Genomic DNA, 57671 nt, shown 5'->3' on the forward strand with positions numbered 1-57671 from the left:
AATTCAGACGTTGCCGGTAAGAAAGCCATCATCACATAAAGGAAGTCATGGAAAGGGACTAATTATTGCTGGCTCTCAAGCTATGACTGGAGCGCCAATTTTAACAGCTAAAGCTTGTCATCGTTTAGGGGCTGGACTAGTGACTTTAGCCACTCCTGAAACTGCCCATCAGGCAATTGCAAGTCAGCTAATTGAAGCTACATTTCACCTTTGTCCATCTGAAAATGGCGAAATTGCTACTTTGAATCTTTCGAATGAGGTTCTTGACAATCGCTATGACGCGATTGCTGTAGGTCCAGGGCTTGGTAGAAGTACTAAAGGAGATTTTATTGATACATTATTAACTAGTTTCAATAAACCATTGATCATTGATGCAGATGGCCTTTATTATTTAAAAAACTTTCTCCCTAGTTTACAAATGCGTAAGGGTGTTACTGTTCTTACACCACATGTAGGGGAGTTTGCTTACCTTATGAATGAACCTATAGAAAAAATCGAAAAAAACCGATTTCAGTTCTCAAAGCAATTTGCCGAAAAGTATGGAGTTTATCTCGTTTTAAAAGGGCCTTATACCATTGTTACAACACCTAGAGGGAAACAATTTATTAATACAACTGGAAACGCTTCTTTAGCGAAAGGTGGATCAGGTGACGTTCTTACAGGAATGGTGTTAGCTTTAATTATGCAACAAAGAGATGTACAATCTGCCATTAGTAATGCTGTCTTTCTTCATGGTAAAGCAGCGGATTATTTAACTAGAAATGGATGGAGTCCAATAAGTGTTATTGCCTCTGATCTTGTTACGATAATGCCGCACGTTTTGGAACAGTATCAATACAGTTAGCGCAACTTCCGATAGAATTCCCTCCTTTGTCGTCTAAATGAGACAAAGGGGTTGAGAATGAATGAAAAAAATCACTTCAATTATATTCTCGTGTATATTACTTCTGGGATTGCTAGCAGCTTGTGGTGAAAAAACCCAAGAAGATATTATTGAAGAACTAGGTGAAAAAGTTAAGAATATGACAGGCTATAAAGCTGAAGCTGTTATGACACTTGAAACTGGAAAAGATCCACAGCAATATCAAGTGGAAATTTGGCACAAGCAACCGACGTATTACAGAGTTGCATTAAGCAATGCTACAAAAGACCAAAGTCAAATCATCTTAAGAAATGACGAAGGTGTTTTTGTCCTAACACCAGCATTGAACAAAAGCTTCCGTTTCCAAAGTGACTGGCCAGAAAATAATAGCCAAGTTTATCTATACGAGTCTCTTGCTAACGATATTCTAATGGATCCTGAGCGAACATTTACGGCAACTGAAGACCACTATATCTTCCAAACGAAAACAAACTATCAAAATAAAAACTTACAGCAACAAGAAATCACCTTAAACAAAAAAGACTTAACACCAGTTTCAGCGAAAATCAAGGACGTAGAATTAAACATTTTAGTAACTGTAGAATTCACTAATTTTGAACTGAATGCTGGCTTTAATGATGGTGACTTTGATATGGACCGTAACATGACAGGAGCACAATTAGAAAGCTTACCAGCTATGGCACAAGAAAGCCAGGAACCATTAGTCCCTGTTTTCCCAATGTACGTACCTGATGGAACAATGTTAAATGATTCTAAGGAAGTAAGTATTGAAGAGGGGACACGTATTATCCTATCTTATACTGGAGATAACAATTTTACGTTAATCCAGCAAAAGAGCAGAGTCCAACAAGCGAGCATCCCGATGCACGTAACTGATGGTGAGCCTGTTGATTTAGGATTTACAATTGGTGCAATGTCTAGCGAGGGGCAAATTAATTCATTGAATTGGTCTTATGATGGTGTAGACTTCTTCTTAGCGTCTAAAGACTTAAGTCAAGAAGAAATGCTCTCAATTGCAAAGTCAGTTTATGGAACTCATGTAAAGTAAATAATGAAGAAAAGGCGGACCCAAGATCATAAGGTGTCTGCCTTTTCTCTAGATGAAGGGTAAAAGAAAAGTAGTAAAAGTAAAAAATTTCTACTAGGATATTTATAAAGTAATGTTGACAATCTGTTATATCTCATTAATATCATATATAATATATGTCTAGTTTCGGATTATCATTTTAGAGCAATTGCACTTTTAAAGGGGAAATTACGTTGGAAAACTTGAACGGTTTTTATCGAGATACGTGGGTAGAAGTTAATCTTGATGCCATCGAAAGTAACATAAAGTCAATAAAGAGTAATTTAGATAACGATGTAAAAGTGATGGCTGCTGTAAAAGCAAATGGTTATGGTCATGGAGCTGTTCAAGTGGCTAAAGCGGCGTTAAAAGCTGGAGCTACCTATTTGGGAGTAGCCATTTTAGATGAAGCTATTGCATTACGCAAAGAAGGATTAACTGAACCTATTTTAGTACTTGGTTGGGTACGACCGAGTGATATTAATATAGCTGCTGAAAATAACATTATTTTAACTGTTTTTCAGGAGCAATGGTTAATGGAAGCAGAAAAACACCTCAAACCTAACTTGAATTGTGTATTTCACTTGAAAATTGACACAGGTATGGGCAGGATTGGAATAAGAACGAAAAATGAAGGCAAAACTGTAATAGATTACATTAATAAAAATAAACAATTTACATTAGAAGGTGTTTACACCCATTTTGCCACATCCGATGAAAAAAACTTAGATTATTTTTATTTGCAATATGACCGATTTTTAGAAATGTTAGAAACGCTGAAAGCATACGGCCTTAACGTTCCATACATTCATTGTGGAAATAGTGCTGCAACGATCAGATTTCCAGAAAAGATGTTTACGATGACAAGAGTTGGCATCTCAATGTATGGTTTAACACCATCTAAGGAGATTGAAGATGAAATTCCTTTCTCGTTACAAGAGGCGTTTTCCCTGCATAGCAAAATTATTCATGTAAAAGAAGTAACTAGTAATGAAGGAATAAGTTATGGGGCAACATATAGGACGAAGGGAAGCGAGTGGATTGCCACTATTCCTATTGGTTATGCTGATGGATGGCTGCGTCATAATGGTAAAAATGGCTTTGTTCTTGTCGAGGGAGAAAGATGCCCAATTGTGGGTAGAGTATGTATGGATCAATTGATGATCAAATTGAATAAAAAAGTGCCTGTTGGGACGAAAGTGACTCTCATCGGGAAACAGAATAAGGAAATGATTTCTGTTAATGAAGTTGCTGAGCGACTTGAAACCATCAATTATGAAATCCCTTGTTTAATTAGTTATCGAGTTCCGAGAGTTTACATGAAAAATGGGGAAATAATTACAGTAAATAATAAAGTTTTCTAAAAATGCTAGGAATAACAGGAATGGTGGCTTCTTTTAGCGAATATTATCAAGAGACATTTTAAGATAAGTCTTTGCAAAACGGTAGCGGTAGTGCTATGATTATTCATGGATATAATTAAATTTAGTTGTAGGTGTACGTTGGAGGTGTTTTTGTGTCTGCTAACACAAAGAGAATCACGGTAAGCTTACCACAACATTTATTAAATGAGGTTGATGGCTTGATTAAACGAGAAAATGTTAACCGAAGTGAATTTATTTCCCAAGCTACAAAAGCATATCTTCGTGAAAAAAAGAAACGTCAAATTCGCGAAACAATGCAACAAGGTTATATGGAAATGGCAAAAATTAATTTGAATATTGCTGCTGAAGCTTTTCTTGCTGAAGAGGAAGCGGAGCACACACGCACACTAGATTTAGTTAGTGGGGTGTAAATTTTGATTGTTGTAAAACGTGGCGACGTTTATTTTGCTGACCTCTCACCAGTTGTCGGTTCAGAGCAGGGTGGAGTAAGGCCAGTTCTCATCATTCAGAATGATATTGGAAATCGGTTTAGCCCAACAGTCATCGTCGCAGCAATTACAGCTCAGATCCAGAAGGCCAAACTACCAACACATGTAGAAATTAATGCAAAGCGTTATGGCTTTGATAGGGATTCTGTTATCTTATTAGAACAAGTTCGTACAATTGATAAGCAACGATTAACAGACAAAATTACTCATTTAGACGAGGATATGATGTCTCGAGTCAATGAGGCATTACAAATTAGTTTAGGACTCATTGATTTTTAATTTTGATTTTATTCCAATTATGCGTACATTAAGGAAAGTTGCTGATACAGCAGCTTTTTTTATTGACTAAATTTATCGGATTATTCTGATGAATTTAGTCGTAGGACCTTCGTAGCGTTACATGCAGTAACTCTAAACTATACACTCTACACTGAAATTATAAATCTTTGCATCCTATTATTAGAAATGAAATAATAGTAGAAATAGCTGAAAAGGAGTTGGCAGAAGAAATGAAACCATCTGTTATAAAGCTGATTGAAACAAACGAGAAGTTATTTTGAAAATTGGCTACATGAAATAGAAGAAGTCAAAAGAGATGATAATTTTGAAAATATATCAGACTATGTTTACACAAGTACGAATAAAGAATTTGTAGAGATCATTTTAAATGCCCTTAGTCATGGTCAAGAATTATTTGATGAACACTTTAGTCAATTTACAGAGGGGCTCATTCAAGTTGGCTGGCCGTTATCTTACTTAACAACTGGACTACAGACGTTTAGGAAAGTCATTTTAGATACTTTGTATGATGGTGCTGAAACAGCCAAAGTAGATATAGAGGTTTATTATGAGGTTAGTATGTGGGTAGACCAAATTGTGAATATGCTAGTTACTGAATACTCTGGATCGTGGGAAAATACGGTATTCCTGCAAAAGATGGCTCTAAAGGAGCTTTCAGCACCCCTAATTCCCGTTTTTGAAACTATCAGTGTGATGCCGCTTATTGGTACGATTGATACAGAAAGAGCAAAGTTGATTATGGAAAATCTTTTGAATGGGGTCATTGAGCATCGTTCCGAAGTTGTGCTTATTGATATTACGGGAGTTCCTGTTGTTGATACGATGGTAGCTAACCATATTATCCAAGCCTCGGAAGCAGTTCGATTAGTAGGTGCTAAATGTATTTTAGTTGGAATTAGACCAGAGATTGCCCAAACAATAGTTAATTTGGGCATTGATTTATCGAAATTCCCGACGAAAAACACATTGAAAAAGGGAATTGAAACGGCTTTAGAACTTACAAATAAAAAGATTGTAACGATTGAGGGGTAAAAAGGGGAGAGTATGATGAGAATTCCAATCTTAAAGTTAAAAGATTATTTGCTAGTTTCCGTTCAAATTGAATTAGATGATCAAACTGCCCTGCAGTTTCAAGAAGATATCTTAAATAAGATACATGATGCTGGTTCACGTGGAGTTGTTATTGATCTTACATCAGTAGACTTTATCGATTCTTTCATTGCTAAAGTTTTAGGTGATGTCGTTGATATGTCCAACTTAATGGGAGCAAAAGTAGTACTTACAGGAATTCAACCGGCAGTCGCCATTACATTAGTTGATATGGGGATTTTATTACATGGGGTGCCTACAGCCTTAGACTTAGAGCAGGGATTGGAAAAATTACAGCAGGAATTGGAGGGATAAAAATGTCCCAAACCTGTGTAGAGGTTAAAAGTGAGTGGAGTATTGTGGCAGCTAGACAAGCCGGGAGAACGTTAGCTAAGGAGATCGGTTTTGGTTCTGTAGACCAAGCAAGGATTACCACAGCGATTTCTGAGCTTGCTAGAAATATATATTTATATGCGAAAAAAGGTCAAATTTGTATTGAGAAGGTTGTCCTAGTTAATAAAGTAGGAATAAAGGTGTCAGCCATTGATCATGGACCAGGTATCAAGGATTTACGTAAAGTTATGGAGGATGGATTTACAACATCTGGGGGGTTAGGTGCTGGATTACCAGGGGTTAAACGACTAATGGATGAATTTTCAATAGAATCGGCCATTGGAGAAGGTACAACAGTGAATGCTATTAAGTGGATCCGTTAGATAGGAGATGAGTGATGGAGAAAACTGATATTAGCTTACATGAAATGTATAAATCAATCCTAGAAGGATATTTACTAACAAATAGTGAGCATTGTCTCTACGAAGCCCAACAGTTTTCGCGGGAGTTAATCAAAGAGAATATGTCTCCTGAGGAAATGGTTAACTTACATGTAACGGTCGTCCAAGAACTAATTCCTAGCTTACCACCAGAAGTCTTGGCAACCAATGAATTACTACTAGAGGTAATGGTGGGCTATGGACTTGCATACAGAGAACATCAAAGTTTACGAGACCGGCAAAAGCAGTTAGATTCCGAATTTGCAGTTGCTGCTAAGATGCAACAACAATTACTCCCTAAGGATGTTCCGAGGGTCGAACCACTTGATATTGGAATAAAAAGTGTTGCTGCTAGTGCAGTTAGTGGCGATTATTATCACTTTAATGAGGATGATCAGTGGCATTTAGGTTTTGCTGTAGCTGATATTATCGGCAAGGGAGTACCGGCGGCCTTGTGTATGTCAATGATAAAATATGCTATGGATAGTTTGCCTGAACAGCGTCTACAACCAAGTGCTCTTCTTGAAAATTTAAATCGAGTAGTTGAACAAAATATTAGTTCAACTATGTTTATAACGATGATTTATGGATCATATGATTTACAAAATCATATCTTTCACTATTCAGGGGCGGGTCATGAACCAGGGTTTTATTATCAAGCGACTAGCGATCAATTCTTTGATTTAGAAACAAAGGGCCTTGTCCTCGGTTTAACGAAAAAAGCAAAGTTTCAAGAGTATCAAGCAAAGGTTGAAATTGGTGATATCATTGTCCTACTTTCAGACGGGGTAACAGAATGTAGAACTGAGAGTGGCTTTATAGAGAGAAGTGAAGTAATGAAATTAATCAGAAGTTATCTTCATTTATCTGCACAAGAAATTGCTGAAAATGTCTATAGTGATATAGAAAAGCTACAAAACTTTCAACTAAAAGATGATTTTACGTTGATGATTATAAGAAGAGACGTTTAAAAAATAGAGATAGTGGTATATAAACAATGTGAATGTGAGGAGGGTAACTATGAATTTAGAAGTTGACCACATAGAAAAAGCGGCAAAACATTACTTATACCTAAAGGGAGAAATAGATGTTTACACATCAGATAAACTAAGAAGTACATTATTACCTTTAACGGAACAGAAAGATTGTGAGATAATCGTTGATTTTTCTCTGGTTAATTATATCGATAGTACTGGGCTAGGGATTTTTATTGGTGCTTTAAAGTCTACCCATAAACATGATAGTTCGTTTATATTGACCGGAATGAATGAAAGAGTTCGGCGTTTATTTCATATTACTGGGCTAGATGAAGTCATGAACATCGAGGAAGAAAGTACGAGGGAGGAAGCGAAGTGAGTCAAACATCGGATTTCTTAGAAATGAAGGTTCCAGCCAAACCTGAATATGTAGGTGTCGTTCGCTTAACGATTTCCGGGATCGCTAATCGGCTCGGATATACTTATGACGATATAGAAGACATTAAAATCGCCGTTGCTGAAGCGTGTACAAATGTTGTTAACCATGCTTATAAAGAGAATGATGGTCAAATGACCATAGGGTGTGGGGTCTATCACGATCGCTTAGAAATTATGGTTGCAGATCGTGGGCAAAGTTTCTCGGTTGCAGATCTAAAAGGGAGTTTAGGGCCGATTAATGCGGATAAACCGATTGCTCAGTTGAAGGAAGGTGGCCTAGGTTTATTTTTAATCGACACTTTAATGGATAAAGTGGAGATCAGCAATGATGCAGGTGTGATTATCATCATGACTAAGTTCCTACAAAGAGGTGAGGTGGAACAGAATGTCGGACGGATTTCAGCAACAATCACAGATCGACAATAACATAGAACAACTAATAAGAGAATTCCAGCAATCACAATCAGAAGAAGTACAAACAAAACTCGTCAAAAATTACGAAGCGTTAGTTCATACGTTAGCTAAGAAATTTTCCAGGGGTAGAGGATATGATGAGGATCTTATACAAGTAGGAATGATTGGGCTATTAGGGGCATTGCGCAGGTTTGACCCTACAGTAGGCCGCAGCTTTGAATCGTTTGCGGTACCAACAATTATTGGTGAGATTAAAAGATATATAAGAGACAAGACATGGAGCGTTCATGTGCCAAGAAGGATTAAGGAACTTGGACCTAAAATAAAAAATGCAGTAGAGAAATTAACAACAGAGCTACAACGATCACCAAAAGTGATTGAAATAGCGAACTACTTAGAAGTAACAGAAGAAGAAGTGTTAGAAACGATGGAAATGTCGCGAAGTTATCAAGCACTTTCAGTTGATCGTTCAATAGAAGCTGATCAAGAAGGTGGAGCTATGACATTACTTGACTTAGTAGGAGCGACGGATACAGGGTTTGAAAAGACGGAACAGCAGTTATTGATCGAAAAGGCTTTTTCTGTGCTTACAGAAAGGGAGAAACAAATACTATATTGCACCTTTTATGAAGGGCTTAGTCAAAAGGAAACTGGTGATAAACTAGAAATCTCTCAGATGCATGTTTCAAGACTACAAAGGCGGGCGTTAGAAAAAATAAAAGCTTCGTTACCTGTAAAAGCTACGGAGTGTTTATAGATGACCCGAATTCAATCTTTAAAATATGTAGATGTAGCCTTTCTCCAAGCAGCTAAAAACAATAGCTCCTGGTGTGGCGATGCTTTTTCTTGTGTTGAAAGTGAGGGTTACTTTATTTGCGCAGTATCTGATGGACTTGGTAGCGGTCAATTAGCTTATGAAGCTTCTAAGGTAGTGATGAATTATATCCGAGAAAATCACCATGAAGAATTAACAATGATAATGGAAAATTGTAATCGATTATTATTTAATAAACGCGGAGTTGTTCTTTCAATTTTGAAAGTTGATTATATAAAAAAAGAAATAATTTATACAAACACAGGTAATATTAATTGTGTTTTTTATTCTCCTGAAGGTATTTTAACCAGGACCATCCCAAGAAGAGGGTTTCTTTCGGGGAAGAAGGTTACTTTTACGACACAACACCTTCCATATCAAACCGGTACCCGGTTTATAGTTTTTACAGACGGTATCGATTTACAGACTAGTTTACAAAAGGTGATTTTGAAAGAAAACAACATTGCTGATGTCGTTCAAACCGTGAAGAAACTTGTAGATCCAAAGAAAGATGACATGACATTTCTAGTTGGGGATGTACTAAGGTGATTTGTAGTGAGAAATACTTATGATGTAGGCGGCTTAGGGAGAGTCGCCTATTTTATTTTATAGAAATCAGCTGTTTCCTTTATTTTATTGCATTATTTATATAGAATAAATAAATATGATTGAAGAAGGTTGGTGTAGACAAATGGAAGAGAAAAAACAAACAATGCTGCAATTGCTGATGAAAGAAACAGAGTTTACAAAAAAGTCAATTGAAAATGTTGTTTCCTTAATTGAAGAAGGAAACACTGTTCCCTTTATAGCTCGGTATCGTAAGGAGTTAACTGGCTCCCTTGATGAGGTGCAAATTAGAACTATCGTCGATAGATGGACATATATAAATAACTTAGAGACAAGAAAAGAGGAAGTTATTCGCTTGATCCAAGAGCAGGACAAGCTTACAGAAGAACTTCAACAGGCAATTTCAAAATCTACGAAGCTTCAGGAAGTAGAAGATTTGTATCGACCTTATAAGCAAAAGCGTCGTACTAGAGCAACGGTAGCAAAGGAAAAAGGTCTAGAACCGTTTGCTACTTGGCTATTTACGTTCCCTGCTGATGGCAGTGTAGAGGAGACAGCTTCTCAATATATTTCTGAAGAAAAAGAAGTACATACGGCGGAAGATGCGATACAAGGAGCAAAAGATATTATTGCTGAATGGGTATCTGATGATCCAGAGATTCGCAAGGTAGTTCGAGAGCTAACCTTTAAAGAAGGAAAACTCGTTTCGACATCTAAAGATGTGGAGAAGGATGAAAAAGGCGTCTATGAAATGTATTACGAATACGAGGAGCAGGTTAGTAAAATTGTACCGCACCGTATTTTAGCTTTAAATAGAGGTGAGAAAGATGGGGTTTTAAAAGTTGCTCTTGCTACACCACTAGCCAAAATTATTACGCTTATTGAAAGAAAGTACATAAAAAAAAGTCACTCCCTGGTGACTCCATATATAAGAGATGCTATTAGTGATAGCTACAAACGATTAATTGAGCCTTCAATCGAAAGAGAAATTCGCAAGGAGTTGTCTGAGAAAGCGGAAGATCAAGCGATTCATATTTTTTCTGAAAATCTACGTAACTTGTTATTACAACCTCCTCTAAAAGGAAGAGTGGTTTTAGGGGTTGACCCAGCTTATCGTACAGGATGTAAATTGGCGATTGTAGATGAGACAGGAAAAGTCTTGCATATTTCTGTTATCTATCCGACACCACCAAAAAGTGAGATAGAAAAAGGGAAACAAATCGTTAAAGAATTAATAAAAAAACACGACATCGAAGTAATCGCCGTAGGGAACGGAACGGCTTCACGAGAAACAGAACAATTTATTGCAGACGTTATTAAGGAAGTAGACAAAGAAGTGTATTATCTAATCGTAAATGAAGCCGGGGCGAGTGTTTATTCTGCATCTCCGCTTGGGAGGGAAGAGTTCCCTGATTTGCAGGTTGAGGAAAGAAGTGCAATCTCGATTGCTAGAAGGCTTCAAGATCCGTTAGCTGAGTTAGTAAAAATTGACCCTAAGTCAGTGGGGGTTGGTCAATATCAGCATGATGTAACCCAATCGAAACTGAATGATTCACTAACCTTTGTTGTAGAAACAGTAGTTAACCAAGTAGGGGTTAATGTTAATACAGCTTCGAGTTCGTTGCTTCAATATGTTTCTGGGTTATCGAAATCAGTTGCAAATAACATCGTGAAAAAACGTGAAGAAGAAGGAAAGTTTTCGAATCGAAGTCAACTAAAGAAAATTCCTCGTCTTGGTGCGAAGACATACGAGCAATGTATTGGGTTTTTACGAGTGATTGACGGAGATGATCCATTAGATCAAACCGGCATTCACCCAGAAAGCTACAAAGAAACCAAAAAGTTGCTGAAGCAAGTAGGGGCTAAACCGGAACAGATTGGTTCAACGCAATTAAGTGAACAACTAAAGGAAATTAATATTGAAAAGATGGCGGCAGAGTTGGAGGTTGGAATTCCGACGTTGCAGGATATTGTTGATGCATTAATCCGTCCATTACGTGATCCTCGTGATGAGGTGGCAACGCCACTTTTGAAAAAAGATGTATTGCAGATGGAGGATTTACAAACAGGGATGGAATTGCAAGGTACGATCCGCAATGTTGTAGACTTTGGAGCTTTCGTCGATATTGGTGTTAAGCAAGATGGGCTCGTTCATATATCAAAACTAACCAATCGTTTTGTGAAGCACCCCATGGAAGTTGTTTCTGTTGGTGATGTTGTTACAGTTTGGGTAGATTCCGTTGATGTCAAGAAACAACGGATTGCATTAACGATGTTAAAACCAGAAAAACAAATTGTAGGATAGTTCAAATAAAATAGAGTGGCAACTCAAAATAAGTATCGGCTCATCTCAATTACACCTTTTGAGTTGAACAGGACTTATGAGTTACCACTCTATTTATTACTTTGTATGTTTTCTTCCGATATTTTCTGGTTCATACCTCCGATGGTAGTAATACCAGCATTGGTTTAAAAGCCGAATTTGATGTCGGTTTTTCTCGAGGAAAGCATTTTGTAGTTGCTTTTGCAGCCAGTCAGGCACCGGAAGTCCCCCTTCCTATTTTTAATGAGATGCCACTGAAATATAAGTGTGTTAGTATATTTAGTATATGAATGAATGGTTGTCATTGTTGAATGTTTTTTTCAATGTAATTAATCAATAAGGGGTTTTGGTTATGAATGATTTTCAGTTACAGGAGTTAGTTGAAGAAATATCTAGGGATTTTTTTGAATGGCCTTTTAAGCATAAAGCTTTATTTAATCCTAGACTTAGAACAACAGGTGGGAGATATCTTCTGAGATCGCATAATATTGAAATCAATCCAAAACAATATGAACATTTCGGGATGGAGGCATTGGTAGGAATTATCAAACATGAACTTTGCCATTATCATTTACATATTCAAAAAAGGGGTTATCGCCATATTGATAAAGACTTTCAAGAGTTACTTACAAAAGTAGATGGAACTAAATACTGTGGTGCAATTCCTGGACTAAGAAGGACTAGTAAGACCCTTCATGTGTATACTTGTACGGATTGTAATACTATCTTTAATCGAAAAAGGGAGATTGATACAAGTAAATATGTATGTGGGAAGTGTAAAGGGAAAATCAGGAAGACAAAAACTTTCAAAACAAGTTGACTTTAGTGTTTTGTATATGTTAAATTATAAAAGTCGCTGAAACGAGCTGACAATAATTCAACTCAGTTATAAAGCGAAAAATAATATTGACAAAATGGCGGAAACAAGTTAGACTTGTCTAAGTCAGAACAAAATATTCCGCAGTAGCTCAGTGGTAGAGCAATCGGCTGTTAACCGATCGGTCGTAGGTTCGAGTCCTACCTGCGGAGCCACTGGAGAAGTACCCAAGAGGCTATAAGGGGCTCCCCTGCTAAGGGAGTAGGCTGCGAAAGCGGTGCGCGGGTTCGAATCCCGCCTTCTCCGCCATTTTAAATGGCCCGTTGGTCAAGCGGTTAAGACACCGCCCTTTCACGGCGGTAACACGGGTTCGAATCCCGTACGGGTCACCATTACTACTATTTTTAAATGCAACATATGGAGGATTAGCTCAGCGACGAGCGAAGCATCCTTGGATTAACGTCGAGTTGTTTCGACGCATATGCATCTTAGTGTTACTGGAAGAGGAAGAAACAGGGTCTTCCTAGAATAGACTTCATCAATACTTCGGAGGATTAGCTCAGCTGGGAGAGCACCTGCCTTACAAGCAGGGGGTCGGCGGTTCGAACCCGTCATCCTCCACCATATTACTAATAAGATGGACCCGTGGTGTAGCGGTTAACATGCCTGCCTGTCACGCAGGAGATCGCCGGTTCGATCCCGGTCGGGTCCGCCATCTTTACTAAATGAAAAATGCGGGTGTGGCGGAATTGGCAGACGCGCTAGACTTAGGATCTAGTGTCTTTGACGTGGGGGTTCGAGTCCCTTCACCCGCACCATTTTTTATTTTAACGGCAAAAAGAACTTCATTGTCTACTGTTTATATTATGCGGTCGTGGCGGAATGGCAGACGCGCTAGCTTGAGGGGCTAGTGGGGGTATCCCCGTGGAGGTTCGAGTCCTCTCGACCGCATTGCTTCATTAAAATACAACATGCGCCCTTAGCTCAGCGACGAGCAAAACGTCGTCGGATAAGCTGCGAGTTGTTTCGACGCATTAGCTTCGAAGGCAATACGGGTAGAGGAAGAAACAGGGTCTACGGAGCGTTACTTCGTCCGTAATCATCATGAATAACATCATTGAAATACAACATGCGCCCTTAGCTCAGCTGGATAGAGTGTTTGACTACGAATCAAAAGGTCGGGAGTTCGAATCTCTCAGGGCGCACCAAACCAACTTCCTCGAATGAGCATCACTGCAGGTTTGCGACGAGCAAACGAAGTGGCGCAGGAGCATGTTTGGTTAGTGTAAATCATCTTAATATCTCGGGAAGTGGCTCAGCTTGGTAGAGCACCTGGTTTGGGACCAGGGGGTCGCAGGTTCAAATCCTGTCTTCCCGACCATTTAGTTTAATATGCGGGTGTAGTTTAGTGGTAAAACCTCAGCCTTCCAAGCTGATGTTGTGAGTTCGATTCTCATCACCCGCTCCAATCTACTATATGGGCCTATAGCTCAGCTGGTTAGAGCGCACGCCTGATAAGCGTGAGGTCGGTGGTTCGAGTCCACTTAGGCCCACCATATTTTTTTGATAACAGTGTTGACTTAGTTCGTTATGATTGATATGATGATTAGGTTGCTGTTACGGTAATAAATTGATTGTTGACAAGAAAGTGCTATTCTGATATAGTTAAACTCTTGTCGCTAAAACGACAGTAATCGTTCTTTGAAAACTGAACACACAGCCAAGCGAATTAAAGAGATAGTAAATATCTCGTCAATGTAACAAATTTTTTGAGCTATATCAAACACTTTTATGGAGAGTTTGATCCTGGCTCAGGACGAACGCTGGCGGCGTGCCTAATACATGCAAGTCGAGCGGACAATTGAGAGCTTGCTCTCAATTGTTAGCGGCGGACGGGTGAGTAACACGTGGGCAACCTGCCCTGTAGACTGGGATAACTTCGGGAAACCGAAGCTAATACCGGATAATCTTTTGAGTCACATGGCTCGAAAGTAAAAGTTGGGTTTACCTAACACTACAGGATGGGCCCGCGGCGCATTAGCTAGTTGGTAAGGTAATGGCTTACCAAGGCGACGATGCGTAGCCGACCTGAGAGGGTGATCGGCCACACTGGGACTGAGACACGGCCCAGACTCCTACGGGAGGCAGCAGTAGGGAATCTTCCGCAATGGACGAAAGTCTGACGGAGCAACGCCGCGTGAACGATGAAGGCCTTCGGGTCGTAAAGTTCTGTTGTTAGGGAAGAACAAGTACCGTTCAAATAGGGCGGTACCTTGACGGTACCTAACCAGAAAGCCACGGCTAACTACGTGCCAGCAGCCGCGGTAATACGTAGGTGGCAAGCGTTGTCCGGAATTATTGGGCGTAAAGCGCGCGCAGGCGGTCTCTTAAGTCTGATGTGAAAGCCCACGGCTCAACCGTGGAGGGTCATTGGAAACTGGGAAACTTGAGTGCAGAAGAGGAGAGTGGAATTCCATGTGTAGCGGTGAAATGCGTAGATATATGGAGGAACACCAGTGGCGAAGGCGACTCTCTGGTCTGTAACTGACGCTGAGGCGCGAAAGCGTGGGGAGCAAACAGGATTAGATACCCTGGTAGTCCACGCCGTAAACGATGAGTGCTAGGTGTTAGGGGTTTCGATGCCCTTAGTGCCGAAGTTAACACATTAAGCACTCCGCCTGGGGAGTACGACCGCAAGGTTGAAACTCAAAGGAATTGACGGGGGCCCGCACAAGCAGTGGAGCATGTGGTTTAATTCGAAGCAACGCGAAGAACCTTACCAGGTCTTGACATCCTTTGACAACCCAAGAGATAGGGCTTTCCCCTTCGGGGGACAAAGTGACAGGTGGTGCATGGTTGTCGTCAGCTCGTGTCGTGAGATGTTGGGTTAAGTCCCGCAACGAGCGCAACCCTTGATCTTAGTTGCCAGCATTTAGTTGGGCACTCTAAGGTGACTGCCGGTGACAAACCGGAGGAAGGTGGGGATGACGTCAAATCATCATGCCCCTTATGACCTGGGCTACACACGTGCTACAATGGATGGTACAAAGGGCAGCAAAACCGCGAGGTTGAGCCAATCCCATAAAGCCATTCTCAGTTCGGATTGTAGGCTGCAACTCGCCTACATGAAGCCGGAATTGCTAGTAATCGCGGATCAGCATGCCGCGGTGAATACGTTCCCGGGCCTTGTACACACCGCCCGTCACACCACGAGAGTTTGTAACACCCGAAGTCGGTGGGGTAACCTTTATGGAGCCAGCCGCCTAAGGTGGGACAGATGATTGGGGTGAAGTCGTAACAAGGTAGCCGTATCGGAAGGTGCGGCTGGATCACCTCCTTTCTATGGAGTTAAAACTCTAGTCGATGCTTTTCTTAGGAAAAGTACGCTGACGCTGTGTTTCAGTTTTGAGAGAATGATCTCTCAATTAAATAGTTAACTGCTCAATATTCATTATTGTGCTCCTGCGGTACTCCTTGCGTCGTATCCTCGTCGCAAAGCTGCATGAAGCTAATCAATGAAGCATCTCACGATGTAATTGAGGTCAGTGGCTTTGTTCCTTGAAAACTAGATAACAACTAACACATTTAAGTTTTACCGGAAAGTTTGTAAAAACTTTATGAGTAAACTTGAGTAGTCAAGAATTCAATTCGACGTAAAATCCTTATAACTAGGTAATTTTTCGAAAGAAGCGTAAGCTGATTGAAGAAAAATTTAGGTTAAGTTAGAAAGGGCGCACGGTGGATGCCTTGGCACTAGGAGCCGAAGAAGGACGTGACGAACAACGATATGCCTCGGGGAGCTGTAAGTAAGCTTTGATCCGGGGATTTCCGAATGGGGGAACCCACCATCCGTAATGGGATGGTACCCATAGCTGAATACATAGGCTATGAGGAGGCAGACCTGGGGAACTGAAACATCTAAGTACCCAGAGGAAGAGAAAGAAATTATCGATTTCCTGAGTAGCGGCGAGCGAAACGGAAACAGCCCAAACCAAGGGGCTTGCCCCTTGGGGTTGTAGGACACTCTACACGGAGTTACAAAGAAACGAAGTAGACGAAGCGATCTGGAAAGGTCCGCGAAACAAGGTAACAGCCCTGTAATCGAAACTTCGTTTCCTCCAGAGTGTATCCTGAGTACGGCGGGACACGTGAAACCCCGTCGGAATCCGGGAGGACCATCTCCCAAGGCTAAATACTTCCTAGTGACCGATAGTGAACCAGTACCGTGAGGGAAAGGTGAAAAGCACCCCGGGAGGGGAGTGAAAGAGATCCTGAAACCGTGTGCCTACAAGTAGTTGGAGCCCATTTACGGGTGACAGCGTGCCTTTTGTAGAATGAACCGGCGAGTTACGATTACGTGCAAGGTTAAGCTGAAGAGGCGGAGCCGCAGCGAAAGCGAGTCTGAATAGGGCGAATGAGTACGTGGTCGTAGACCCGAAACCGTGTGATCTACCCATGTCCAGGGTGAAGTTCAGGTAACACTGAATGGAGGCCCGAACCCACGCACGTTGAAAAGTGCGGGGATGAGGTGTGGGTAGGGGTGAAATGCCAATCGAACTCGGAGATAGCTGGTTCTCCCCGAAATAGCTTTAGGGCTAGCCTCGAGGGAAGAGTATTGGAGGTAGAGCACTGATTGGACTAGGGGTCCCCACAGGATTACCGAATTCAGTCAAACTCCGAATGCCAAATACTTATCCTCGGGAGTCAGACTGCGAGTGCTAAGATCCGTAGTCAAGAGGGAAACAGCCCAGACCATCAGCTAAGGTCCCAAAGTATACGTTAAGTGGAGAAGGATGTGGAGTTGCCCAGACAACCAGGATGTTGGCTTAGAAGCAGCCACCATTTAAAGAGTGCGTAATAGCTCACTGGTCGAGTGACTCTGCGCCGAAAATGTACCGGGGCTAAACGTATCACCGAAGCTATGGATTGCGCACCTGGTGCGCAGTGGTAGGGGAGCGTTCTAAGTGCAGCGAAGTCAGACCGGAAGGACTGGTGGAGCGCTTAGAAGTGAGAATGCCGGTATGAGTAGCGAAAAGAGGGGTGAGAATCCCCTCCGTCGAAAGCCCAAGGTTTCCTGAGGAAGGCTCGTCCGCTCAGGGTAAGTCGGGACCTAAGCCGAGGCTGAAAAGCGTAGGCGATGGACAACAGGTTGAAATTCCTGTACCACCTCCTCACCGTTTGAGCAATGGGGGGACGCAGAAAGGTAGGGTAAGCGCACTGATGGATATGTGCGTCCAAGCAGTTAGGCTGAGAAGTAGGCAAATCCGCTTCTCGCGAAGGCTGAGCTGTGATGGCGAGCGAAATTTAAGTAGCGAAGTTCCTGATCCTACACTGCCAAGAAAAGCCTCTAGCGAGGTGAGAGGTGCCCGTACCGCAAACCGACACAGGTAGGCGAGAAGAGAATTCTAAGACGCTCGGGAGAACTCGGATCACGGTCCTAGGTTAGAATTTCAATACAATCAGGGTAGTATCCCACCGACGCCTCCACCGAAGCTGGCGCTCCGGGTTCTCTCAGAATGGTTGGAAATCATTCGTAGAGTGCAAAGGCAAAAGGGAGCTTGACTGCGAGACCTACAAGTCGAGCAGGGACGAAAGTCGGGCTTAGTGATCCGGTGGTTCCGCATGGAAGGGCCATCGCTCAACGGATAAAAGCTACCCTGGGGATAACAGGCTTATCTCCCCCAAGAGTCCACATCGACGGGGAGGTTTGGCACCTCGATGTCGGCTCATCGCATCCTGGGGCTGAAGTAGGTCCCAAGGGTTGGGCTGTTCGCCCATTAAAGCGGTACGCGAGCTGGGTTCAGAACGTCGTGAGACAGTTCGGTCCCTATCCGTCGCGGGCGTAGGAAATTTGAGAGGAGCTGTCCTTAGTACGAGAGGACCGGGATGGACACACCGCTGGTGTACCAGTTGTTCCGCCAGGAGCATAGCTGGGTAGCTACGTGTGGAAGGGATAAGTGCTGAAAGCATCTAAGCATGAAGCCCCCCTCGAGATGAGATTTCCCTTGGAGTTAATCCAGTAAGACCCCTTAAAGATGATGAGGTTGATAGGTCTCGGGTGGAAGCACGGTGACGTGTGGAGCTGAGAGATACTAATCGGTCGAGGACTTATCCTATAAATAAGTTTAGAGTGATGAGTGTAGAGTTTTGAGTTGCGTGAGTAGCTCGAAGCAGTAAATACCAAATTCTAAATAAACGGATTGAATTTTACTCAAGTCTTAAATGTGTGTTATCTAGTTTTCAGGGAATGAAAATTTCTTGAAAAATTAAGTAGCTTGATCTTGAATTGAGTTCGTGCGTCTGTGTCTACCAGTGTAGCTTCGAAGTAAGCTTCCTCGACGCAAAGCAGCATGATGTAAACTCAAAGAAGCATCTCACGATGTGATTGAGGTCAGTAGCTTTTTTGAAGGAATGAACTTTCTTCATATAATCTAGTAGCGATAGCGAAGAGGTCACACTCGTTCCCATGCCGAACACGACCGTTAAGCTCTTCAGCGCCGATGGTAGTTGGGGGTTTCCCCCTGTGAGAGTAGGACGTTGCTAGGTGAAAAAACACATCCAATTATGGATGTGTTTTTTTGTGTACAAATGAAATGAGATTTTAGTTAGGGTAATTTTTATGTGTGCTTCTGCGGTACTCATAGCGACGTATCCTCGTCGCAAAGCTGCATGGATTAAAATAAAGAAGTAACTCATGATGTGAATTAACTCTGAGTTGAATGTAACTAGCATCGATCTGGAGGATCGTCGTCCTAGTCTTTTTTTTAATGAGGCGTTTTTACAACCATATAATAAAGGAAACAACGTTAGTTATTATCGAAGTTAACTAATATAAAGTACGTTGATGTAATGCTATATTTAACAAAAAAGAAGATAGTCACGTAATGTGACCATCTTCTCTTACCGCGTCCAACAAGCTTTATCCTCTGGGGTCGTATCGATTATTATATCCCACAGACACCTCATTTCATTATTGTTAAAAACAATCTTGAAATTTCCGGTTATGCTGCAAGCTAATCACCTCATTAAAGGTTCAATCGATCTTCCGAATGTTATTGATAGTAACATTCAAATGCTGCTGAAGTTGGTTGTGAGAAGCATAACTGCTCCTCAGAATATAGTATGTCCGAACTTTTCTGTCTCATGTGCTGATCACACAAAATTTTTCGTAAGTATAAAAAATCCAGTTAAATAAAAACTATATATTTAGGGGAATCCCAACACAACTTGTAGGAGGGTGTGAAAAAAATGGTTAATCAAGACTTTGAAAAGTTTAAAGAAGTTTCGGAAAAGCATAAATCAGTATACTTAGGTGGGGAAAAGGCACGAAAAGTAGATAAAGATGTCTTGCAAAGTAATGAAAATCATGGGACCTCGGTCGGTGCGGAAGGTCGAGATGTAAAACAGAAATAAAAAGTATTCTAAAACGCTTCTAAGATAAAAAAAAAATCAGGTATAATTACCGTGTAGGTTTTTATACTTGATTTTTTTTTAGAAAAAACAATAAATGACAATGACAAATTTATTTTTGAAGTACTTATAATAGGAAGGTTGGGAGTTTGTTATATGGTGATACAATCTAATATGCCACCCAAGGCAATTGTTGAGGTCTGGAGTAATACCGAAGAGGTTTTTAAAAAATATGATGTTCCCATTAATGATAAAATGATGGAAGTATTAGTTGAAGCAGATGTCCTGACTAGGTTACTTGTTGAACTAAATGCTGCAGTTGGTAGTTCGACTGCTACTTGTATAGAAGGTGGTTGAAATTTACAGGTGAAAAAAGAGTAGGTTACTCTTTTTTATTTATGATTTTTAATTAATGAGGTGAGTTTGAAGTGGTACATCAAATGGGATTAAAGAAGGAAAAAAAGTTGTGGTACGATTAAATGTTAAAAAGAAGAACTATCAGAGTTGGTGATACAATAGAACTTATAAAAGTTCCATAACAAAAATGAAACATTAAAAGTTCAGGTTATTAGGATATTCCCCTAGAGGATTTCGACTGAAAAGGTTGGACACTCGATCAATTGCTAAGAGGAACCTACGATATATATACGCAACAATGGGGAACCTTGGCTATTTCAATAGAATATTAAAATAAAATAGATATTAACATATATAAATTTTTATTTATTTCTAAAAAGGTATTGCAATCATCATGTTATCGTAGTATATTATTCTTCTGCCACAATTATTATTCTTATATCAAATAATAATGTTAAACTGTGGTTGACTTTAGTTATCAATTCATGTTATTATATATTTCTGGTCGTTGAAAGCATCTTGGTTCTTTTTTAAAAAAAGATGTTGCAAAAGATTTCTTATCATGATATAATAAATCTTGTCGCTAAAACGACAGTAATCGTTCTTTGAAAACTGAACACACAGCCAAGCGAATTAAAGAGATAGTAAATATCTCGTCAATGTAACAAAATTTTTTGAGCTATATCAAACACTTTTATGGAGAGTTTGATCCTGGCTCAGGACGAACGCTGGCGGCGTGCCTAATACATGCAAGTCGAGCGGACAATTGAGAGCTTGCTCTCAATTGTTAGCGGCGGACGGGTGAGTAACACGTGGGCAACCTGCCCTGTAGACTGGGATAACTTCGGGAAACCGAAGCTAATACCGGATAATCTTTTGAGTCACATGGCTCGAAAGTAAAAGTTGGGTTTACCTAACACTACAGGATGGGCCCGCGGCGCATTAGCTAGTTGGTAAGGTAATGGCTTACCAAGGCGACGATGCGTAGCCGACCTGAGAGGGTGATCGGCCACACTGGGACTGAGACACGGCCCAGACTCCTACGGGAGGCAGCAGTAGGGAATCTTCCGCAATGGACGAAAGTCTGACGGAGCAACGCCGCGTGAACGATGAAGGCCTTCGGGTCGTAAAGTTCTGTTGTTAGGGAAGAACAAGTACCGTTCAAATAGGGCGGTACCTTGACGGTACCTAACCAGAAAGCCACGGCTAACTACGTGCCAGCAGCCGCGGTAATACGTAGGTGGCAAGCGTTGTCCGGAATTATTGGGCGTAAAGCGCGCGCAGGCGGTCTCTTAAGTCTGATGTGAAAGCCCACGGCTCAACCGTGGAGGGTCATTGGAAACTGGGAAACTTGAGTGCAGAAGAGGAGAGTGGAATTCCATGTGTAGCGGTGAAATGCGTAGATATATGGAGGAACACCAGTGGCGAAGGCGACTCTCTGGTCTGTAACTGACGCTGAGGCGCGAAAGCGTGGGGAGCAAACAGGATTAGATACCCTGGTAGTCCACGCCGTAAACGATGAGTGCTAGGTGTTAGGGGTTTCGATGCCCTTAGTGCCGAAGTTAACACATTAAGCACTCCGCCTGGGGAGTACGACCGCAAGGTTGAAACTCAAAGGAATTGACGGGGGCCCGCACAAGCAGTGGAGCATGTGGTTTAATTCGAAGCAACGCGAAGAACCTTACCAGGTCTTGACATCCTTTGACAACCCTAGAGATAGGGCTTTCCCCTTCGGGGGACAAAGTGACAGGTGGTGCATGGTTGTCGTCAGCTCGTGTCGTGAGATGTTGGGTTAAGTCCCGCAACGAGCGCAACCCTTGATCTTAGTTGCCAGCATTTAGTTGGGCACTCTAAGGTGACTGCCGGTGACAAACCGGAGGAAGGTGGGGATGACGTCAAATCATCATGCCCCTTATGACCTGGGCTACACACGTGCTACAATGGATGGTACAAAGGGCAGCAAAACCGCGAGGTTGAGCCAATCCCATAAAGCCATTCTCAGTTCGGATTGTAGGCTGCAACTCGCCTACATGAAGCCGGAATTGCTAGTAATCGCGGATCAGCATGCCGCGGTGAATACGTTCCCGGGCCTTGTACACACCGCCCGTCACACCACGAGAGTTTGTAACACCCGAAGTCGGTGGGGTAACCTTTATGGAGCCAGCCGCCTAAGGTGGGACAGATGATTGGGGTGAAGTCGTAACAAGGTAGCCGTATCGGAAGGTGCGGCTGGATCACCTCCTTTCTATGGAGTTAAAACTCTAGTCGATGCTTTTCTTAGGAAAAGTACGCTGACGCTGTGTTTCAGTTTTGAGAGAATGATCTCTCAATTAAATAGTTAACTGCTCAATATTCATTATTGTGCTCCTGCGGTACTCCTTGCGTCGTATCCTCGTCGCAAAGCTGCATGAAGCTAATCAATGAAGCATCTCACGATGTAATTGAGGTCAGTGGCTTTGTTCCTTGAAAACTAGATAACAACTAACACATTTAAGTTTTACCGGAAAGTTTGTAAAAACTTTATGAGTAAACTTGAGTAGTCAAGAATTCAATTCGACGTAAAATCCTTATAACTAGGTAATTTTTCGAAAGAAGCGTAAGCTGATTGAAGAAAAATTTAGGTTAAGTTAGAAAGGGCGCACGGTGGATGCCTTGGCACTAGGAGCCGAAGAAGGACGTGACGAACAACGATATGCCTCGGGGAGCTGTAAGTAAGCTTTGATCCGGGGATTTCCGAATGGGGGAACCCACCATCCGTAATGGGATGGTACCCATAGCTGAATACATAGGCTATGAGGAGGCAGACCTGGGGAACTGAAACATCTAAGTACCCAGAGGAAGAGAAAGAAATTATCGATTTCCTGAGTAGCGGCGAGCGAAACGGAAACAGCCCAAACCAAGGGGCTTGCCCCTTGGGGTTGTAGGACACTCTACACGGAGTTACAAAGAAACGAAGTAGACGAAGCGATCTGGAAAGGTCCGCGAAACAAGGTAACAGCCCTGTAATCGAAACTTCGTTTCCTCCAGAGTGTATCCTGAGTACGGCGGGACACGTGAAACCCCGTCGGAATCCGGGAGGACCATCTCCCAAGGCTAAATACTTCCTAGTGACCGATAGTGAACCAGTACCGTGAGGGAAAGGTGAAAAGCACCCCGGGAGGGGAGTGAAAGAGATCCTGAAACCGTGTGCCTACAAGTAGTTGGAGCCCATTTACGGGTGACAGCGTGCCTTTTGTAGAATGAACCGGCGAGTTACGATTACGTGCAAGGTTAAGCTGAAGAGGCGGAGCCGCAGCGAAAGCGAGTCTGAATAGGGCGAATGAGTACGTGGTCGTAGACCCGAAACCGTGTGATCTACCCATGTCCAGGGTGAAGTTCAGGTAACACTGAATGGAGGCCCGAACCCACGCACGTTGAAAAGTGCGGGGATGAGGTGTGGGTAGGGGTGAAATGCCAATCGAACTCGGAGATAGCTGGTTCTCCCCGAAATAGCTTTAGGGCTAGCCTCGAGGGAAGAGTATTGGAGGTAGAGCACTGATTGGACTAGGGGTCCCCACAGGATTACCGAATTCAGTCAAACTCCGAATGCCAAATACTTATCCTCGGGAGTCAGACTGCGAGTGCTAAGATCCGTAGTCAAGAGGGAAACAGCCCAGACCATCAGCTAAGGTCCCAAAGTATACGTTAAGTGGAGAAGGATGTGGAGTTGCCCAGACAACCAGGATGTTGGCTTAGAAGCAGCCACCATTTAAAGAGTGCGTAATAGCTCACTGGTCGAGTGACTCTGCGCCGAAAATGTACCGGGGCTAAACGTATCACCGAAGCTATGGATTGCGTACCTGGTGCGCAGTGGTAGGGGAGCGTTCTAAGTGCAGCGAAGTCAGACCGGAAGGACTGGTGGAGCGCTTAGAAGTGAGAATGCCGGTATGAGTAGCGAAAAGAGGGGTGAGAATCCCCTCCGTCGAAAGCCCAAGGTTTCCTGAGGAAGGCTCGTCCGCTCAGGGTAAGTCGGGACCTAAGCCGAGGCTGAAAAGCGTAGGCGATGGACAACAGGTTGAAATTCCTGTACCACCTCCTCACCGTTTGAGCAATGGGGGGACGCAGAAAGGTAGGGTAAGCGCACTGATGGATATGTGCGTCCAAGCAGTTAGGCTGAGAAGTAGGCAAATCCGCTTCTCGCGAAGGCTGAGCTGTGATGGCGAGCGAAATTTAAGTAGCGAAGTTCCTGATCCTACACTGCCAAGAAAAGCCTCTAGCGAGGTGAGAGGTGCCCGTACCGCAAACCGACACAGGTAGGCGAGAAGAGAATTCTAAGACGCTCGGGAGAACTCTCGTTAAGGAACTCGGCAAAATGACCCCGTAACTTCGGGAGAAGGGGTGCTCTGATAGGGTGTTAAAGCCCGAGAGAGCCGCAGTGAATAGATCCAAGCGACTGTTTAGCAAAAACACAGGTCTCTGCGAAGCCGCAAGGCGAAGTATAGGGGCTGACACCTGCCCGGTGCTGGAAGGTTAAGAGGAGGGGTTATCCGTAAGGAGAAGCTCTGAATTGAAGCCCCAGTAAACGGCGGCCGTAACTATAACGGTCCTAAGGTAGCGAAATTCCTTGTCGGGTAAGTTCCGACCCGCACGAATGGTGTAACGATTTGGATACTGTCTCAACGAGAGACCCGGTGAAATTATATTACCTGTGAAGATGCAGGTTACCCGCGACAGGACGGAAAGACCCCATGGAGCTTTACTGTAGCTTGATATTGGATTTTGGTACAATTTGTACAGGATAGGTAGGAGCCTGAGAACCCGGAGCGCCAGCTTCGGTGGAGGCGTCGGTGGGATACTACCCTGATTGTATTGAAATTCTAACCTAGGACCGTGATCCGGTTCGGGGACAGTGTCAGGTGGGCAGTTTGACTGGGGCGGTCGCCTCCTAAACAGTAACGGAGGCGCCCAAAGGTTCCCTCAGAATGGTTGGAAATCATTCGTAGAGTGCAAAGGCAAAAGGGAGCTTGACTGCGAGACCTACAAGTCGAGCAGGGACGAAAGTCGGGCTTAGTGATCCGGTGGTTCCGCATGGAAGGGCCATCGCTCAACGGATAAAAGCTACCCTGGGGATAACAGGCTTATCTCCCCCAAGAGTCCACATCGACGGGGAGGTTTGGCACCTCGATGTCGGCTCATCGCATCCTGGGGCTGAAGTAGGTCCCAAGGGTTGGGCTGTTCGCCCATTAAAGCGGTACGCGAGCTGGGTTCAGAACGTCGTGAGACAGTTCGGTCCCTATCCGTCGCGGGCGTAGGAAATTTGAGAGGAGCTGTCCTTAGTACGAGAGGACCGGGATGGACACACCGCTGGTGTACCAGTTGTTCCGCCAGGAGCATAGCTGGGTAGCTACGTGTGGAAGGGATAAGTGCTGAAAGCATCTAAGCATGAAGCCCCCCTCGAGATGAGATTTCCCTTGGAGTTAATCCAGTAAGACCCCTTAAAGATGATGAGGTTGATAGGTCTCGGGTGGAAGCACGGTGACGTGTGGAGCTGAGAGATACTAATCGGTCGAGGACTTATCCTATAAATAAGTTTAGAGTGATGAGTGTAGAGTTTTGAGTTGCGTGAGTAGCTCGAAGCAGTAAATACCAAATTCTAAATAAACGGATTGAATTTTACTCAAGTCTTAAATGTGTGTTATCTAGTTTTCAGGGAATGAAAATTTCTTGAAAAATTAAGTAGCTTGATCTTGAATTGAGTTCGTGCGTCTGTGTCTACCAGTGTAGCTTCGAAGTAAGCTTCCTCGACGCAAAGCAGCATGATGTAAACTCAAAGAAGCATCTCACGATGTGATTGAGGTCAGTAGCTTTTTTGAAGGAATGAACTTTCTTCATATAATCTAGTAGCGATAGCGAAGAGGTCACACTCGTTCCCATGCCGAACACGACCGTTAAGCTCTTCAGCGCCGATGGTAGTTGGGGGTTTCCCCCTGTGAGAGTAGGACGTTGCTAGGTGAAAAAACACATCCAATTATGGATGTGTTTTTTTGTGTACAAATGAAATGAGATTTTAGTTAGGGTAATTTTTATGTGTGCTTCTGCGGTACTCATAGCGACGTATCCTCGTCGCAAAGCTGCATGTAGTTTAACCAAGGAAGTAACTCATGATGTGAACGAGGTAAGTTGCTTCGTTGCTAGGTGAAAAAACACATCCAATTGCGGATGTGTTTTTTTTGTGTACAAATGAAATGAGATTTTAGTTTTAGTTAGGGTAATTTTTATGTGTGCTTCTGCGGTACTCCTAGCGTCGTATCCTCGTCGCAATGCTGCATGTAGTTAATCAAAGAAGTTAGCTTACGATGTAAACTGAGTTAGTATTTTGTTTACTCACTTAAGGCCTAAAGGAGTGTTTCACGAGTTTTCGTTACTTTGTTTAATTTCCTTTTCACTAAACATCTCATTTACTTCTTCTAATTGTTTATGTTGGTCGACTGAATCACCAGCGTAATAAGGTGTGGAGTGAAATATGTCTTTGGAGTCAATGTCGCTTCTAATCGTTACTTCTTCTTTTTCTAAAAAGTCGTTTTTCTCTTTGGCACTCATGTCAGAAAACCTCCCAATAATTATTTCTTTTTAGTTATCCCCTATCCTTTTTTTAATAATTAAACAGTGGTAAAATTTTTATGTAATCTTGGGTAGAATATAGTGGTTATTGACTATTGGAGGCATTTAAAATGACGTTTAAATTTAGTACAAAAACAGTGCATTTTCAAAAAAAGCTGAGGAAAAGAATGTTAGTAAGTCACAGCCTATTTATCAAACATCTGCTTTCTCATTTAAAGATTTAGATGATATGGAAGATTTTTATAGAGGAAATAAAGAGTATTTATATACGAGATTTAGTAACCCTAATACAGACGATTTAGGGCAAGGTGTTGCGGAATTAGAAGGTGCGCCAAAAGGGGTCGCTACTTCTTCAGGGATGTCTGCTATTTTGGCCGGAGTTTTAGCTGTAGTAAGTCATGGTGATCACATTATTGCCTCTGAAGATATTTACGGCGGTACATATCAACTTTTTGCGCATGAGTTAAAAGAGTTTGGTATTGAAGTTTCTTTTGTTTCGATGAATAATTTAGATGAAATCGAGAATACTATTAGGGTTAACACGAAGCTTCTATATTCTGAGTCAATAACAAACCCTTTATTAAGGGTTGAGAACTTGGCTTCGTTAATATCGTTGGCTAAAAAGCATAAGCTAACTACAATGATTGATAATACCTTTGCGACTCCTTACTTAATTAAACCTTTTGAATTAGGTGCCGATTTAGTTATTCATAGCGCTACAAAATACATTGGTGGTCACAGTGATGTAACTGCTGGAGTACTAGTAGGAAATGAAACCTTAATTTCAAAGGCTAAAACGAAAGTAGTAAATCTAGGTTGTAACTTAAGTCCGTTTGAAGCATGGTTGGCTTGTCGTGGTTTAAAAACATTAGCAGTACGAATGGAAAGACAAGTGAAAAATGCTCAAGCACTTGCTGATTTTTTACGTCAAAATACAGCAATTAAAAGAGTATACTATCCAGAGTCAGTTTCAGAAAATGGCAATGGTGCAATTGTTTCTGTTGACCTAGGCGAAAATTATGACATTGATGTTTTCTTTAAATCATTACAGTGGATTCGCATTGTACCAACTCTTGCTGGAGTCGAATCAACCGTTACTTATCCTTTAAGAACGTCTCATCGTACGGTACCAGAAGCTATTCGAAGCAAATTGGGAATTACACGAGGTTTAGTGAGAATTTCCTTAGGTATTGAGGATGCTGAAGACATCATAGATGCTTTTGATAAGGCGATAAAAACAGCAAAGTTATAAGGAAATTTGCATTCCTTTTTAAGATGTGTTATTATAATTATATATTAACCAGCTGCAAATAAACGCAGTTGGTATTATCGCGGGGTGGAGCAGTCTGGTAGCTCGTCGGGCTCATAACCCGAAGGTCGTAGGTTCAAATCCTGCCCCCGCAACCAATACATAAACCTTCGCGCAGGATCTTTCCTAGCGCTTTTATTATTTCTACAGTACAATACTAGGTTTTTTCGCAAAAATAAGATAAACTACTATATGATTACCTTAGGAATATATCCTAAGGTTTTTTTATACATAAACTTAAATGTTAGGTGCGGTTTAGCATGTTACGTGATGAATTTGATTTTATAGATAAGATAAAACCTATAAAAACCAATCAAAAGGCTCTAATAAAAGGAATAGGTGACGATTCCGCAGTTTTTAAGAGTAGCTCTATGTTTGATGAACTGATCTGTATGGATACAATGGTAGAAGGAGTTCATTTTACAAGACAAACGATGACACCATTTATGATAGGCTTTAAGGCTCTCGCAGTAAATGTAAGTGATATCGCTGCCATGGGTGGAATACCGACATACTATCTTGTTTCTATTGCTGTTCCAAAGGATTGGACTGAGCATGATCTTAAAGAGATTTATGAAGGGATGTCGCAGATAGGTGAACAATATTCAATGGACTTGATTGGCGGTGACACAGTTTCCTCCAAACAAGGCCTAATCATAACTGTTACTGTTTGTGGAAAAGTCGAGGAAGGAACGAACCTTTTCCGAAGCAATGCTAAGCCAGGGGATTTGGTTTTTGTTGTAGGAGAACTAGGGGCTTCGGCTGCAGGGCTAGAGCTTTTATTAAAGAATGGACTAAGTTACACTTACTCTACTCATGAAAAAATGCTCCTGAAGCAGCATCAATTGCCTGAACCTCAAGTAGAGGCAGGGAGAATTTTAGCGGAAAGTCGTGAAAATATCGCATTAAATGATATCAGCGACGGTCTAGCAAGTGAAACCAATGAAATTGCTGAAGCAAGTATGGTTGATTTGCACCTAGATTTTGAAAAAATCCCTAGGAGTAAGTATATAAAAAATTACCCATTACTTGATCAAAAGAGATGGAGTCTATTTGGGGGCGAAGATTATTTTCTAGTGGGCACAATGTCTAAGTCTACCTTTGATAAAATTAATCAAACGTTTGATCAAAAAGGGATAAAGCTTAGCGTCATTGGAGATGTGACAGTTGGTTCTGGAGAAGTATATCTAACTCATAACAATAAAAAAGAAAAGCTACCGAAAAGGGGCTTTAATCATTTTGATAAAGGTGAAGAAAATGGAAAACTTTAAAGTACATACAACGTCTCCTGAAGAGACCATGGGTATAGCAGAAAGACTTGGGTTACTTCTTAATGCTGGCGCAGTTATTACATTAGAAGGAGATCTTGGAGCAGGAAAGACTCACTTCACAAAAGGATTAGCAAAAGGATTAAATGTTAAAAGAACTGTAAATAGCCCGACCTTTACCATAATTAAAGAATATAAAGGAAGACTGCCGCTTTACCATATGGATGTTTATAGAGTCTGTGAGGCTGATGAGGATTTGGGCTTTGACGAATATTTTTACGGGTATGGGGTAACAGTCGTAGAGTGGGCTAGTTTAATTAAAGAGCAATTGCCACAAGAACTTCTTTCCATAGAAATTTCCCATGCAGGAGAAGATAACAGGGAAATTGTATTTAGACCAAAAGGTGAACGGTACATTTTATTATGTAAGGAGTTACTAAACCTATGAAAACTCTAGCAATCGATACATCTACTTTTGTTATGGGAATTGCATTAGTAGATGAAAATCAGGTTTTAGGTGAGGTTATTACAAATCTGAAAAAAACCATTCCCTTCGGTTGATGCCGGCAATCGATGAATTATTGAAGGATGCGGGAGTTCACCCAAAAGAATTACAACGAATTGTTGTAGCTCATGGTCCAGGTTCCTATACAGGGGTTAGAATCGGCGTGACTACTGCAAAAACGTTAGCATGGACGTTAGGTATCCCGCTTGTTGGGCTCTCAAGTTTAGAAGTTTTAGCGCAAAATGGTCGATTTTTTCATGGAGTCGTTTCGCCAATCTTTGATGCTAGAAGAGGGCAAGTCTATACTGGACTTTATGGGACTAAAAATGGTGTCTTTACAACACTAGTGGAAGATCAAATTTGTCTTTTAAAGGATTGGGCAGACTATTTACATAGTAACTATGAGAATGTCCTCTTTTTAGGTAACGACATTTCACTGCATAAAGAAATGATTGAAGAGCGTCTAGGTAAAAAAGTGATGTTTGGTGCGATTAGTGATCATAATCCTAGACCAAGTGAACTAGCGAGGTTAGGTATGAATATGGATCCTATCCAAAATATTCATGAGTTCACGCCTAATTACATTCGTTTAGCAGAGGCCGAGACGAATTGGTTAGCTAATCAAAAAAATAAGGCTTAGATAAGGTAGTTGCTTGTATGGAAGGAAATTATAGTATTCGATATATGGTAGAAGCAGATATAGATGATGTATTAATTGTTGAAAATAATTCTTTTGCGACACCTTGGAGCCGAACAGCCTTTGTAAATGAAATAAGAAATAATAAGTTTGCTCATTACCTAGTTGTTGAAGATAACGGAAAAATTATTGGGTATTGTGGAGTATGGGTAATTGTTGATGAAGCTCACATTACCAATATTGCGATTCATCCGCTATATCGAGGTCAAAAGCTAGGAGAACAGCTGTTGGTTCATGGTATTGAGCTTGCTCGAACTTTAGGGGCGACAAAAATGACGTTAGAAGTTCGCGTCTCTAATCATATTGCCCAAAGACTTTATAGTAAATTAGGATTTCAACCAGGTGGGATAAGGAAGAATTATTATACAGATAACCAAGAGAATGCTCTTGTCATGTGGGTGGGTTTGTAATGGAAAATAAACTTATTTTAGCAATAGAAACTAGTTGCGATGAAACAGCAGCAGCTGTTATTAAAAATGGTAGAGAGATTTTATCAAATGTTGTTGCCTCGCAAATCGAGAGTCATATGCGCTTTGGTGGAGTTGTCCCAGAAATTGCATCAAGACATCATGTGGAACAAATCACGATTATTATCGATCAAGCAATGCAAGAAGCAAATATAAGCTTTGGTGATCTATCAGCTGTAGCAGTGACAGCAGGTCCAGGACTTGTTGGTGCGCTGTTAATAGGTGTAAATGCTGCCAAAGCGATAGCACTTGCTCATGATTTACCGCTAATCGGTGTGCACCACATAGCAGGACATATTTATGCAAACCAATTAATCACTGAACTTAAGTTTCCATTAATGACTCTTGTCGTCTCTGGTGGACATACTGAGCTTGTTTATATGGAAGAGCAAGGTAGCTTTGAAGTCATTGGAGAAACAAGAGACGATGCAGTAGGGGAAGCATACGATAAAGTGGCGAGGACGCTAAAGCTTCCTTACCCTGGTGGACCACATATTGATCGTCTAGCTGCTAGTGGAAATCCGACGATTGATCTTCCAAGAGCATGGTTAGAAGCGGATTCTTATGACTTTTCATTTAGTGGATTAAAGTCAGCGGTGATCAATACTTTACATAACGCGAACCAAAAAGGACTTGAAATATCCAATGAAGACTTAGCGGCAAGCTTCCAAGAAAGTGTCATTGAGGTTCTTGTGGAAAAGTCGAAGCGCGCTGCTCAAGAATATAATGTAAAGCAATTTCTTCTAGCAGGTGGAGTCGCAGCCAATAAAGGCTTAAGAAATAAACTTACCGAACAATTTGAACGACTGGGGATTGAACTAGTAATTCCCCCACTTAACTTATGCACAGACAATGCCGCTATGATTGGTGCCGCTGCTTTTGTAAAACTAGAAAAACAACAATTTGCTACCTTTGACCTAAACGGTAACCCAGGGTTAGACTTAGAAAAAGAATAATTGGAAAGACTGTCCTAATGAAGAGGGGCGGTCTTTTTTAGTGTAAAGTTTAAAGTTGTGACGTAGAATCTGCGAAGCTTACTTTAAAAAAATCTACACTCTACACATTAAACTAAAAAGGGGAACGTATATACTTATTAACAACTCAATTGTGGATAGTGTGGATAACTCATAAAAAACGTGTCGAAATAAGGAAATGGTGTGTTAATAAAAGTTTTGGGGATAAAATTGTGGATATTGTTAATAACTTTCTCAAAACCTTTTAAAATAAGGTTTTATTTGTGGGTAAATATGTTGATAATGTGGATATGTCAGAAAATTTGTGACTTTTTATGGGGTAGAGGGAGTTTATGAACATAATAAAGAAAATAATTATAAGTACTTTTATACTTTTGTTAATAGTTTGTGGAAAAACAGTATTGGCAGATGCTGTCGAAAAAAAAAGTTTTACCATGATTCTAATACCTGATTTTTCGTTTCAGGAAGTAAAATGGTTGAAAGAAAATGGACACTTTTTAGAGTTGTGGAAATCTGGAGGATTATCTGCGGTAAATATACGCCCAGATGGGCCTTATTCATATTTAAATAACATGGTTACGATGGCTTCAGGTGCCCGCGGATTAGGGGTTGAAGGCTGGAATGCTTTTATTAAGGGAGAAACAGAGAATGGTGTGTTGGTTGAAGAACTTTATCAACAATGGACGGGGACGGTTGTTGATGAAGGAATTATTTTTCATCCATTGCTTCATAAGCTTGTGGATAAAAATAAAGATACTTCTTATCGCTCTGAAATAGGAATTCTCGGCCAAACTTTAAAAGAGCATGGGATTAGTAGCTATGTCATTGGTAACAGTGACGCAGGAACTGAAAAGGTACGCTATGGATCTTTGTTAACAATGGACAAAGAAGGGGTAGCAAAGGGTTCGCTCCAAGAGGCTACGAAAAAGAGTGTAGAGTCACCATGGGGATCTGTGATGGATGTTGGATATATTTTTGAGACTTTGAATACCATTCAAACTTCTCTAGATCCTGCTTTTACAGTCGTTGAGTGGGGAGATATACACAGGTTATATAAGCAAAAAGGCAATATGACACAAACACACTTTACCAAACAGTACGAATTAACCTTAGTAAGGTTAGAGCAATTTTTAAATGAATTACTTACTAACGGTTATGCACAAAACGTGATGTTGTTATCCCCAATGGTGAATACAGATGCTTATCAAAATAAGGAAAGGCTTGCCCCTTTATTTTATTGGCAAACATCTGCATTTAATGACAGATATTATTTGTACTCAGGTACAACGAGGCAAAAATATGTTGTAAGTAACTTAGACATTGTACCAACAGTTTTAGATTTTTTGAGATTGATGCTTCTTCTGCCTTTTTTGGGAGTCCTTTACGACCAAAAATGGATAACAACATCACGCTTGAAGTTGGACTAAAAAAGATTGATTTAATGTTTTTGATTTTTAAAACACGAAATGTCATCTTATCAAGCTATATCACATTATTAGTCCTCTTATTAGTAATCACAAGTGTTATTATTTTGTATAAAGATAAGAATACTACTTGGAAGGGTATTGCCAAAATCCTACTCATCAGTGGAATTAGTTCTCCGTTATGGCTATTACTAACCCCATATAGCTTGAATTATCTACAACCAAATATTTATTTACTGCTATTAATTGTTTGTAGCTTTTTAACAGGGTATCTGGTTCTCAGGTTTATTCCAAATCCGATTCTTTTTATAAGTGCTGCTCTATTTCTAGCCATTACTAGTGATCTGTTATTAGGAAACTTCTTTATGCAACGATCCTACTTAGGTTATGATCCTATAATCGGAGCTAGGTATTATGGGATTGGCAATGAGTACGCTGGAGTTTATTTAATTTCGGGGCTTCTTTTACTCGAGAGGACGCTGATAAGAAAATGGTTTTTGTTAGTGGTTATTAGTGTTGGACAGGTATTTTTGTTAGGTTCAACGTTTTTTGGGGCGAATGCTGGGGCTACTCTTTCTGCAGGAATTATGTTCGGCTATTTTGCTTATCGAAGTTTTTTTCCAAGGATAGAATGGCGAAAGCTTTTAGTCATTTTCGCAGTCTTAGTTTTTCTGAATTTAGTGCTATTGTTTGTAACACAACTAAATGGACAACAATCACATATTGGCTATGCTTTTTCGAGAATGTTCCAAGGAGACTTTGGGTTTATTATCGATACGATCCAGAGAAAGATAGCGATGAATTGGAAGATCTTCCGATATAGTAATTGGACTCAGCTTTTTGTTACAACGTATTTATTAATTGCCTTCTATTTGTGGCGCAAAAAGGAGATTGTTCGCAGTAGAGTTCGGAGGCTTTTAATTCAGACAGGGGTGGTTGCTTCCATCGCCCTGCTATTATTAAATGATTCAGGAGTCGTTGCCGCAGCAACTTCTATGTTTATAATTGTTTGTACAAGCTATTACTGGGCGTTAGATGAAGTGTAAAGTTATAAGTTTTGAGTTATGAGGGATGAGTAGAGATATAGTTTTGAGTTAAGAGGGATGAGTTTTGAGTTAATGATAGTAAAGCTCCGAAGCATTACTTGAAAACAACTCAAAACTCAAAATTCAAAACTCAAAACTTAAACTTAAACTCAAAACTCTAAACTATTCTTCAAGCTCACTCCATTCTTCCATTAAGCCATCAAGTTCTTGTTTGTGAGCTTCAATTTCACTGTTTAATTGAGACACTCGAGTGTGGTCTTGGTAGACATCAGGATCACAAAGGGCAGCTTCCTTCCCAGCAAGCTCTAACTCGAGCTTTTCAATAGCTTGTTCAATTTCTTCGAGACGTCTTTGGCGTTGACGTTCTTTTCGCTTGGCTTCTTTATCTTGTAAAAAACTTTGTTTATTAGGTTGTTCCTCTTGTACTTGAACCTTCTCTAATTCTTTTTCTTTTAATTGTTTCCGTTCTAAGTTTTCTTGTTTTTTTGTCAGATAGTAGTCATAATCACCAATATAATCGATCAGACCTTCTTTCGTCATTTCCACGACCCGAGTTGCCATCCGGTTCACGAAGTAGCGGTCATGGGAAACGAAAAGTAGTGTTCCTGGATAGTCCAATAAAGCACTTTCGAGAATTTCTTTACTATCGAGGTCAAGATGGTTTGTTGGCTCATCTAGGATTAGAAAGTTAGCTTTTTGCATCATTAACTTCGCCAATGCAACACGAGCCTTTTCGCCCCCGCTTAAGTCAGAGACATTTTTTAAGACATCATCACCACTAAAAAGGAAGTTACCTAGAATGGTACGAATTTCTTTTTCAGGTGTTAATGGATATTCGTCCCATAGCTCGTGTAAAACTTGTTTATTAGAATTAAGATTGGCTTGTTCCTGATCATAATAGCCTATCAAGACGTTACTACCGTATTTGATCTTTCCGGCAACGGGTTCAAGTTGCTTTGTAATAATCTTTAATAGAGTTGATTTACCAATTCCATTTGGCCCTAGGAGGGCAATACTCTCAGCGCGGTTAATCGCTAGAGTAAGATCTTCAAATAATGGTTTGGAATTTGGATATCCAACAGCAAGCTGCTCGGTTCTTAAGACATCATTTCCAGTTTGCTTCATTATTTCAAATGAAAAGCGTGCAGATTTCTCATCGCCTTGTGGGCGGTCTAAGAGTTCCATTCTTTCGAGTTGCTTCCGCCGACTCTGGGCTCGCTTGGTTGTCGAGGCTCTTGCAATGTTGCGTTCGACAAACGTTTGAAGTTTTTCTATTTCACCCTGCTGTTTTTCATATTGCTTCATTTCAATTTCGTAGCGCTTCGCTTTTTCGTCTAGATAAAAGCTATAGTTCCCAGAAAACTTTGTCGTTTTCGTTCTTGAGATTTCATATACCACATTAGCCACTTTATCTAAGAAATAGCGGTCATGGGAGACAATTAAAATTGCACCTTCATAATGAAGGAGATATTGTTCTAACCAAGAAAGTGTTTCAATGTCTAGGTGGTTTGTCGGTTCATCTAAAATGAGAATATCAGGACGAGTCAATAGAAGTTTTCCTAAAGCAAGTCGGGTTTTTTGCCCGCCACTTAGCGTTGATACTTTTGTAGAATAGTCTTTATCAGAAAAGTGAAGGCCAGATAAGATGCTACGGATATCTGCTTCGTATTTATAACCACCTTTTTCTTTGAAGGTTTCTGAAAGAAGATCGTAATCTGATAATAACTTTTCATATACTTTTTCATTATTAATACAATTGGGATCTGCCATTTTTGTTTCTAAGCTTCGAAGCTCTTTTTCCATCTTAATTAGTGGTTCAAAAACAGCAAGCATCTCATCCCAAATTGATTTCGTAGATTCCAAGCCTGTATCTTGGGCTAAGTAGCCCAAAGTAACGTCCTTAGGTATAATAATATCCCCTGAATTATAGGAGAGTTTTCCGGCAATAATTTTTAATAGCGTCGATTTTCCGGCACCATTTCGGCCAACAATCGCCACTCTATCTTTTGATTGGACTTCTAATTTTATATTCGATAATATTGGTTCAGCACCAAACGATTTTGTCAATTGAACGCATTGTAAAAGTATCATTTATCATCATCCCTAACATTAAGTAGCAATCTAACGCACAAACAATTATAATCATACCGTTAGTGTACCGTAATCAAATATGGACAAGCAAATAATACTTTTATCCCCCAAAAAACAAACGTCGGTTGAATGGATAATAATATTAGGTAAGTGCTATTTCCTCAAGATAGTAACATTAAGACAGCTAGTAATGAAGAGATATTAAGTTATCGGGGAAGCCTTTCTAACATTTGAAGGCTTTAGACACCAAATATGGATTATAAATTGAATTACTCTTGAAAAGAGCCCTTAAAAAAAGAGAATTATTTCATTTTCGTTACAATTTATGAAACGATTACAAATTTGACAAAATGGTGTACAATATATTTGTAATGAATTGAAAGGGGACATTTGAAATGTCATCGTTTACTCATTTTAATGAACAAGGACGCGCAAAAATGGTCGATATCTCTGAAAAGAATGAGACGGTTCGAACAGCTTTAGCAAAGTCTAGTGTTGAAGTAAGTGCAGAAATTTATACAAAAATTAAAGAAGGATCCATGGGCAAAGGGGATGTTCTTGGCGTAGCTCAGGTTGCAGGAGTCATGGCTGCGAAAAGAACGGCTGATTGGATCCCAATGTGTCATCCACTAGCATTAACAGGCGTGGATGTTACCTTTGATTGGTCTACAAAAGACGACAATCACAAGCTTAATATTTACGTAAAAGTAAAAACAAAGGGAAGTACAGGAGTTGAAATGGAAGCTTTAACGGCAGCTTCTGCTGTTGCTTTAACGGTTTATGATATGTGCAAAGCTGTTGATAAAGGAATGGTTATTGGACCTACATACTTAGTTGAAAAAACAGGTGGAAAAAGCGGAGATTTTAAAAGAGAGAAAAGTGTAGACTAAAACAATTAACATTTGTACCGACTAAAGGGGAAAAACCGGGAGTTATTAGCAAGGATTTGTGAATTGGTAAACAATGAAACATAGAAAATGAGGATTTGCATTAGTGGGGATGAGCACCTAAACCATTGATTTTGTTTTGCCCTTTATCTAGTTGAAGGTACAGGTTGGAGGCAGAAAAATGAATATCGATCAAACGAAAATTCCTCAAGCAACGGCAAAACGGTTGCCTTTGTATTATCGATTTTTAGAAAATTTACAAGCGTCTGGGAAGCAAAGAGTTTCGTCTTCGGAATTAAGTGAAGCCGTAAAAGTAGATTCAGCAACGATTCGTCGAGATTTCTCCTACTTTGGTGCACTTGGGAAAAAGGGGTATGGATACAATGTAAATTATCTATTAACCTTTTTTAGAAAAACATTAGACCAGGATGAGGTTACGAATGTCGCACTAATCGGTGTCGGAAACTTAGGGACAGCATTTTTGCATTACAATTTCTCAAAGAATAATAGTACAAGAATTGAACTAGCTTTTGATGTCGATGAAAATAAAGTCGGGACTGAGCTTGGAAGCGTTCCTATTTATCATTTAGATGATTTAGAAAAAGTTTTAGACTCTTCTATTTCAGTCGCGATATTAACTGTACCGTCATCCGTTGCTCAAAAGGTAGCAGATCGTTTGGTTGCTTGTGGTATAAAAGGAATTTTGAATTTCACACCAGCCAGACTATCAGTACCAAAGAACATCCGAGTTCATCATATTGATCTATCGGTTGAACTTCAGTCATTAATTTATTTTCTTAAGCATTATCCAATGTAAGAGTCGTACCTGCACGAAATACAATGAAAGGGTTATCACATGTCTAAACAGTGGTAACCCTTTTTTATTATAGAATCAATTTGGCTACGGAGATAACAAAGACGTTCAATCCAATTACTCTTACCTTCAGTATTGTAAATCTGATAGTTAGGGTTTTTTCTTCTTTATAAATGACTGGTAAAAAAATCCTTGATTATTAAACCCTTCTATACTAAAATTTCATTTTTCATGGTATGATTAAAAATATATTTCGAAAAACGAAAGGATTCTACAGATGAGAAAATTGTTTCCTGAAAAATGGCTTGTAGTGATAGCAGTATTATTAGGAACTTTTACAATTATTTTAAACAACAGCATGTTAAATCCGGCAGTTCCCCATTTGATGAAGGTATTTGAAGCTGATGCGGTAGCTACCGGATGGGTAATTACAATCTTCATGGTAACGATGGGAATAACCATGCCATTAACCGGCTACTTAGGAGATAAATTCGGAAAGAAAAAGCTTTATTTGAGCGGTTTAGTAATCTTTATCATCGGCTCTATTTTAGGCTCGTTTTCTTGGGACCTTAGTTCCCTTATATTTTTCCGGGGCATTCAAGGAATCGCTGGTGGAATTATGATGCCATTATCAATGGCACTTATCTTTGAAGTATTTCCAAGACATGAGCGGGGACTTGCCACAGGTATCTGGGGCGTTGCAGCGATGATGGCGCCTACGATTGGGCCTACGATTGGTGGATTTATTATTGAATCTGGCAGTTGGCAGTGGCTCTTTTTAGTTAACGTACCAACAGGGGCTTTAGGAATTTTGATTGGTGCAATGTACTTAAAAAATACAAACAGAGTCCAAGGAATTACCTTCGATAAATGGGGATTTGCTTCAGTAACAGTGGGAGTAGGAGCAATCCTATATGCATTAGGGAGAGTTTCAGCAATAGAGCATCTAATACAACCTCTAAATCTTACATTAATAATTATTGGAATAGTCTCGCTATATCTCTTCGTAAAAATTGAAAACCATCAAGAGCAGCCATTATTAGATTTATCAATTTTTAAAAACAAGGCTTACACATATAGTGTCTGGATTTCAATTTCAACCTCATTAGCGTTATTCGGAGGAATCTTTCTAATACCTTTATTAATTCAACATGTGTACGGGTTAGGGCCGGTAGTCACAGGCCTAGTATTTTTACCAGCGGCGCTTTTCACCGGCATATTTATGACCATTGGAGGCCGACTTCTCGATCGAAAAGGACCATTACTTGTTGTTACTAGTGGTCTAGTCATGATCGCTGTCCCTACAATTGCTTTAGGATTTACAACAATGGAAACCTCTTTAGCTATGATTTTCTTACTCATGGCACTGCGAGGAATTGGTCAAGGCTTCTCAACCATGCCTGCGACAACTGCCGGAATGAATGCCATTCCAGAAAAATTTATTTCTAGAGGATCAGCAATGAACAACGTCTTAAGGCAAATTAGTTCAGCTCTAGGGATCGTCTTTATCTCAATCTATTATGAGGTTCGTAAAGTGCAAGTATTTCCTAATGTCGGGACAATGGAAGAAGCAAGTTTACAAGCGATTAATGAAGGGTTTTTGCTTTTAGGGGTAATCGCCATTCTAACGATACCACTAGGTTTGCTAATAGGCAGAGCTTCTGAAAAACAAGAACGTAAAACAACATTATCGGCGTAGGAAAAATATTAATTTCAAAACGATTTAGTATAGAAAGTTTTGAAAACTATGGTATGATAAACAAAATAATATGTTTTACAGCTACGGGAGCCTAGAGGACTAGGCTGAGAGGATGACTATTCCGTCACAGACCGTGAACCTGATCTGGATCATGCCAGCGGAGGGAAGACTGTGATTGTAAGTTTGATCTTTACATGTCTTTAAGGCCGCATCTAGATGATGTGGCTTTTTTCATGTTTAAAAACAACCCTTAGGAGGAGAAAAAATGGCAAAAGATTTATTGAATATTGGTGGAGTAGAGCTAAATAGTAGATTATTAATCGGAACAGGTAAATTTAATAACGATGCGCTCATTCCAGAGGTAATTAGTTCCTCAAAATCACAAGTAATAACTGTGGCGATGCGCCGTGTTGATTTTCAAACAAGCCAAGAAAACATCATGAAGTATATACCAAAAGAGATGATTCTTTTACCTAACACTTCAGGAGCTAGAACAGCAGAAGAAGCGGTTCGCATTGCAAGACTTGCTCGCGCTGCGGGCATGGGTAACTGGATAAAAATTGAGGTAATCTCAGATCAAAAATACTTATTGCCAGATAACTATGAAACAATTAAAGCAACGGAAATCTTAGCAAGTGAAGGATTTATTGTTTTACCTTACATGAGTCCTGACCTAATGGTAGCAAAGAAGTTAGAAGAAGTAGGAGCTGCGGCAGTTATGCCACTAGGAGCACCAATTGGCACAAACCGTGGTCTAAAAACAAAAGAGTTAATACAAATCTTAATTGAAGAATGCGAAAAGCCAGTAATCGTTGATGCCGGGATCGGTAAACCATCTCAAGCCTGTGAAGCAATGGAGATGGGGGCAGACGCAGTATTAGTCAATACAGCGATCGCAACGGCTGGTGACCCAGTAGCGATGGGAGAAGCCTTCAAAGCAGCAGTTCAAGCAGGCCGAACAGCTTATCTATCAGGAGTTGGAAGTGTAGCTAGACAAGCAAGAGCGTCATCACCACTGACAGGATTTTTATCAATATAATTTGCAGGTTTGAGTTAAGAGTTAAGAGTTGTGAACCGGAATGCTTCGAAGCAAAGCCTAAAATAACTCATAACTCAACCCTCATAACTCAAAACTAGGGAGGGGTTTTACCGTGAGTTTTTATTATGAATATGAAAAGTTAAAGGAATTGCCTTTTGAGAGTTATTTTCAAGGCTTTACTGAAATAGATGTTAAGAGAGTTTTGGCAAAGCAACGAATGACCCCTGAAGATTTACTTGTGCTGTTATCACCCGCGGCTGAAGGGTTATTAGAGGATATTGCTCAAAAAGCTCATGAATTAACAGTTCAGCATTTTGGAAAAACCATTTTACTTTTTAACCCAATTTATATTGCTGACCATTGTGTGAACCTTTGTACTTACTGTAGCTTTAGTGTGACGAACCAATTTCAACGTAGCAAGCTCTCAATGAAACAAATTGAAGTTGAAGCGAAAGCATTAGCAGACCTAGGTTTGAAGCACATCTTAGTGTTAACAGGTGAGTCCAAAACATCTACGCCTGTTTCATATATTGTTGAGGCTGTGAAAGTACTGAAAAAGTATTTTCCATCGGTAGCTATTGAAATTAACCCTTTAGATACTGATGAATATAAACAGTTAGCTGAAGCGGGGGTAGACGGCCTTACCGTTTATCAAGAAGTATATAATGAAGAAATCTATAAATCTGTTCACGTAAAAGGTCCAAAACGTGATTATCGTTATCGAATGGATACCCCTGAGCGTGGGTGTGAAGCAGGCATTCGCCAAATTAATGTTGGAGCTCTTTTAGGTCTTGATGATTGGAGAAAAGAAGCCTTTTTTGCAGCTATGCACGCAAGATACTTGCAAAGAAAATATTTAGATGCAGAAATCAGTTTATCCTTACCAAGAATTCGTCCACATCTTGGTGACTATCAACCAAGATCTATTGTCGAGGATCGTCACCTTGTTCAGGCGATTACAGCATTTAGATTATTTTTACCGCGAGCAGGAATTACATTATCGACAAGGGAACCTCAAGAATTGAGAGACAATCTTATATACTTAGGTGTCACGAAGATGTCAGCAGGTGCTAGTACTGAGGTTGGTGGCTATTCACAATGTGATACTGGTACAGCACAATTTGAAATCTCAGATGAACGATCATTAGCAGAAGTTCAACAAATGATACGAGATAAAGGCTACCAGCCAGTGTTGAAGGATTGGGAGCTATTAGTGTAAAAGGTGTGGAGGAGAGTTCACAGCTTAAACCTAAATAAAAAAGGGAAAAGATAAGCAACGAACGGAGTATGGAATATTACTCCGTTTTTTTGTTGTTTTAAAGAGATATAAGTCCGATATTTCTAGTGGAATGAAAAGAAAAATGCGTTGAGGCACTTCAAGTAAAATTAAATATTGAGACCCTTTAATTGTAAAAAAAAGCGAACGCGAGGTTCGCTTTCCCTATTTATCTTGTGCTTTTGGTTTAAACGTAAAGTACCGGATTGCTATCACAAAGTCGTATGTAGCGATAGCCATTAAGGCAATGGTGAAGAGGTCCCATTCGCCAGTTCGACCTCTTTGCTGAATGGCAAAGAAGACAAAGCTAGCTCCCATTAAAAGATAGGCGGTACCCCAAAATAATGGTGATCTCATTTATAGTAGTCCTCCAATAAAGCCTTGCATTTCCTCTAGTTTTCTTTGAAGTTCCATTAGACGATCTCCAAAAATAACCTGTACGATCATGACAAAGCTATTTAATGCCACGTGGGCCATAATCGGAACGATAATTCGTTTTGTTTTTACATAAAGGAAAGCAAAGACAATTCCCATAAATGTATAAACTAACAGGTGTTCAAAATCCATATGAACAGCAGCAAAGATGACTGAACTAATTACCGCAGCGATCCAAAAGTTAAATCGTTTATATAAGCTACCAAAAATAATCATTCGAAAAATGATTTCCTCTAAGATAGGACCAATAACTGCGACTACTAACATGAGTGCAGGCGTGGCTTTCGCCAATTCAACAATCATTTCGGTATTCTCAGAACCCGGCTCAATTCCAAATACAGAAATCTCAATAAGTACTGCAACATATTGGGCCATAAAAGCCATGAAAATTCCGGCAATTGACCAAACAATTGCATCACTTTTTGAGCTGCGTTCCTGATTCAAATGACGTTCTGCCATGTCTTGTCTTAATAGAAATAAAATTAAGATAAAACCAACCGAAAAACTGAAGATCGTCCAAACTCCTGGAATTTGGTTTTTATCCATTCCCATTAACATTAAAACAGGTACACCGATAATTGCAGATAATTGCATCAAAATGTAAGTTAGTAGGACTAACCAATATCGTCTCGTCAATACAAAAACTCCTTTTTAAAATGTAAAATTCAGAATGTAGAATATAATGGCTTGTGTAACTTCAAATTCCACATTTTCCATCCTACATTGTACCATAGAATCCACATTTCTTTGTTTTAGAACCTCTGAAGAAATATAAAAAAATGCTCTGTATAAATATACTCCAAAAAGTCAAAAGTAATGAAGGATAATTTTTCTAATACTATCTTTCATGATCGTTTAAGAAAAGCTAACTTTTACCATAAAGAGAATGTACATATTTCTGTAAATTTCAACAAGACATGTTACTTTTAGTCGATTTTCTTTAGGGTGAAAAAGCCAAGTTTTTCTAAAAAAATTATTAAAAATACTTGCAAAATAGAATTGAAATGATTATTATAGGAATTGTGTTAGCACTCATACTGTTTGAGTGCTAACAACTAAAAATCATTTCGATGAGGGAGGTTGTTTTCCTTGTTAAAGCCATTAGGTGATCGTATTGTGATTGAACAAGTTGAAACTGAAGAAAAAACTGCTAGCGGGATTGTACTTCCTGATACAGCGAAAGAAAAGCCACAAGAGGGCCGTGTTGTTGCTGTAGGTTCTGGACGTGTCCTAGAGAGCGGCGAGCGAGTTGCGTTAGAAGTAAAAGAAGGAGATAAAGTAATCTTCTCTAAATACGCAGGCACTGAAGTTAAACTTGATGGTAAAGAATACTTAATCCTTCGTGAAAACGACGTATTAGCGATCGTAGACTAATCATACTTCTATTAGAAAACAAATAAGCTATGAAAGTAGCTTGCAGAAGATTAGTTTTTAAACATAGGTAGGGTTGTTCCTACTACATAGAAAACTAGGAGGTAGAGTAGAATATGGCAAAAGAAATTAGATTTAGCGAAGACGCACGTCGCGCAATGCTTCGTGGTGTCGATGCTTTGGCAGATGCCGTTAAAGTAACATTAGGACCAAAAGGAAGAAATGTTGTATTAGAAAAGAAATATGGTTCACCTCTTATTACAAATGATGGTGTAACAATTGCAAAAGAAATCGAACTTGAAGATGCATTTGAAAACATGGGTGCAAAATTAGTTGCTGAAGTTGCGAGCAAAACAAATGATATTGCTGGTGACGGTACAACTACTGCAACTGTTTTAGCACAAGCAATGATCCGTGAAGGATTAAAGAACGTAACAAGTGGCGCTAATCCAATGGTACTTCGTAAAGGTATCGAAAAAGCTACTGCTAAGGCTGTAGAACAACTTCAAGCAATCTCTAAACCAATCGAAAGCAAAGCTTCTATTGCACAAGTTGCTGCAATTTCTGCTGCTGACGAAGAAGTAGGACAATTAATTGCTGAAGCTATGGAGCGCGTTGGTAACGATGGTGTTATTACAATTGAAGAATCAAAAGGCTTCACAACTGAGTTAGAAGTTGTAGAAGGTATGCAATTTGACCGTGGATATGCTTCACCATACATGGTTACTGACTCAGATAAAATGGAAGCTGTTCTTGATAATCCATATATTCTTATTACTGATAAGAAAATTGCTAGCATTCAAGAAATCTTACCTGTGCTTGAGCAAGTTGTTCAACAAGGTAAGCCAATCTTATTAATTGCTGAAGATGTAGAAGGTGAAGCATTAGCAACTTTAGTTGTGAATAAGCTTCGCGGTACATTTACAGCTGTGGCTGTTAAAGCTCCAGGATTTGGTGACCGTCGTAAAGCTATGCTTGAAGACATCGCTACATTAACTGGTGGTGAAGTGATTACTGAAGATTTAGGTCTTGACCTTAAATCTGCTAACATCACTCAATTAGGTCGCGCTTCTAAGGTTGTTGTTACAAAAGAAAACACAACAATCGTAGAAGGTGCTGGCGACTCTCAAAAGATCGCAGCTCGCGTTAACCAAATTCGCGTACAATTAGAAGAAACTACTTCTGAATTTGATAAAGAAAAACTTCAAGAGCGTCTTGCTAAATTAGCTGGTGGAGTAGCAGTAGTTAAAGTTGGTGCTGCAACAGAAACTGAGCTAAAAGAGAAGAAGCTTCGTATTGAAGATGCACTTAACTCTACTCGTGCAGCTGTTGAAGAAGGAATCGTTTCTGGTGGTGGTACAGCCCTAGTGAACGTAATCAGCGCTGTTAGAGAAATTCAAGCTGAAGGCGACGAATTAACAGGTGTAAACCTTGTATTACGTGCTCTTGAAGAGCCAGTTCGTCAAATCGCTCACAATGCTGGCCTTGAAGGTTCAGTAATTGTTGAACGCTTAAAGCATGAAGAAGCAGGTATTGGTTTCAATGCAGCTACTGGTCAATGGGTAAACATGATCGAAGCTGGTATCGTTGACCCTACAAAAGTTACTCGTTCTGCACTTCAAAACGCAGCAAGCGTATCTGCAATGTTCTTAACAACAGAAGCAGTAATCGCTGACAAGCCTGAAGAAGGCGGCGGCGGTGGCATGCCAGACATGGCTGGCATGGGCGGAATGGGCGGCATGATGTAATCTGCCCCTCAAAGCCTTGATATATAAGGGTTTTTGATTGGTTTGCTAACAAAATGCTAACACAATAAAAAATTATGGAGGCTCCTCATAAGTTCACTGAACTTGTGAGAGGCTTCTTTTTTCATTTCTTGCGTCATATGAAGGTACACATTTTTTGTGATTTGGTCATCGGTATGGCCAACCTAGACGGTCCATGTTATGTTCGAGTGAGACACCCGGCTTCGGCAAGAAGCGAGGGGTGTGTATGCCTTAATGCGATTTTCAATAACCGTTTCATTCGGTTTTGGTTTTCCTGACTTTTGTTAAAAGTTGTGTTTTATTAAGCAACACATAGTAACTGGGGATGATTTTTAATTTAACTTAGAAGTGTTAATTCCATCAATAATCCCCCCGAAAGCTGAAATTTCGTTATAGTCACTATGGCATAAGGCTATAAATGATTAGTTAAATGCTATCTTATAACAAGAAGTCCTGAAACTATTGATATTAAGTAGTTTCAGGACTTCTTTTTTCTGTTTATTCACAACTACTAAATTGACTACTAAAAAATCAGTTTACAAGGTGGTTTTTCATTGGATATTCTAATTTCTTTCTTTCTTCACCGCATTGTTTTACAATTCTGTGGCTTATAGAGGTAGATATTATGAACTTTATAGAAAACTGTAGATTCTTGATATACAGAAAAGTTTTTAACTTAGTATAATACTCGAAGAAAGTTACAAAACAAGGGGAGATTTGAAATGAAAGTAACATTATTTACAACCTGTATTGTAGATTTTATGGCAATGAATGTCGGTAAAGCTACCGTTGAAATACTTGAAGGTCTGGGGCATGAGATCGATTATCCTATGAACCAAACATGTTGCGGGCAACCCACGTACAACACTGGATACGTAGAGAAAACAAAAAATACAATTAAGCATTTTATCGAAACGTTTGAACATGCTGAAGTGATTGTTTCACCTTCAGGTTCTTGTGTTTCATTTGTAAAAGAATATCCACATGTTTTAGCTGATGATAAAGAATGGAAAGAAAGAGCTGAAAAAGTTGCAGCAAAAACATATGAATTATCTCAATTTTTAGTTGAGGTTATTAGTGTAGAAGACTTTTCTGCAAAACTTCCAGGAAAGGCTGTTTACCACCACAACTGCCATACAGCAAGATTTTTAAAAGTGAAAGAACAGCCATTAAAACTTCTTTCGAAAGTAGAAGGTCTAGAATTAGTAGATTTCCATAACTCGGATAAGTGTTGCGGGTTTGGTGGTACCTTCTCTGTTAAGATGGGAGATATTTCAGCTGAAGTTGCTGATGAAAAAGCAAGGTATATCCAAGAAGCTACCCCTGATTATTTGATAGGTGCAGACTTTGCTTGTCTAATGAATATTGGTGGACGTTTAAGTAGACTTGGTTCAAATATCAAAGTAATGCATATTGCTGAAGTGCTAAATTCTAAATAGTAAGGGGAGCCAAAATGGGAATTAAGATTAATGACCAAAGTTTTAAGAAAAATCTTGAAAAGAATTTAAACGATGATTTCATGCGTGCTGCAATGGTGAAAGCTCAAGATTTAATTAATAAAAATAGAACGAACGTGCTATCGCAATTGGGAGATGGTAATTTCCGTGAGTGGCAAAAACTATCAGGAGAAGTTCGTGCCCACGTTCTTGAAAACTTAGATTTTTACTTAAATCAATTCGCTGAAAACGTTGTCAAAAATGGAGGTAACGTATTTTTTGCAAAGGATGCTAAGGAAGCCTCTCAGTATGTTACTAATCTAGCAATAGAAAGAGGCGTTAAAAAAGTTGTAAAAGCTAAATCGATGGTTACAGAGGAAATTGGAATTAACCACGAATTGATTGATGCTGGGATAGATGTAATGGAAACTGACTTAGCTGAATACATTTTGCAATTAGATGACTGGAATCCACCTTCCCATATGGTAGTGCCATCTTTACATTTAAACAAAACTCAAATTCGTGATGTTTTTGCCAAGAATGGATATACTGGCAAAGATATTCCAGAAGACTTAGCTGCATTTTCTCGGGCTCAACTGCGTAATGAGTTTGTAACAGCTGATATGGGGATTTATGGATGTAACTTTGCTATCGCTGAATCAGGAGCGATTTCATTAATCAGTAATGAAGGAAATATCGATCTTTGTACATCGGCACCTGAATTACAAGTGTCTGTCATGGGGATGGAACGTATTGTAGCTACCTATGAAGATGCAGATATCTGTATTAGCTTATTAGCTAGAAGTGCAGTAGGGGCAAAAAGTACAAGTTATACGACATTTGTAAACGGGGTTACTGAAGAAGGTGCTGCGGATGGTGCGAAAGAATTTCATGTAGTGATCATTGATAATGGACGTTCTAAAGTATTAAAGTCACAATTCAAAGAAGTATTACAATGTATGCGCTGTGCTGCATGCTTAAATATCTGTCCAGTATATCGGCAAGTTGGTGGACACTCTTATAATGCTATCTATTCTGGGCCACTTGGGGTTGTATTAACGCCACTTCTTGCAGGCTATGATGACTTCAAAGAACTTCCAAATATGTGTTCACTTTGTGGTGCGTGTACAGAAGTTTGTCCATCTAATATCAAGTTGCATTCATTAATTCATGAGCACAAGCGTGTGTTAGCTGAAGAAAAGAAGGTTTCTGCATTTTGGGGTGCGAGTATGTCTGGAGCAGGTATGGTTTTAAGCCGTCCTTGGATGTACAAGCTAGGAACAAGTGTTGCGCCACTAATGACAAAACCATTGATGGAAGATGGAAAAATTAAAAAAGGGGTTAGTGTTCTTAAAGGTTGGACAGACAAACGCGACCTGCCAGCAATGGAAAAAACACGTTTCAGAGATTGGTATGCATCTAGAAGTAAAGGAGGAAATAAATAATGAAAAAAGGACAAATTTTAAATAGAGAGTCATTTATTTCTAACCTTTCAAACATACTTGGTCGAGAAATGCCGAAAGAGGTTGTGCATCCTGAATTATCAAGCAAACCTCATCTTGAAATTTATAAAGGCTTTACTCAAGCGCAATTATCTGAAGAGTTCCATAAGAATGCTCAAGTTAACAAAGCTGGATCTGGTGGTAAGATTGATTCCGTAATTATCGAGAAAAAAGATCTTGCAAAAACTGTAGCTGAGAAACTGGTTGAACATGGAACTGGGCCAATTATCGCTTGGAACGATGAGCGTTTTACAGAATGGGGTCTAAATGATGTGTTGAAAGATGCGTATGTTTGGACTGATGAAAAAGGCCGTGAAAATGTAGATAAGGCATTGAATGCGTCTTATGGCGTGTGTATCAGTGATCTTTCACTTGCTGAAACAGCTTCTTATACTGTCATTGATAAGTTGGGAAAAGGAAGATCGTCAAACTTCCTGCCATTAAATTATGTTTGCATTGTACCGCAAAGTACAATTGTTCCTCGTTTAACACAAGGAATGCAAAAACTTCACGAAATGTCAAAAGAAGGAATAAATCCTGCAGCCATTAATTTTATTTGTGGTTCAAGTAGTTCCTCTGACATTGAGTTAAACAAGGTATGGGGCGTACATGGACCTATTCGTTTAACTTATCTCATTGTTTCTGATTTATAATTCAAATACTCTACAGTAATTGCTAACACGATCCAATGAAAACAGTAAAATCACATGAAAATGTTACAGACAGATCTTAACAAGCTATAATCTACCGCACTTATCTCGCATAACGTTAAAGATATTACACACTCTCACCTCGAGGAGCTAGATATGACTTGGTTGGTGAGGTGAGAGTGGTTTGCTACCAAAATGCTTACAAAGTAATTATTTAGAGGTTTCTCATTAGTTATAACAAACTTTTGAGAAGCCTTTTTGATTCTGTTCAAAAACTTTTTAAACAAAAAAGTATATAAAGGGTGACAATAGTCACTTACTGGAAGATTAGCTTCACTTATACTGAAATTAATCAACGAAGGGGAGGTTGAAAGAATGGCAATCGAAAAACTAGATAAAACGGAAGCTCATAAGGAAGAAAGATCTTTAGTAGGAACAGCCTTTGGAGTTGGATTTGTCGGGATAGTCATTTTAGTTAGTTATCTTACTCTATACGGATTTTACTTGGCTAGAGTGTAGAAAGGGGAATGGGGAAAATGCATAAATCAGAAAAAGTTTGGCTTACAATAAGTTTTGGTATGATCATGTTATTTATGATAGCAACTGGTTATCAAGCATTTGCGCTAGGTATGGCACCTCCAGGAGGAATGGAAACGCTTGATCCACAAAAAGTTGATCAAACAGCACCGTTTGATAATCCGGGAATTACGCAAATTGGCGAAAACGAATATGAAGTAGTTATGACTCTACAACTCTTTAGTTTTACTCCTATGAATATTGAAGTTCCAGCAGGTTCAACGGTTCATTTCATATTAACATCAAAAGACGTTGTCCATGGGTTTCAAATTGTAGATACAAATGTAAACGGGATGGTAATGCCAGGTCATATTCTAAATGTTACGCAAAAATTTGATAAGCCTGGTGAGTATTTAGTGTTATGTAATGAATATTGTGGTATCGGTCACCAATATATGGCGACAACGATTACGGTTAAATAAAGGGGGGGAATTAAGTTGGAAATGAGCGCACAAGCACTAAAAGATAAAACAAATGAAGTGTTAGGAGTAAATCCTGAGGACGCTAAATTAACGAAATCATATTTATTAGTATCATTTATTGCATTACTTCTCGGGGGACTTTTTGGATTATTACAAGGTATAAATCGTGCCGGACTCTTAGAGCTACCAAATTGGCTTAACTACTATCAAGTTCTAACTGCTCATGGTTTATTGTTAATAGTAGTATTTTCTGGGTTCTTTATGATTGGTTATTTTTATTCAGGTCTTTCACATACATTAGGCGGTCTTCTTCCTAAGGTTAGAAAGCTTGCCTGGGTTGGTTATGGATTAAGTATGTTCGGTACGGTATTAGTTGTGATTATGGTATTAATGAACGAAGCATCGGTTTTATTCACATTTTATCCACCGATGAAGGCGAACCCAATCTTTTATTTTGGATTAGTATTTGTTGTACTAGGAATTTGGGCGTGCTGCATCGGGGCATTTATTCAAGTAGCAAATTGGAGAAAGCAAAATAAAGGTCAACATCTTCCAATCCTTGCTTTCTTTGCAACTGGAGCCTTCGTTTTACTAATAGCTTGTACAGCTTTTGTTGCAGTTGAAGTTTTATTCCTAATCCTACCTTGGTCACTTGGTTGGGTTGATACAATCAATGTTATGTTAGCACGTACGCTGTTCTGGGCGTTTGGACATACAGCCGTTAATATCTGGTATTTGACTGCGGTATCTGCTTGGTATGTCATTGTACCGAGAGTTATTGGTGGAACACTTTGGAGCGATACGTTAACTCGTGTTGTTGTTGTTGCTCTTGTTATCATGAATATTACTGGTGGTTTCCATCATCAAATCGTTGACCCAGGTATTAATGATACAGTCAAATATATGCATGTATTTATGAGTTTAGCCATTGGTTTCCCTTCATTAATGACGGCATATGCACTATTTGTTGTAATGGAACGTACAGGTAGAAGAAAAGGTGGAAAAGGTGTTTTTGGATGGCTTAAAAAATTACCTTGGGGCGATGTTCGTTTCTTAGCACCGTTCATTGGGATGCTTGCCTTTGCTCCAGCTGGCGCAGGTGGTATTGCCCAAACAACATTCCAATTAAATGCAGTTGTTCATAACACGATGTGGGTGGTTGGACATTTCCACTTAACACTAGGTATGTCTGTTGCAATGACTTTCTTTGGTATTAGTTACTGGTTAATTCCTTATCTTTCAGGTCGTGTATTAACTCCAGCTATAAATAAATTAGGTGTGATCCAAACAATTATCTGGTCAGGTGCTATGATCCTTATGTCATTCGCAATGCACACAGCAGGATTATTTGGTTCACCACGAAGAACTTCGTATACAACTTACGGAGATCACGCAGCAGCACTTGGATGGGATCCATACATGTTGTTAATAGGTATTGGTGCAGTACTCTTATTAATTGGAGTTCTTATCCAGTTCTACGTAGTAATAAACCTTATGTTCTTTGCTCCAAAGGGTCTAACAGAATTCCCAATTGCACAAAAAGAACCAGGAGATGTGACTGGATATTGGACAGAAAGATGGGGAGTATGGGTTGTACTGATGATTATTGTTGTCGCAATGGCCTACGTAATCCCTATTGTTGACATGATTGTTAACGCACCTCCAGGAGGGTCACCGCCATTTAGAACTTGGTAGGCTAGATTAGTAAAGAGATAGTTCGTAAACTACGGCTATCTCTTTACTCATAGTTTGATACTATTAAAGTAAGGAAGTGACCTACATGAATAAAAATCAGCATAATACAATTGCTATCATTGTTGTTTTATTATTTGGATGTATCTTGTTTTATGTAGGAACAGATGGGTTTCGTGCATTTACGGCAGAAACTGCAAGATTTAATCAATTAATGAAAGATCAACCTCAATTTCCAGAAGTAACTTTAGAGGATAGTAATGGTCGAATTTACTCATTTACTGAATTTGAAAATAAATATGTATTTATTACATTTATGTATACAGCTTGTACCTCAATTTGCTGGCAATTAGAATTTAACATGGGGGACGTGTACGACCGCATTCCTGAGGAATATATTGGAGAAGACATTGTCTTTTAAGCATCAGTTTTGATCCAATGATAGACGATCCAGCGACGTTAGATAGATATAAAGACTTCTTTAATAGTGATGGAGAAACTTGGAGGATGGCAAGAATTAATGATCAAGGTGAATTAGATACTTTGCTGAAAGAATTTGGGGTGATTGTTATTCCAGATGGTTATGGAAATTATGTTCATAATTCAGCGTTTTATTTAGTTAATAGACAAGGGACTCTCACCAACATTATGGACTTTACAAAGGTAGAAGAAGCTGCAAACACAGTTATTACGATACTTGAAAACGATAAGGGGGAGTAGGTGATGGAACAATTTAAGTTAGGTTTAGCCTTATTTATTTTCTTAGCTATTCCTCCTGTTGCTAAATTTATGGAATCGGTCATGGTCATTCATATGCATATGCAAATGCCAATGCTTATTATAGCAGGTCTATTAATGGCACCTTTCTTCCAACAACGATTTCCTCATTTTTTTGAAAAATGGAATCAAAATGGACTACCAGGAATTTTATTGTTTATCATAATTATGGGCTATTGGTTGTTACCAAGAACGATGGATGAAGCATTAACGTTACAAGCAGTAGAAGTATTTAAGTTTATAAGTTTACCATTTTTAGCAGGGGTACCATTGCGTGATAGTTGGAAAAAGCTTAGTGATTTTCGAAAAAATACAGTCATCACTTTTTTTACGGTCGTATTTTTAGGGATGGGTTTACTTTATATACTTGCCCCCGACCAATTATGTAATAATTACTTGATTATTGAGCAGCTAACGCTTGGTTGGGCATTTGTGTTAACGGCAATTGGTATGGTCATTTACCTCTTGTATGTAGCTTTTGTAGATCCCACTCAGTACGAGTAATCTGATATACTTGAAAGGCAGTTAGTTTGCAGTACTTTTAGGAGGCAATAAGGATGAATAAACAAAACATAATCTCTCAACAGCAGGGAGTGGAAACTCCGGATTCATATTTTAATAAAAAAATGCAATGACTCTCATTAGTGATTTAAAATCATTACTGAAAGGGCCTGTTTTAATCGCAAATGTCCTACCGGTTTTTACGGGTTTTTGGTTAGCGTTGTATTTTTCGAATGCCTCCTTTAATGAATACTTGCTTATGTTCATCTTAACAATTGCCGGAAGTACGTTTGTAATGGCTGGTGCACTTGTATTAAATAATTGGTATGATGTCGATATTGATTCAATTATGGCAAGGACGAAACATCGCCCGACGGTAACTGGGAAAATCCCTTTGAAATTTGTATTGTATTTAGGTATTATCCTTACGCTCCTTGGGTTCGTTCTCTTACTTTTTACGACTGTTGAAGCAACAGTCTATGCATTTATCGGATGGTTTACGTATGTATTTTTATATACCATGTGGTCAAAAAGAAAGTATACGTTAAATACAGTGATAGGAAGTGTTTCAGGTGCAGTTACGCCATTAATTGGGTGGACAGCGATAACGTCTGGGTTTCATATTGTTCCTATCATATTATTTTCAATTTTGTTTATTTGGCAAATGCCGCACACATTTGCAATCGCCATGAGGAAATATGAGGAGTATAAAGCAGCAGGTGTTGCCATGCTCCCAGTGGTTCATGGTTTTAAAGTGACTAAAAGACAAATGGTTGTTTATGTTGCCTGTTTACTACCTTTACCATTGTATTTAATACAGTTTAGTTTAACCTTTGTGATTATTGCAACAGTGCTTAATCTTACGTGGCTAGCATTAAGTATTAGAGGATTATTTACGAAAAACGACCAAAAGTATGCTTATATTAGCTTTCTTTACTCAGTTAATTATATAACAATCATATTTCTTCTTATGGTAATTGTAACGTTTCCGATATTTAAATAGCTCTCAACTCGAGACAAAATTTTTAAAAAGTCTTTCGACAGTTTACGAACTGGGGGAGGCTTTTTTAGATAGATAAGAAAGATAAGAAAGTATATGCGTTTCTAGTACTTGGTGTCTAGCTTCAGGCGCCATCGGCTCGAGGTCAAATAACCTGCCAGATATAAAAGTGAAAAGCGCACTTTTAATCTGACAGAACATTTGCTTGTCGCCGATAGGCGGGCGCCTTGCGCTTTTCTTATATGTTTTACTCAAATTCATTATTTTTGCAACTACATATAGATGATATAACTCGGTTAAGATCATTATGAAATTTACTCAAAAGTATTCCTGCTGCAGTATATCGGCAACTGTTAGTACCTTCGATGAAATCAAACTCATAATGTGTTATAAAGGTAAATAAAGGTGAATCATTCCAATTTTATAGTAGAGGAGAAATTATGTTGGCTAGTATATTAATCATAGAAGATGAAAAGAAAATTGCTAGGATACTTCAACTTGAATTGGAACACGAGGGCTATGAAACGGATGCAGCTTTTACTGGTTTGGTTGGGTTAGAAAAGTACAAAGCGAAAACATGGGATTTAGTTTTGCTTGATGTTATGTTACCTGAGCTCAGTGGGTTAGAAGTTTTAAGAAGAATACGTGCCACAGATTTGCATATTCCGGTTATTTTATTGACAGCAAGAAATTCCATTCCTGACAAAGTAAGTGGTCTTGATTTAGGGGCAAATGATTATATTACCAAACCCTTTGAAATTGAAGAGCTTTTAGCAAGGGTAAGGGCTTGTATCCGTACATCCCACTCACGTTCGTTTCAAGATGATGTTCTGATCTGTCAAGACATAACAGTGAATGAAAAAACGAGAGAAGTTCGCCGTGGTGAAGAAAGTATTGAGCTTACACCTAAGGAGTTTGAATTATTGGTGTTTTTTATACAAAATAAAGGTCAAGCATTAAACCGCGAGCAAATTATCACCAATGTATGGGGCTTTGACTATTATGGGGATACGAATATCGTTGATGTCTATGTACGCCATTTGAGAAAAAAGTTAACTATTGTCGATTCCTTACAAACAATCCGTGGTGTAGGTTACCGCTTAAAGGAGTAGCAGAATGAATATTAAACGTAAAATTCTCTTGTTCTCGATTGTCTGGCTTGTCGTGATGTTATTACTTATTAATGGCTTTATTTTTCTATTGTTTCAAAAAAACATCTTCGATAACGAGACACAAAGAGTTACGGAACATACACGTACAGTAGTTGCAGCAACAAACCAAGCAATAGCAGTAAATGGTGACATACGGGCTTTGTTACGTGCCTATCTACCGACCAATGGTATGATCAGGATCATTACAGAAGAAACAACTTCGATCCTTACGATATCTAAAGAAGGTTATATGCTTGAACTACCAACAAAGTACCAAAACCAACAGTCAGTAGAGGTCCGAACCTTTCATGATGTTCCCTATGCGGTGGTTTCCTTTCCAATTATTTGGACAGACGGAAGTGTCGTGATGCTTGAAGTGACTGAGAGCCTAGAAGGGTCTAAGAATTTAATGCGGTCATTATTGATCGTTTTAACGATTGCCTCCCTAATGGTCTTGGTTCCAGCGTTATTTTTAGGAAATATGTTAAGTAGGCTTATCCTAACGCCAATTAAAGTATTAACAAATACGATGAAGCAAATCCAAGCTACTGGAGAATATAAAAAGATCGAACTTAACTCAGCCTCTAAAGATGAACTTTACACAATGGGGGAAACCTTTAATCGTATGATTGATATTTTGGAACAGAACTATCAAAAGCAACATCAGTTTGTTTCTGATGCTTCCCATGAATTAAAGACTCCGCTGACCGTTATTGAGAGCTATGCAAGTATGTTAAAACGTTGGGGAATGAAGAAACCAGAGCTTTTAGAGGAAGCGGTTGAAGCTATTTACTCTGAGGCTGTCCGTATGAAGGATATGACTGAGCAAATGTTGCAATTGGCAAACGAAGACTCCAAGTTCACGCTTGAAATAAAAGAGGTAGATTTGCTTACTTTATGTCAGCAGGCAAGTCAGCATATAGAGGTTTCGTTTAAAAGGGAGATTTTCATTTTAGAAGAAGGGAATTCGTATCAGATCTGGGCAGACGAAAATAAGTTGAAACAAGTGGTCTATATTTTATTGGATAATGCCAGAAAATACAGTCAGGATAGCATCACAATTAAACTTGCTGAACAAGAGAATACCTGCTCTTTCTCAATCATAGATAAAGGAATTGGGATTCCAAATGCAGATTCAGAAAAAATCTTCGACCGCTTTTATCGAGTTGACAAAGCGAGAACTCGTGAAACAGGTGGAGTCGGTTTAGGACTTTCGATTGCTAAAAAGATTATTGATGCACATGATGGTACTATTACACTAGCAAGTGTGGAAGGTACAGGGACAGGTGTTACAGTAACCCTTCCAAAATTTAGCGGAGGAAGGAATGTGAATGAGATTGAAAAATAAAAGATTCTTTATCGGACTTATTACATTCTTTATGCTGTTTTTGCTGTTGTTCATATTCTTCCTTTTTATTAATCAAGATACCACTCTTGCAACAGAGGAAGAGATTGTGGCAATTGTGCAGTCACAATATGAAGGTAGCACCGTACAATCCGTCATTCAAAAGAAATCCGAATTTACTATTGTTATCGATCATAGTTTAGGTGAATATGAACTTGTAATAAATGGTCAAACACGAGAGATCACCGCTCTTCGCTTACTAAATCTTCATGATATAGAGAGCCCAAAAGATGAGCAAGGTAAAGGACAAATCGCAATTTTGTTAACGGAACAAGAGGCTATAGACATTGCCCTTCAAGAGGTTAGTGGCAAATTGGATGAAATAGAATTAGAGTTAGAAGATGGGATTATGGTTTATGAAGTTGAAATTGAAGTAGACGATCAAACTGAGGTAACTATCATTATTAATGCCTATACTGGTAAAGTGCTTTCAGTGACCTGGGATTAAGCTTTATTAAAATTTTTTAATGTTATACTCCTTTTCTGTTAATGTTCAAGAGGTATGATGAATTTGTAGCAAAGAGAGCTAAACAGATTAAAGGAGGAAAACGACAAATGAAACTATTCACAGCGGTAATCATAGGTGCTGTACTAATTGGTGGGGTAAGTGTAGGTGCACAAGTATTTACAAAGGATGAACCTGTTCCAAGCTTACAGGAGGTCCGTAACCTAGAAGTAGTGTCAACTAGTAGTACAGGAATTACTGTATCAGAGGCTTCTGAGATTGCGTTAGCAAAAGTGGAAGGTGGAGTGATCACTGAGGTAGAAAAAGAACGTAAAAATGGTCGAT

Annotated in this window: 50 protein-coding genes, 12 tRNA genes, 6 rRNA genes, 2 pseudogenes and 1 riboswitch (2 of these 71 cut by a window edge); of the genes and pseudogenes, 64 read left to right on the top strand and 6 right to left on the bottom strand. The window is 39.6% G+C overall.

Going from position 1 to position 57671, the window contains the following annotated elements; translation table 11 throughout:
- The 14 genes from H1D32_RS01565 to H1D32_RS01630 form a co-directional block, all read left to right on the top strand.
- A protein-coding gene (locus tag H1D32_RS01565; protein ID WP_314733342.1) for an NAD(P)H-hydrate dehydratase crosses the window boundary here: on the top strand, window positions 1-844 show its 3' portion. Its footprint begins 695 nt before the window's first position; the window shows 844 of its 1539 coding nt (coding positions 696-1539); its start codon lies off the left edge, out of view; its stop codon occupies window positions 842-844.
- A gap of 61 nt (window positions 845-905) precedes the next feature.
- Window positions 906-1931, top strand: a complete 1026-nt coding sequence (locus tag H1D32_RS01570) for an outer membrane lipoprotein-sorting protein (protein WP_261176434.1) — start codon at window positions 906-908, stop codon at window positions 1929-1931.
- Between the two features lie 212 nt (window positions 1932-2143).
- Window positions 2144-3313 carry an alanine racemase gene (gene alr, locus H1D32_RS01575; RefSeq protein ID WP_261176435.1) on the top strand — a complete coding sequence of 390 codons (1170 nt, stop codon included), beginning with the start codon at window positions 2144-2146 and terminating at the stop codon, window positions 3311-3313.
- A gap of 152 nt (window positions 3314-3465) precedes the next feature.
- Complete coding sequence (locus H1D32_RS01580) at window positions 3466-3744, top strand: CopG family ribbon-helix-helix protein (RefSeq protein ID WP_261176436.1); 279 nt, start codon at window positions 3466-3468, stop codon at window positions 3742-3744.
- A 6-nt stretch (window positions 3745-3750) separates the two neighbouring features.
- Window positions 3751-4101: a type II toxin-antitoxin system PemK/MazF family toxin gene (locus H1D32_RS01585; RefSeq protein WP_261176905.1), complete on the top strand. Its 351-nt coding sequence runs from the start codon at window positions 3751-3753 to the stop codon at window positions 4099-4101.
- 255 nt (window positions 4102-4356) lie between these two features.
- On the top strand, window positions 4357-5154 hold the full coding sequence (locus H1D32_RS01590) for an RsbT co-antagonist protein RsbRA (RefSeq protein WP_261176437.1): 798 nt from the start codon (window positions 4357-4359) through the stop codon (window positions 5152-5154).
- Window positions 5155-5169: 15 nt separating this feature from the next.
- Complete coding sequence (locus H1D32_RS01595) at window positions 5170-5526, top strand: STAS domain-containing protein (protein WP_261176906.1); 357 nt, start codon at window positions 5170-5172, stop codon at window positions 5524-5526.
- A 2-nt stretch (window positions 5527-5528) separates the two neighbouring features.
- Entirely contained in the window at window positions 5529-5927 is a 399-nt protein-coding gene (locus H1D32_RS01600; protein ID WP_261176438.1) for an anti-sigma regulatory factor, read from the top strand.
- Between the two features lie 14 nt (window positions 5928-5941).
- Window positions 5942-6955 carry a PP2C family protein-serine/threonine phosphatase gene (locus H1D32_RS01605; RefSeq protein ID WP_261176439.1) on the top strand — a complete coding sequence of 338 codons (1014 nt, stop codon included), beginning with the start codon at window positions 5942-5944 and terminating at the stop codon, window positions 6953-6955.
- Between the two features lie 49 nt (window positions 6956-7004).
- The gene (locus H1D32_RS01610; protein ID WP_261176440.1) at window positions 7005-7340 is read left to right on the top strand and encodes an STAS domain-containing protein; all 336 of its coding nucleotides are present in this window, start codon (window positions 7005-7007) and stop codon (window positions 7338-7340) included.
- Between the two features lie 23 nt (window positions 7341-7363).
- Complete coding sequence (gene rsbW / locus H1D32_RS01615; protein WP_483861123.1) at window positions 7364-7825, top strand: anti-sigma B factor RsbW; 462 nt, start codon at window positions 7364-7366, stop codon at window positions 7823-7825.
- Window positions 7785-8570 carry an RNA polymerase sigma factor SigB gene (gene sigB, locus H1D32_RS01620; protein WP_261176442.1) on the top strand — a complete coding sequence of 262 codons (786 nt, stop codon included), beginning with the start codon at window positions 7785-7787 and terminating at the stop codon, window positions 8568-8570. Before rsbW ends, sigB begins: the two co-directional genes overlap by 41 nt.
- Complete coding sequence (locus H1D32_RS01625) at window positions 8571-9176, top strand: SpoIIE family protein phosphatase (RefSeq protein ID WP_261176443.1); 606 nt, start codon at window positions 8571-8573, stop codon at window positions 9174-9176.
- Between the two features lie 142 nt (window positions 9177-9318).
- Window positions 9319-11499: a Tex family protein gene (locus H1D32_RS01630; protein ID WP_261176444.1), complete on the top strand. Its 2181-nt coding sequence runs from the start codon at window positions 9319-9321 to the stop codon at window positions 11497-11499.
- Window positions 11500-11595: 96 nt separating this feature from the next.
- Here the strand turns inward: H1D32_RS01630 and cmpA are convergent, their stop codons facing one another.
- Window positions 11596-11736 (bottom strand): cortex morphogenetic protein CmpA, encoded by a 141-nt coding sequence (gene cmpA, locus H1D32_RS01635; protein WP_261176445.1) that lies wholly within the window; start codon window positions 11734-11736, stop codon window positions 11596-11598.
- Between the two features lie 133 nt (window positions 11737-11869).
- Here cmpA and H1D32_RS01640 point away from each other — a divergent pair, with 133 nt between their 5' ends.
- The 20 genes from H1D32_RS01640 (at window position 11870) to rrf (H1D32_RS01735) (ending at window position 26092) form a co-directional block, all read left to right on the top strand.
- On the top strand, window positions 11870-12337 hold the full coding sequence (locus H1D32_RS01640) for a SprT family protein (RefSeq protein ID WP_261176446.1): 468 nt from the start codon (window positions 11870-11872) through the stop codon (window positions 12335-12337).
- A gap of 137 nt (window positions 12338-12474) precedes the next feature.
- A tRNA-Asn gene (locus H1D32_RS01645) sits at window positions 12475-12549 on the top strand.
- A gap of 2 nt (window positions 12550-12551) precedes the next feature.
- A tRNA-Ser gene (locus H1D32_RS01650) sits at window positions 12552-12643 on the top strand.
- Between the two features lie 8 nt (window positions 12644-12651).
- Window positions 12652-12726 (top strand) — tRNA-Glu (locus H1D32_RS01655).
- Window positions 12727-12882: 156 nt separating this feature from the next.
- Window positions 12883-12958: transfer RNA gene (locus H1D32_RS01660), tRNA-Val, on the top strand.
- 15 nt (window positions 12959-12973) lie between these two features.
- A tRNA-Asp gene (locus H1D32_RS01665) sits at window positions 12974-13049 on the top strand.
- Between the two features lie 19 nt (window positions 13050-13068).
- Window positions 13069-13152, top strand: a tRNA-Leu gene (locus H1D32_RS01670).
- A 50-nt stretch (window positions 13153-13202) separates the two neighbouring features.
- A tRNA-Leu gene (locus H1D32_RS01675) sits at window positions 13203-13285 on the top strand.
- Between the two features lie 180 nt (window positions 13286-13465).
- A tRNA-Arg gene (locus H1D32_RS01680) sits at window positions 13466-13542 on the top strand.
- Between the two features lie 96 nt (window positions 13543-13638).
- A tRNA-Pro gene (locus tag H1D32_RS01685) sits at window positions 13639-13715 on the top strand.
- A gap of 13 nt (window positions 13716-13728) precedes the next feature.
- Window positions 13729-13802, top strand: a tRNA-Gly gene (locus H1D32_RS01690).
- An 11-nt stretch (window positions 13803-13813) separates the two neighbouring features.
- Window positions 13814-13890: transfer RNA gene (locus tag H1D32_RS01695), tRNA-Ile, on the top strand.
- Between the two features lie 232 nt (window positions 13891-14122).
- Window positions 14123-15674 (top strand): 16S ribosomal RNA (locus H1D32_RS01700).
- Window positions 15675-16049: 375 nt separating this feature from the next.
- Window positions 16050-18450, top strand: a 23S ribosomal RNA gene (locus H1D32_RS01705).
- A gap of 314 nt (window positions 18451-18764) precedes the next feature.
- Window positions 18765-18880: ribosomal RNA gene (rrf, locus tag H1D32_RS01710) — 5S ribosomal RNA — on the top strand.
- Between the two features lie 702 nt (window positions 18881-19582).
- The gene (locus H1D32_RS01715; RefSeq protein ID WP_261176447.1) at window positions 19583-19747 is read left to right on the top strand and encodes a hypothetical protein; all 165 of its coding nucleotides are present in this window, start codon (window positions 19583-19585) and stop codon (window positions 19745-19747) included.
- A 153-nt stretch (window positions 19748-19900) separates the two neighbouring features.
- The gene (locus H1D32_RS01720; protein WP_261176448.1) at window positions 19901-20101 is read left to right on the top strand and encodes a hypothetical protein; all 201 of its coding nucleotides are present in this window, start codon (window positions 19901-19903) and stop codon (window positions 20099-20101) included.
- A 693-nt stretch (window positions 20102-20794) separates the two neighbouring features.
- Window positions 20795-22346: ribosomal RNA gene (locus H1D32_RS01725) — 16S ribosomal RNA — on the top strand.
- Window positions 22347-22721: 375 nt separating this feature from the next.
- Window positions 22722-25662: ribosomal RNA gene (locus tag H1D32_RS01730) — 23S ribosomal RNA — on the top strand.
- Window positions 25663-25976: 314 nt separating this feature from the next.
- Window positions 25977-26092 (top strand): 5S ribosomal RNA (gene rrf, locus H1D32_RS01735).
- Together the 16S, 23S and 5S rRNA genes with 11 tRNA genes alongside form the textbook arrangement of a ribosomal RNA operon.
- Window positions 26093-26488: 396 nt before the next feature.
- Here the strand turns inward: rrf (H1D32_RS01735) and H1D32_RS01740 are convergent.
- The gene (locus H1D32_RS01740) at window positions 26489-26680 is read right to left on the bottom strand and encodes a hypothetical protein (RefSeq protein WP_261176449.1); all 192 of its coding nucleotides are present in this window, start codon (window positions 26678-26680) and stop codon (window positions 26489-26491) included.
- A gap of 208 nt (window positions 26681-26888) precedes the next feature.
- On the opposite strand from H1D32_RS01740, the gene H1D32_RS01745 reads away from it, so the two are divergent.
- From H1D32_RS01745 to H1D32_RS01785, 9 genes and pseudogenes are all read left to right on the top strand, one after another.
- Window positions 26889-27953 carry a trans-sulfuration enzyme family protein gene (locus H1D32_RS01745; RefSeq protein ID WP_314733343.1) on the top strand — a complete coding sequence of 355 codons (1065 nt, stop codon included), beginning with the start codon at window positions 26889-26891 and terminating at the stop codon, window positions 27951-27953.
- A gap of 78 nt (window positions 27954-28031) precedes the next feature.
- Window positions 28032-28108 (top strand) — tRNA-Met (locus tag H1D32_RS01750).
- Between the two features lie 162 nt (window positions 28109-28270).
- Window positions 28271-29281, top strand: a complete 1011-nt coding sequence (thiL, locus tag H1D32_RS01755) for a thiamine-phosphate kinase (RefSeq protein ID WP_261176450.1) — start codon at window positions 28271-28273, stop codon at window positions 29279-29281.
- Window positions 29268-29726 (top strand): tRNA (adenosine(37)-N6)-threonylcarbamoyltransferase complex ATPase subunit type 1 TsaE, encoded by a 459-nt coding sequence (tsaE, locus tag H1D32_RS01760; protein WP_261176451.1) that lies wholly within the window; start codon window positions 29268-29270, stop codon window positions 29724-29726. Before thiL ends, tsaE begins: the two co-directional genes overlap by 14 nt.
- Window positions 29723-30423: pseudogene (tsaB, locus tag H1D32_RS01765) on the top strand (tRNA (adenosine(37)-N6)-threonylcarbamoyltransferase complex dimerization subunit type 1 TsaB). The gene tsaE and the pseudogene tsaB overlap by 4 nt, the downstream one beginning before the upstream one ends.
- Window positions 30424-30440: 17 nt before the next feature.
- Window positions 30441-30890, top strand: coding sequence for a ribosomal protein S18-alanine N-acetyltransferase (rimI, locus tag H1D32_RS01770; RefSeq protein ID WP_261176452.1), 450 nt, complete (start codon window positions 30441-30443; stop codon window positions 30888-30890).
- Window positions 30890-31903 carry a tRNA (adenosine(37)-N6)-threonylcarbamoyltransferase complex transferase subunit TsaD gene (gene tsaD / locus H1D32_RS01775; RefSeq protein WP_261176453.1) on the top strand — a complete coding sequence of 338 codons (1014 nt, stop codon included), beginning with the start codon at window positions 30890-30892 and terminating at the stop codon, window positions 31901-31903. The genes rimI and tsaD overlap by 1 nt, the downstream gene beginning before the upstream one ends.
- Window positions 31904-32253: 350 nt before the next feature.
- A complete protein-coding gene (locus H1D32_RS01780; protein ID WP_261176454.1) occupies window positions 32254-33348 on the top strand; it encodes a hypothetical protein in 1095 nt (364 codons plus the stop codon).
- Window positions 33315-34391: a hypothetical protein gene (locus H1D32_RS01785; protein ID WP_261176455.1), complete on the top strand. Its 1077-nt coding sequence runs from the start codon at window positions 33315-33317 to the stop codon at window positions 34389-34391. The genes H1D32_RS01780 and H1D32_RS01785 overlap by 34 nt, the downstream gene beginning before the upstream one ends.
- Before the next feature lie 162 nt (window positions 34392-34553).
- On the opposite strand, the gene H1D32_RS01790 is transcribed toward H1D32_RS01785, so the two are convergent.
- Window positions 34554-36482 carry an ABC-F family ATP-binding cassette domain-containing protein gene (locus H1D32_RS01790; protein ID WP_261176456.1) on the bottom strand — a complete coding sequence of 643 codons (1929 nt, stop codon included), beginning with the start codon at window positions 36480-36482 and terminating at the stop codon, window positions 34554-34556.
- 395 nt (window positions 36483-36877) lie between these two features.
- On the opposite strand from H1D32_RS01790, the gene moaC reads away from it, so the two are divergent.
- The 5 genes from moaC (at window position 36878) to thiH (ending at window position 42140) form a co-directional block, all read left to right on the top strand.
- Window positions 36878-37372 (top strand): cyclic pyranopterin monophosphate synthase MoaC, encoded by a 495-nt coding sequence (gene moaC, locus H1D32_RS01795; protein WP_261176457.1) that lies wholly within the window; start codon window positions 36878-36880, stop codon window positions 37370-37372.
- Window positions 37373-37550: 178 nt separating this feature from the next.
- Complete coding sequence (locus H1D32_RS01800; RefSeq protein ID WP_261176458.1) at window positions 37551-38186, top strand: redox-sensing transcriptional repressor Rex; 636 nt, start codon at window positions 37551-37553, stop codon at window positions 38184-38186.
- 274 nt (window positions 38187-38460) lie between these two features.
- Complete coding sequence (locus H1D32_RS01805; RefSeq protein ID WP_261176459.1) at window positions 38461-39882, top strand: MDR family MFS transporter; 1422 nt, start codon at window positions 38461-38463, stop codon at window positions 39880-39882.
- Window positions 39883-39955: 73 nt separating this feature from the next.
- Window positions 39956-40066: riboswitch (TPP riboswitch) on the top strand.
- A gap of 81 nt (window positions 40067-40147) precedes the next feature.
- Complete coding sequence (locus H1D32_RS01810) at window positions 40148-40921, top strand: thiazole synthase (RefSeq protein ID WP_261176460.1); 774 nt, start codon at window positions 40148-40150, stop codon at window positions 40919-40921.
- A gap of 112 nt (window positions 40922-41033) precedes the next feature.
- Window positions 41034-42140 (top strand): 2-iminoacetate synthase ThiH, encoded by a 1107-nt coding sequence (thiH, locus tag H1D32_RS01815; protein WP_261176461.1) that lies wholly within the window; start codon window positions 41034-41036, stop codon window positions 42138-42140.
- A gap of 222 nt (window positions 42141-42362) precedes the next feature.
- Here the strand turns inward: thiH and H1D32_RS01820 are convergent, their stop codons facing one another.
- Window positions 42363-42554, bottom strand: coding sequence for a YdiK family protein (locus H1D32_RS01820; protein ID WP_261176462.1), 192 nt, complete (start codon window positions 42552-42554; stop codon window positions 42363-42365).
- Entirely contained in the window at window positions 42555-43268 is a 714-nt protein-coding gene (locus tag H1D32_RS01825) for a CPBP family intramembrane glutamic endopeptidase (RefSeq protein WP_261176463.1), read from the bottom strand.
- Between the two features lie 453 nt (window positions 43269-43721).
- Here H1D32_RS01825 and groES point away from each other — a divergent pair, with 453 nt between their 5' ends.
- Together groES and groL are read left to right on the top strand one after the other, a co-directional pair.
- Complete coding sequence (gene groES / locus H1D32_RS01830) at window positions 43722-44006, top strand: co-chaperone GroES (RefSeq protein WP_261176464.1); 285 nt, start codon at window positions 43722-43724, stop codon at window positions 44004-44006.
- A gap of 113 nt (window positions 44007-44119) precedes the next feature.
- On the top strand, window positions 44120-45751 hold the full coding sequence (gene groL / locus H1D32_RS01835; protein ID WP_261176465.1) for a chaperonin GroEL: 1632 nt from the start codon (window positions 44120-44122) through the stop codon (window positions 45749-45751).
- 56 nt (window positions 45752-45807) lie between these two features.
- Here groL and H1D32_RS25625 read toward each other — a convergent pair.
- Window positions 45808-46037 (bottom strand): annotated as a pseudogene (locus H1D32_RS25625) (site-specific integrase); the annotation flags it as partial.
- A gap of 454 nt (window positions 46038-46491) precedes the next feature.
- Between H1D32_RS25625 and H1D32_RS01840 the strand changes: the two are divergent.
- From H1D32_RS01840 to H1D32_RS01900, 14 genes are all read left to right on the top strand, one after another.
- Window positions 46492-47208, top strand: coding sequence for a (Fe-S)-binding protein (locus H1D32_RS01840; RefSeq protein ID WP_261176466.1), 717 nt, complete (start codon window positions 46492-46494; stop codon window positions 47206-47208).
- 14 nt (window positions 47209-47222) lie between these two features.
- Window positions 47223-48650 carry a LutB/LldF family L-lactate oxidation iron-sulfur protein gene (locus H1D32_RS01845; protein WP_261176467.1) on the top strand — a complete coding sequence of 476 codons (1428 nt, stop codon included), beginning with the start codon at window positions 47223-47225 and terminating at the stop codon, window positions 48648-48650.
- Window positions 48650-49360, top strand: a complete 711-nt coding sequence (locus H1D32_RS01850) for a LutC/YkgG family protein (protein ID WP_261176468.1) — start codon at window positions 48650-48652, stop codon at window positions 49358-49360. The genes H1D32_RS01845 and H1D32_RS01850 overlap by 1 nt, the downstream gene beginning before the upstream one ends.
- Window positions 49361-49732: 372 nt before the next feature.
- The gene (locus tag H1D32_RS01855) at window positions 49733-49876 is read left to right on the top strand and encodes a hypothetical protein (RefSeq protein ID WP_261176469.1); all 144 of its coding nucleotides are present in this window, start codon (window positions 49733-49735) and stop codon (window positions 49874-49876) included.
- Between the two features lie 17 nt (window positions 49877-49893).
- Entirely contained in the window at window positions 49894-50355 is a 462-nt protein-coding gene (locus tag H1D32_RS01860; RefSeq protein ID WP_261176470.1) for a cytochrome c oxidase subunit II, read from the top strand.
- A 21-nt stretch (window positions 50356-50376) separates the two neighbouring features.
- Window positions 50377-52050 carry a cbb3-type cytochrome c oxidase subunit I gene (locus tag H1D32_RS01865; RefSeq protein WP_261176907.1) on the top strand — a complete coding sequence of 558 codons (1674 nt, stop codon included), beginning with the start codon at window positions 50377-50379 and terminating at the stop codon, window positions 52048-52050.
- Between the two features lie 85 nt (window positions 52051-52135).
- A complete protein-coding gene (locus tag H1D32_RS24845; protein ID WP_314733322.1) occupies window positions 52136-52468 on the top strand; it encodes an SCO family protein in 333 nt (110 codons plus the stop codon).
- Between the two features lie 17 nt (window positions 52469-52485).
- A complete protein-coding gene (locus H1D32_RS24850) occupies window positions 52486-52767 on the top strand; it encodes an SCO family protein (protein WP_314733323.1) in 282 nt (93 codons plus the stop codon).
- 3 nt (window positions 52768-52770) lie between these two features.
- The gene (locus tag H1D32_RS01875) at window positions 52771-53328 is read left to right on the top strand and encodes a hypothetical protein (protein ID WP_261176471.1); all 558 of its coding nucleotides are present in this window, start codon (window positions 52771-52773) and stop codon (window positions 53326-53328) included.
- Between the two features lie 127 nt (window positions 53329-53455).
- Window positions 53456-54328: a heme o synthase gene (gene cyoE, locus H1D32_RS01880; protein WP_261176472.1), complete on the top strand. Its 873-nt coding sequence runs from the start codon at window positions 53456-53458 to the stop codon at window positions 54326-54328.
- Between the two features lie 437 nt (window positions 54329-54765).
- Window positions 54766-55437 carry a response regulator transcription factor gene (locus H1D32_RS01885; RefSeq protein WP_261176473.1) on the top strand — a complete coding sequence of 224 codons (672 nt, stop codon included), beginning with the start codon at window positions 54766-54768 and terminating at the stop codon, window positions 55435-55437.
- Between the two features lie 4 nt (window positions 55438-55441).
- The gene (locus H1D32_RS01890; RefSeq protein ID WP_261176474.1) at window positions 55442-56824 is read left to right on the top strand and encodes a sensor histidine kinase; all 1383 of its coding nucleotides are present in this window, start codon (window positions 55442-55444) and stop codon (window positions 56822-56824) included.
- Complete coding sequence (locus tag H1D32_RS01895; RefSeq protein WP_261176475.1) at window positions 56808-57329, top strand: PepSY domain-containing protein; 522 nt, start codon at window positions 56808-56810, stop codon at window positions 57327-57329. Before H1D32_RS01890 ends, H1D32_RS01895 begins: the two co-directional genes overlap by 17 nt.
- A gap of 107 nt (window positions 57330-57436) precedes the next feature.
- Window positions 57437-57671, top strand: the 5' portion of a protein-coding gene (locus H1D32_RS01900) for a PepSY domain-containing protein (protein WP_261176476.1). Its footprint extends 326 nt past the window's final position; 235 of the gene's 561 nt are visible here — the first part of the coding sequence; it begins with the start codon at window positions 57437-57439; its stop codon lies beyond the right edge, outside the window.

The organism is Anaerobacillus sp. CMMVII (assembly GCF_025377685.1).
Classification (GTDB): Bacteria; Bacillota; Bacilli; order Bacillales; family Anaerobacillaceae; genus Anaerobacillus.

Excerpts from the sequence above, each read along its gene's own strand:
- H1D32_RS01570 (WP_261176434.1), top strand. The coding sequence starts at position 906 with ATGAAAAAAATCACTTCAATTATATTCTCGTGTATATTACTTCTGGGA.
- H1D32_RS01595 (WP_261176906.1), top strand. The coding sequence starts at position 5,170 with ATGAGAATTCCAATCTTAAAGTTAAAAGATTATTTGCTAGTTTCCGTT.
- H1D32_RS01600 (WP_261176438.1), top strand. The coding sequence starts at position 5,529 with ATGTCCCAAACCTGTGTAGAGGTTAAAAGTGAGTGGAGTATTGTGGCA.
- H1D32_RS01605 (WP_261176439.1), top strand. The coding sequence starts at position 5,942 with ATGGAGAAAACTGATATTAGCTTACATGAAATGTATAAATCAATCCTA.
- H1D32_RS01610 (WP_261176440.1), top strand. The coding sequence starts at position 7,005 with ATGAATTTAGAAGTTGACCACATAGAAAAAGCGGCAAAACATTACTTA.
- rsbW (WP_483861123.1), top strand. The coding sequence starts at position 7,364 with ATGAAGGTTCCAGCCAAACCTGAATATGTAGGTGTCGTTCGCTTAACG.
- sigB (WP_261176442.1), top strand. The coding sequence starts at position 7,785 with ATGTCGGACGGATTTCAGCAACAATCACAGATCGACAATAACATAGAA.
- H1D32_RS01625 (WP_261176443.1), top strand. The coding sequence starts at position 8,571 with ATGACCCGAATTCAATCTTTAAAATATGTAGATGTAGCCTTTCTCCAA.
- H1D32_RS01630 (WP_261176444.1), top strand. The coding sequence starts at position 9,319 with ATGGAAGAGAAAAAACAAACAATGCTGCAATTGCTGATGAAAGAAACA.
- H1D32_RS01640 (WP_261176446.1), top strand. The coding sequence starts at position 11,870 with ATGAATGATTTTCAGTTACAGGAGTTAGTTGAAGAAATATCTAGGGAT.
- H1D32_RS01715 (WP_261176447.1), top strand. The coding sequence starts at position 19,583 with ATGGTTAATCAAGACTTTGAAAAGTTTAAAGAAGTTTCGGAAAAGCAT.
- H1D32_RS01720 (WP_261176448.1), top strand. The coding sequence starts at position 19,901 with ATGGTGATACAATCTAATATGCCACCCAAGGCAATTGTTGAGGTCTGG.
- H1D32_RS01740 (WP_261176449.1), bottom strand. The coding sequence starts at position 26,680 with ATGAGTGCCAAAGAGAAAAACGACTTTTTAGAAAAAGAAGAAGTAACG.
- thiL (WP_261176450.1), top strand. The coding sequence starts at position 28,271 with ATGTTACGTGATGAATTTGATTTTATAGATAAGATAAAACCTATAAAA.
- tsaE (WP_261176451.1), top strand. The coding sequence starts at position 29,268 with ATGGAAAACTTTAAAGTACATACAACGTCTCCTGAAGAGACCATGGGT.
- rimI (WP_261176452.1), top strand. The coding sequence starts at position 30,441 with ATGGAAGGAAATTATAGTATTCGATATATGGTAGAAGCAGATATAGAT.
- tsaD (WP_261176453.1), top strand. The coding sequence starts at position 30,890 with ATGGAAAATAAACTTATTTTAGCAATAGAAACTAGTTGCGATGAAACA.
- H1D32_RS01780 (WP_261176454.1), top strand. The coding sequence starts at position 32,254 with ATGAACATAATAAAGAAAATAATTATAAGTACTTTTATACTTTTGTTA.
- H1D32_RS01785 (WP_261176455.1), top strand. The coding sequence starts at position 33,315 with ATGGATAACAACATCACGCTTGAAGTTGGACTAAAAAAGATTGATTTA.
- H1D32_RS01790 (WP_261176456.1), bottom strand. The coding sequence starts at position 36,482 with ATGATACTTTTACAATGCGTTCAATTGACAAAATCGTTTGGTGCTGAA.
- moaC (WP_261176457.1), top strand. The coding sequence starts at position 36,878 with ATGTCATCGTTTACTCATTTTAATGAACAAGGACGCGCAAAAATGGTC.
- H1D32_RS01800 (WP_261176458.1), top strand. The coding sequence starts at position 37,551 with ATGAATATCGATCAAACGAAAATTCCTCAAGCAACGGCAAAACGGTTG.
- H1D32_RS01805 (WP_261176459.1), top strand. The coding sequence starts at position 38,461 with ATGAGAAAATTGTTTCCTGAAAAATGGCTTGTAGTGATAGCAGTATTA.
- H1D32_RS01810 (WP_261176460.1), top strand. The coding sequence starts at position 40,148 with ATGGCAAAAGATTTATTGAATATTGGTGGAGTAGAGCTAAATAGTAGA.
- H1D32_RS01820 (WP_261176462.1), bottom strand. The coding sequence starts at position 42,554 with ATGAGATCACCATTATTTTGGGGTACCGCCTATCTTTTAATGGGAGCT.
- groL (WP_261176465.1), top strand. The coding sequence starts at position 44,120 with ATGGCAAAAGAAATTAGATTTAGCGAAGACGCACGTCGCGCAATGCTT.
- H1D32_RS01840 (WP_261176466.1), top strand. The coding sequence starts at position 46,492 with ATGAAAGTAACATTATTTACAACCTGTATTGTAGATTTTATGGCAATG.
- H1D32_RS01845 (WP_261176467.1), top strand. The coding sequence starts at position 47,223 with ATGGGAATTAAGATTAATGACCAAAGTTTTAAGAAAAATCTTGAAAAG.
- H1D32_RS01850 (WP_261176468.1), top strand. The coding sequence starts at position 48,650 with ATGAAAAAAGGACAAATTTTAAATAGAGAGTCATTTATTTCTAACCTT.
- H1D32_RS01855 (WP_261176469.1), top strand. The coding sequence starts at position 49,733 with ATGGCAATCGAAAAACTAGATAAAACGGAAGCTCATAAGGAAGAAAGA.
- H1D32_RS01860 (WP_261176470.1), top strand. The coding sequence starts at position 49,894 with ATGCATAAATCAGAAAAAGTTTGGCTTACAATAAGTTTTGGTATGATC.
- H1D32_RS01865 (WP_261176907.1), top strand. The coding sequence starts at position 50,377 with ATGAGCGCACAAGCACTAAAAGATAAAACAAATGAAGTGTTAGGAGTA.
- H1D32_RS24845 (WP_314733322.1), top strand. The coding sequence starts at position 52,136 with ATGAATAAAAATCAGCATAATACAATTGCTATCATTGTTGTTTTATTA.
- H1D32_RS24850 (WP_314733323.1), top strand. The coding sequence starts at position 52,486 with ATGATAGACGATCCAGCGACGTTAGATAGATATAAAGACTTCTTTAAT.
- H1D32_RS01875 (WP_261176471.1), top strand. The coding sequence starts at position 52,771 with ATGGAACAATTTAAGTTAGGTTTAGCCTTATTTATTTTCTTAGCTATT.
- cyoE (WP_261176472.1), top strand. The coding sequence starts at position 53,456 with ATGACTCTCATTAGTGATTTAAAATCATTACTGAAAGGGCCTGTTTTA.
- H1D32_RS01885 (WP_261176473.1), top strand. The coding sequence starts at position 54,766 with ATGTTGGCTAGTATATTAATCATAGAAGATGAAAAGAAAATTGCTAGG.
- H1D32_RS01890 (WP_261176474.1), top strand. The coding sequence starts at position 55,442 with ATGAATATTAAACGTAAAATTCTCTTGTTCTCGATTGTCTGGCTTGTC.
- H1D32_RS01895 (WP_261176475.1), top strand. The coding sequence starts at position 56,808 with ATGAGATTGAAAAATAAAAGATTCTTTATCGGACTTATTACATTCTTT.